The sequence below is a fragment of the Sulfitobacter profundi genome (genome assembly GCF_042661425.1).
GTDB classification, from domain to species: domain Bacteria; phylum Pseudomonadota; class Alphaproteobacteria; order Rhodobacterales; family Rhodobacteraceae; genus Sulfitobacter; species Sulfitobacter profundi.
Genome location: NZ_JBHSWA010000001.1, coordinates 2008768 through 2062951 on the forward strand (window position 1 = coordinate 2008768; position 54184 = coordinate 2062951).

51 protein-coding genes and 12 pseudogenes (2 of these 63 running past the window's edge) are annotated in these 54184 nt (G+C 62.9%); 41 read left to right on the forward strand and 22 right to left on the reverse strand.

The window, feature by feature from the left end; genetic code table 11:
* A protein-coding gene (locus tag ACFQAU_RS10480; RefSeq protein WP_132444234.1) for an NADPH:quinone oxidoreductase family protein crosses the window boundary here: on the forward strand, positions 1-152 show its end. Its footprint begins 814 nt before the window's first position; the window shows 152 of its 966 coding nt (coding positions 815-966); its start codon lies beyond the left edge, outside the window; the stop codon is at positions 150-152.
* Here the strand turns inward: ACFQAU_RS10480 and ACFQAU_RS10485 are convergent.
* A pseudogene (locus ACFQAU_RS10485) lies at positions 149-1128 on the reverse strand (DMT family transporter). The gene ACFQAU_RS10480 and the pseudogene ACFQAU_RS10485 sit on opposite strands and share 4 nt — an antisense overlap.
* Positions 1129-1231: 103 nt before the next feature.
* Here ACFQAU_RS10485 and ACFQAU_RS10490 point away from each other — a divergent pair.
* The 10 genes and pseudogenes from ACFQAU_RS10490 (at position 1232) to ACFQAU_RS10535 (ending at position 9869) form a co-directional block, all read left to right on the forward strand.
* Positions 1232-1752, forward strand: a pseudogene (locus ACFQAU_RS10490) (CoxG family protein).
* Between the two features lie 63 nt (positions 1753-1815).
* The gene (locus ACFQAU_RS10495; RefSeq protein ID WP_132444237.1) at positions 1816-2745 is read left to right on the forward strand and encodes an ABC transporter ATP-binding protein; all 930 of its coding nucleotides are present in this window, start codon (positions 1816-1818) and stop codon (positions 2743-2745) included.
* Positions 2742-3503 carry an ABC transporter permease gene (locus ACFQAU_RS10500; RefSeq protein WP_067629772.1) on the forward strand — a complete coding sequence of 254 codons (762 nt, stop codon included), beginning with the start codon at positions 2742-2744 and terminating at the stop codon, positions 3501-3503. The genes ACFQAU_RS10495 and ACFQAU_RS10500 overlap by 4 nt, the downstream gene beginning before the upstream one ends.
* A gap of 60 nt (positions 3504-3563) precedes the next feature.
* A complete protein-coding gene (locus ACFQAU_RS10505) occupies positions 3564-4361 on the forward strand; it encodes a S49 family peptidase (RefSeq protein WP_132444238.1) in 798 nt (265 codons plus the stop codon).
* Between the two features lie 167 nt (positions 4362-4528).
* Positions 4529-5488, forward strand: coding sequence for a calcium/sodium antiporter (locus ACFQAU_RS10510; protein ID WP_206054285.1), 960 nt, complete (start codon positions 4529-4531; stop codon positions 5486-5488).
* A 12-nt stretch (positions 5489-5500) separates the two neighbouring features.
* Positions 5501-6279 (forward strand): annotated as a pseudogene (locus ACFQAU_RS10515) (SDR family oxidoreductase).
* Between the two features lie 285 nt (positions 6280-6564).
* Positions 6565-8433, forward strand: coding sequence for an excinuclease ABC subunit UvrC (gene uvrC / locus ACFQAU_RS10520; RefSeq protein WP_067628891.1), 1869 nt, complete (start codon positions 6565-6567; stop codon positions 8431-8433).
* 78 nt (positions 8434-8511) lie between these two features.
* The gene (gene pgsA / locus ACFQAU_RS10525) at positions 8512-9177 is read left to right on the forward strand and encodes a CDP-diacylglycerol--glycerol-3-phosphate 3-phosphatidyltransferase (RefSeq protein WP_132444239.1); all 666 of its coding nucleotides are present in this window, start codon (positions 8512-8514) and stop codon (positions 9175-9177) included.
* The gene (gene moaD, locus ACFQAU_RS10530; RefSeq protein ID WP_132444240.1) at positions 9174-9422 is read left to right on the forward strand and encodes a molybdopterin converting factor subunit 1; all 249 of its coding nucleotides are present in this window, start codon (positions 9174-9176) and stop codon (positions 9420-9422) included. The genes pgsA and moaD overlap by 4 nt, the downstream gene beginning before the upstream one ends.
* Before the next feature lie 3 nt (positions 9423-9425).
* On the forward strand, positions 9426-9869 hold the full coding sequence (locus tag ACFQAU_RS10535) for a molybdenum cofactor biosynthesis protein MoaE (protein WP_132444241.1): 444 nt from the start codon (positions 9426-9428) through the stop codon (positions 9867-9869).
* Between the two features lie 9 nt (positions 9870-9878).
* Here the strand turns inward: ACFQAU_RS10535 and ACFQAU_RS10540 are convergent, their stop codons facing one another.
* Genes ACFQAU_RS10540 through ubiA form a run of 4 tightly spaced genes read right to left on the reverse strand, consistent with a single transcriptional unit; the run spans position 9879 to position 13568 of the window.
* Positions 9879-10274 (reverse strand): VOC family protein, encoded by a 396-nt coding sequence (locus ACFQAU_RS10540; protein WP_132444242.1) that lies wholly within the window; start codon positions 10272-10274, stop codon positions 9879-9881.
* Between the two features lie 24 nt (positions 10275-10298).
* A complete protein-coding gene (locus ACFQAU_RS10545; RefSeq protein ID WP_007118939.1) occupies positions 10299-10622 on the reverse strand; it encodes a hypothetical protein in 324 nt (107 codons plus the stop codon).
* Positions 10609-12534: an OmpA family protein gene (locus ACFQAU_RS10550; protein ID WP_120351767.1), complete on the reverse strand. Its 1926-nt coding sequence runs from the start codon at positions 12532-12534 to the stop codon at positions 10609-10611. Before ACFQAU_RS10550 ends, ACFQAU_RS10545 begins: the two co-directional genes overlap by 14 nt.
* A 59-nt stretch (positions 12535-12593) precedes the next feature.
* On the reverse strand, positions 12594-13568 hold the full coding sequence (ubiA, locus tag ACFQAU_RS10555) for a 4-hydroxybenzoate octaprenyltransferase (protein ID WP_132444243.1): 975 nt from the start codon (positions 13566-13568) through the stop codon (positions 12594-12596).
* A gap of 12 nt (positions 13569-13580) precedes the next feature.
* Between ubiA and ACFQAU_RS10560 the strand changes: the two genes are divergently transcribed.
* The 3 genes and pseudogenes from ACFQAU_RS10560 (at position 13581) to ACFQAU_RS10570 (ending at position 16313) form a co-directional block, all read left to right on the forward strand.
* Complete coding sequence (locus ACFQAU_RS10560) at positions 13581-14300, forward strand: 16S rRNA (uracil(1498)-N(3))-methyltransferase (protein WP_132444244.1); 720 nt, start codon at positions 13581-13583, stop codon at positions 14298-14300.
* A 16-nt stretch (positions 14301-14316) separates the two neighbouring features.
* The gene (locus tag ACFQAU_RS10565) at positions 14317-14847 is read left to right on the forward strand and encodes a hypothetical protein (RefSeq protein WP_132444245.1); all 531 of its coding nucleotides are present in this window, start codon (positions 14317-14319) and stop codon (positions 14845-14847) included.
* Between the two features lie 96 nt (positions 14848-14943).
* Positions 14944-16313, forward strand: a pseudogene (locus ACFQAU_RS10570) (glutamate--cysteine ligase).
* Positions 16314-16347: 34 nt separating this feature from the next.
* Here the strand turns inward: ACFQAU_RS10570 and plsY are convergent.
* The 4 genes from plsY to ACFQAU_RS10590 form a co-directional block, all read right to left on the reverse strand.
* Positions 16348-16956 carry a glycerol-3-phosphate 1-O-acyltransferase PlsY gene (gene plsY / locus ACFQAU_RS10575; RefSeq protein WP_132444247.1) on the reverse strand — a complete coding sequence of 203 codons (609 nt, stop codon included), beginning with the start codon at positions 16954-16956 and terminating at the stop codon, positions 16348-16350.
* A complete protein-coding gene (pyrC, locus tag ACFQAU_RS10580; RefSeq protein WP_132444248.1) occupies positions 16956-18236 on the reverse strand; it encodes a dihydroorotase in 1281 nt (426 codons plus the stop codon). The genes plsY and pyrC overlap by 1 nt, the downstream gene beginning before the upstream one ends.
* 251 nt (positions 18237-18487) lie before the next feature.
* Positions 18488-19021 carry a hypothetical protein gene (locus tag ACFQAU_RS10585; protein WP_120351760.1) on the reverse strand — a complete coding sequence of 178 codons (534 nt, stop codon included), beginning with the start codon at positions 19019-19021 and terminating at the stop codon, positions 18488-18490.
* 56 nt (positions 19022-19077) lie between these two features.
* Positions 19078-20025 carry an aspartate carbamoyltransferase catalytic subunit gene (locus ACFQAU_RS10590; protein ID WP_120352278.1) on the reverse strand — a complete coding sequence of 316 codons (948 nt, stop codon included), beginning with the start codon at positions 20023-20025 and terminating at the stop codon, positions 19078-19080.
* A 108-nt stretch (positions 20026-20133) separates the two neighbouring features.
* Here ACFQAU_RS10590 and ACFQAU_RS10595 point away from each other — a divergent pair, with 108 nt between their 5' ends.
* From ACFQAU_RS10595 to moaB, 3 genes are read left to right on the forward strand one after another with little or no spacing between them, the layout of a single operon-like run.
* A complete protein-coding gene (locus tag ACFQAU_RS10595) occupies positions 20134-20898 on the forward strand; it encodes a uracil-DNA glycosylase (RefSeq protein WP_132444249.1) in 765 nt (254 codons plus the stop codon).
* Positions 20891-21505, forward strand: coding sequence for a LysE family translocator (locus tag ACFQAU_RS10600; protein ID WP_132444250.1), 615 nt, complete (start codon positions 20891-20893; stop codon positions 21503-21505). Before ACFQAU_RS10595 ends, ACFQAU_RS10600 begins: the two co-directional genes overlap by 8 nt.
* Positions 21502-22044, forward strand: coding sequence for a molybdenum cofactor biosynthesis protein B (moaB, locus tag ACFQAU_RS10605; protein ID WP_132444251.1), 543 nt, complete (start codon positions 21502-21504; stop codon positions 22042-22044). Before ACFQAU_RS10600 ends, moaB begins: the two co-directional genes overlap by 4 nt.
* A gap of 9 nt (positions 22045-22053) precedes the next feature.
* Here moaB and ACFQAU_RS10610 read toward each other — a convergent pair whose 3' ends face one another.
* Positions 22054-22866, reverse strand: coding sequence for a protein-disulfide reductase DsbD domain-containing protein (locus tag ACFQAU_RS10610; RefSeq protein ID WP_132444252.1), 813 nt, complete (start codon positions 22864-22866; stop codon positions 22054-22056).
* 164 nt (positions 22867-23030) lie between these two features.
* Here ACFQAU_RS10610 and ACFQAU_RS10615 point away from each other — a divergent pair, with 164 nt between their 5' ends.
* Positions 23031-23585 (forward strand): YqgE/AlgH family protein, encoded by a 555-nt coding sequence (locus tag ACFQAU_RS10615; RefSeq protein ID WP_120351756.1) that lies wholly within the window; start codon positions 23031-23033, stop codon positions 23583-23585.
* Here the strand turns inward: ACFQAU_RS10615 and ACFQAU_RS10620 are convergent.
* A complete protein-coding gene (locus tag ACFQAU_RS10620) occupies positions 23582-24514 on the reverse strand; it encodes an L-threonylcarbamoyladenylate synthase (RefSeq protein WP_132444253.1) in 933 nt (310 codons plus the stop codon). The genes ACFQAU_RS10615 and ACFQAU_RS10620 overlap by 4 nt on opposite strands.
* A 157-nt stretch (positions 24515-24671) precedes the next feature.
* Here ACFQAU_RS10620 and ACFQAU_RS10625 point away from each other — a divergent pair, with 157 nt between their 5' ends.
* From ACFQAU_RS10625 to ACFQAU_RS10645, 5 genes and pseudogenes are all read left to right on the forward strand, one after another.
* Complete coding sequence (locus tag ACFQAU_RS10625) at positions 24672-26399, forward strand: acyl-CoA dehydrogenase (RefSeq protein WP_132444254.1); 1728 nt, start codon at positions 24672-24674, stop codon at positions 26397-26399.
* Positions 26399-27474: pseudogene (locus ACFQAU_RS10630) on the forward strand (MBL fold metallo-hydrolase). The gene ACFQAU_RS10625 and the pseudogene ACFQAU_RS10630 overlap by 1 nt, the downstream one beginning before the upstream one ends.
* A gap of 3 nt (positions 27475-27477) precedes the next feature.
* The gene (locus tag ACFQAU_RS10635) at positions 27478-27936 is read left to right on the forward strand and encodes a DUF6173 family protein (RefSeq protein ID WP_132444256.1); all 459 of its coding nucleotides are present in this window, start codon (positions 27478-27480) and stop codon (positions 27934-27936) included.
* Between the two features lie 155 nt (positions 27937-28091).
* Positions 28092-28226, forward strand: coding sequence for an aa3-type cytochrome c oxidase subunit IV (locus ACFQAU_RS10640; RefSeq protein ID WP_067625061.1), 135 nt, complete (start codon positions 28092-28094; stop codon positions 28224-28226).
* Positions 28227-28259: 33 nt separating this feature from the next.
* Complete coding sequence (locus ACFQAU_RS10645) at positions 28260-28868, forward strand: hypothetical protein (RefSeq protein WP_120351752.1); 609 nt, start codon at positions 28260-28262, stop codon at positions 28866-28868.
* 9 nt (positions 28869-28877) lie between these two features.
* Here ACFQAU_RS10645 and ACFQAU_RS10650 read toward each other — a convergent pair whose 3' ends face one another.
* On the reverse strand, positions 28878-29204 hold the full coding sequence (locus ACFQAU_RS10650) for an AzlD domain-containing protein (protein WP_067625053.1): 327 nt from the start codon (positions 29202-29204) through the stop codon (positions 28878-28880).
* Complete coding sequence (locus tag ACFQAU_RS10655; RefSeq protein WP_132444257.1) at positions 29204-29926, reverse strand: AzlC family ABC transporter permease; 723 nt, start codon at positions 29924-29926, stop codon at positions 29204-29206. Before ACFQAU_RS10655 ends, ACFQAU_RS10650 begins: the two co-directional genes overlap by 1 nt.
* A gap of 55 nt (positions 29927-29981) precedes the next feature.
* Between ACFQAU_RS10655 and ACFQAU_RS10660 the strand changes: the two are divergent.
* The 3 genes and pseudogenes from ACFQAU_RS10660 (at position 29982) to ACFQAU_RS10670 (ending at position 33230) form a co-directional block, all read left to right on the forward strand.
* Positions 29982-30865: pseudogene (locus tag ACFQAU_RS10660) on the forward strand (formate dehydrogenase accessory sulfurtransferase FdhD).
* 2 nt (positions 30866-30867) lie between these two features.
* The gene (mobA, locus tag ACFQAU_RS10665) at positions 30868-31470 is read left to right on the forward strand and encodes a molybdenum cofactor guanylyltransferase MobA (RefSeq protein WP_132444259.1); all 603 of its coding nucleotides are present in this window, start codon (positions 30868-30870) and stop codon (positions 31468-31470) included.
* The gene (locus ACFQAU_RS10670) at positions 31467-33230 is read left to right on the forward strand and encodes a bifunctional molybdopterin-guanine dinucleotide biosynthesis adaptor protein MobB/molybdopterin molybdotransferase MoeA (RefSeq protein WP_132444260.1); all 1764 of its coding nucleotides are present in this window, start codon (positions 31467-31469) and stop codon (positions 33228-33230) included. Before mobA ends, ACFQAU_RS10670 begins: the two co-directional genes overlap by 4 nt.
* 9 nt (positions 33231-33239) lie before the next feature.
* Here the strand turns inward: ACFQAU_RS10670 and ACFQAU_RS10675 are convergent.
* The 3 genes and pseudogenes from ACFQAU_RS10675 to ACFQAU_RS10685 form a co-directional block, all read right to left on the reverse strand.
* A pseudogene (locus ACFQAU_RS10675) lies at positions 33240-34222 on the reverse strand (hypothetical protein).
* A gap of 97 nt (positions 34223-34319) precedes the next feature.
* Positions 34320-34790: a transcription elongation factor GreA gene (gene greA, locus ACFQAU_RS10680; RefSeq protein ID WP_067624274.1), complete on the reverse strand. Its 471-nt coding sequence runs from the start codon at positions 34788-34790 to the stop codon at positions 34320-34322.
* A 141-nt stretch (positions 34791-34931) separates the two neighbouring features.
* On the reverse strand, positions 34932-35312 hold the full coding sequence (locus tag ACFQAU_RS10685; RefSeq protein ID WP_132444261.1) for a VOC family protein: 381 nt from the start codon (positions 35310-35312) through the stop codon (positions 34932-34934).
* 85 nt (positions 35313-35397) lie between these two features.
* Between ACFQAU_RS10685 and soxR the strand changes: the two genes are divergently transcribed.
* From soxR to ACFQAU_RS10705, 4 genes and pseudogenes are all read left to right on the forward strand, one after another.
* Positions 35398-35853, forward strand: coding sequence for a redox-sensitive transcriptional activator SoxR (gene soxR / locus ACFQAU_RS10690; RefSeq protein ID WP_132444262.1), 456 nt, complete (start codon positions 35398-35400; stop codon positions 35851-35853).
* Positions 35854-35979: 126 nt separating this feature from the next.
* Positions 35980-37631: pseudogene (locus ACFQAU_RS10695) on the forward strand (electron transfer flavoprotein-ubiquinone oxidoreductase).
* 168 nt (positions 37632-37799) lie between these two features.
* Positions 37800-39509, forward strand: a complete 1710-nt coding sequence (locus ACFQAU_RS10700; protein WP_120351745.1) for a tetratricopeptide repeat protein — start codon at positions 37800-37802, stop codon at positions 39507-39509.
* Positions 39506-40378 (forward strand): 4-(cytidine 5'-diphospho)-2-C-methyl-D-erythritol kinase, encoded by an 873-nt coding sequence (locus tag ACFQAU_RS10705; protein ID WP_132444264.1) that lies wholly within the window; start codon positions 39506-39508, stop codon positions 40376-40378. Before ACFQAU_RS10700 ends, ACFQAU_RS10705 begins: the two co-directional genes overlap by 4 nt.
* Here the strand turns inward: ACFQAU_RS10705 and ACFQAU_RS10710 are convergent.
* A pseudogene (locus ACFQAU_RS10710) lies at positions 40375-41371 on the reverse strand (polyprenyl synthetase family protein). The gene ACFQAU_RS10705 and the pseudogene ACFQAU_RS10710 overlap by 4 nt on opposite strands.
* Positions 41372-41426: 55 nt before the next feature.
* On the opposite strand from ACFQAU_RS10710, the pseudogene ACFQAU_RS10715 reads away from it, so the two are divergent.
* From ACFQAU_RS10715 to ACFQAU_RS10725, 3 genes and pseudogenes are all read left to right on the forward strand, one after another.
* Positions 41427-41641: pseudogene (locus ACFQAU_RS10715) on the forward strand (putative signal transducing protein).
* Positions 41638-42405: a tRNA1(Val) (adenine(37)-N6)-methyltransferase gene (locus ACFQAU_RS10720; RefSeq protein WP_132444266.1), complete on the forward strand. Its 768-nt coding sequence runs from the start codon at positions 41638-41640 to the stop codon at positions 42403-42405. The pseudogene ACFQAU_RS10715 and the gene ACFQAU_RS10720 overlap by 4 nt, the downstream one beginning before the upstream one ends.
* A 100-nt stretch (positions 42406-42505) precedes the next feature.
* Entirely contained in the window at positions 42506-42670 is a 165-nt protein-coding gene (locus tag ACFQAU_RS10725; RefSeq protein WP_082849498.1) for a YdcH family protein, read from the forward strand.
* Between the two features lie 188 nt (positions 42671-42858).
* Here the strand turns inward: ACFQAU_RS10725 and phbB are convergent, their stop codons facing one another.
* The 3 genes from phbB to ACFQAU_RS10740 all read right to left on the reverse strand — a co-directional run bounded on the left by phbB (position 42859) and on the right by ACFQAU_RS10740 (position 45741).
* A complete protein-coding gene (phbB, locus tag ACFQAU_RS10730; protein WP_067629533.1) occupies positions 42859-43581 on the reverse strand; it encodes an acetoacetyl-CoA reductase in 723 nt (240 codons plus the stop codon).
* A gap of 76 nt (positions 43582-43657) precedes the next feature.
* Positions 43658-44833: an acetyl-CoA C-acetyltransferase gene (locus ACFQAU_RS10735; RefSeq protein WP_132444267.1), complete on the reverse strand. Its 1176-nt coding sequence runs from the start codon at positions 44831-44833 to the stop codon at positions 43658-43660.
* 164 nt (positions 44834-44997) lie between these two features.
* Positions 44998-45741 carry an EAL domain-containing protein gene (locus ACFQAU_RS10740; protein ID WP_386282169.1) on the reverse strand — a complete coding sequence of 248 codons (744 nt, stop codon included), beginning with the start codon at positions 45739-45741 and terminating at the stop codon, positions 44998-45000.
* A gap of 204 nt (positions 45742-45945) precedes the next feature.
* Between ACFQAU_RS10740 and ACFQAU_RS10745 the strand changes: the two genes are divergently transcribed.
* The 5 genes and pseudogenes from ACFQAU_RS10745 (at position 45946) to ACFQAU_RS10765 (ending at position 50282) form a co-directional block, all read left to right on the forward strand.
* Entirely contained in the window at positions 45946-46515 is a 570-nt protein-coding gene (locus ACFQAU_RS10745; RefSeq protein ID WP_132444269.1) for a DNA-3-methyladenine glycosylase I, read from the forward strand.
* 168 nt (positions 46516-46683) lie between these two features.
* Positions 46684-47304, forward strand: a complete 621-nt coding sequence (gene rpsD / locus ACFQAU_RS10750; protein WP_007118979.1) for a 30S ribosomal protein S4 — start codon at positions 46684-46686, stop codon at positions 47302-47304.
* Positions 47305-47491: 187 nt separating this feature from the next.
* Complete coding sequence (hisC, locus tag ACFQAU_RS10755) at positions 47492-48589, forward strand: histidinol-phosphate transaminase (protein WP_386282176.1); 1098 nt, start codon at positions 47492-47494, stop codon at positions 48587-48589.
* A complete protein-coding gene (locus ACFQAU_RS10760; protein WP_386282178.1) occupies positions 48573-49628 on the forward strand; it encodes a prephenate/arogenate dehydrogenase family protein in 1056 nt (351 codons plus the stop codon). The genes hisC and ACFQAU_RS10760 overlap by 17 nt, the downstream gene beginning before the upstream one ends.
* A pseudogene (locus ACFQAU_RS10765) lies at positions 49519-50282 on the forward strand (extensin-like domain-containing protein). The gene ACFQAU_RS10760 and the pseudogene ACFQAU_RS10765 overlap by 110 nt, the downstream one beginning before the upstream one ends.
* Positions 50283-50289: 7 nt before the next feature.
* Here the strand turns inward: ACFQAU_RS10765 and ACFQAU_RS10770 are convergent.
* On the reverse strand, positions 50290-50418 hold the full coding sequence (locus ACFQAU_RS10770; protein ID WP_386282180.1) for a DUF2125 domain-containing protein: 129 nt from the start codon (positions 50416-50418) through the stop codon (positions 50290-50292).
* 5 nt (positions 50419-50423) lie between these two features.
* Complete coding sequence (locus tag ACFQAU_RS10775) at positions 50424-51296, reverse strand: DUF2125 domain-containing protein (protein ID WP_386282183.1); 873 nt, start codon at positions 51294-51296, stop codon at positions 50424-50426.
* Positions 51297-51362: 66 nt separating this feature from the next.
* Here ACFQAU_RS10775 and ACFQAU_RS10780 point away from each other — a divergent pair, with 66 nt between their 5' ends.
* The 3 genes and pseudogenes from ACFQAU_RS10780 to ACFQAU_RS10790 all read left to right on the forward strand — a co-directional run.
* Positions 51363-51893, forward strand: coding sequence for a gamma-glutamylcyclotransferase (locus ACFQAU_RS10780; RefSeq protein WP_132444271.1), 531 nt, complete (start codon positions 51363-51365; stop codon positions 51891-51893).
* Positions 51894-51964: 71 nt separating this feature from the next.
* Positions 51965-53164 carry a biopolymer transporter ExbB gene (locus tag ACFQAU_RS10785; RefSeq protein WP_132444272.1) on the forward strand — a complete coding sequence of 400 codons (1200 nt, stop codon included), beginning with the start codon at positions 51965-51967 and terminating at the stop codon, positions 53162-53164.
* Positions 53164-54184, forward strand: a pseudogene (locus tag ACFQAU_RS10790) (peptidoglycan -binding protein) (it continues 915 nt past the right edge of the window). Before ACFQAU_RS10785 ends, ACFQAU_RS10790 begins: the two are co-directional and overlap by 1 nt.

The following is a 54184-nucleotide window of genomic DNA, read 5'->3' on the forward strand; positions in this document are numbered from 1 at the left end:
ACAGTTTCGCTGAGCTGATCGAATGGTATGTCGCCGGCAAGCTCAAGCCCCATGTCAGCAACGTCATGCCGCTAGAGCAGGCCAACGAAGCGCTGGCCCTGCTGCGCGACCGCAAGGCAACGGGCAAGGTGGTGGTCGAGGTGGCCCGCTAGGCCCGCCGCCCGCCCTGCAAACGTGTTACGCGCAGCGCCTTTTGGCGCTCGCGCAGGTAAACGAAAAGGCCAGAGGCGAGGATCAGCGCGATCCCGACCCAGACCTCCCAGACCGGCAGGTCACCGAAGATCACAAAACCCCAGAACACCGCCAGCGGCAGGCCGATATATTCAAAGGGCGCCACCGTGGCCGCATCGCCCAGCCGGTAGGCTTGGCTCAGGCAATAGCCGATTAGCGCGATGTTGAGGCCGATGCCGAGGAAGGTGAGGTAATCCTCTCGTGCGGGCCAAATCCATGCGCGCAGCAGGAACTGGAGCGAGGCATTGCTGCCTTCATTTACGAAACGCCCATCGCCCGCGATCAGGAAAAACCCCAGCGACACGGCGACAAAAGCGGCTTGGATATAGACCATCAGGGCCGAGGCTTTGGAGTTCACGCCGAGCTTGCGGGTCATCAACTGGTTCAATGCATAGGTCAGCGCTGCCAGCACCGGCAGCAGCAGAACCCAGCGGGAAACTTCGAGCGTCGCCGTAGAAGCCCAAGGGCGCATCATAATGACCACACCAATGAACCCCACGATCACCGCGCCAAGACGCAGCGGACCGACCTTTTCGCCCAACAGCGGGATCGACAGCAGCGTGATGAACAGGGGGCGGCAAAGAACAGGGCCGTCGCTTCGGCCAACGGCAGGACAGAAAGCGCCAGAAAGAACGACATGTTCGAAATCACGATCAGCAGCCCGCGCAGCAGGTGCAGCCCCGGCTGCCGCGTCTTGAGCAGGTGAAACCCGCCCTCAAGTTTGACCAGCAACAGCCCCAACACGATCCCGATGGCCGAGCGGGTGAAAACGATCTGATGCAGTGGATAGCCGCCCGATAGGCGTTTGATCAGCATGTCATTGACCGAAATCGCGGCCACGCCGAGAAGGATCAGCCCGATCGCCAGACCGGCGCGGTTATGGGGAGTGGTTGTCATGGCAAAGACCTACCAGCCCGGCGGGAGAGGTCCAGCGCTTTGACATTGGTTTGCGCAGAATTACCCGCTAGGCTGGGCGCATCGCTTTAAGGGAGAGCCAGCCATGCAGATGTCCGACACCCGCCAGATCGCCGCCACCCCGGCCGAGGTCTATGCAGCCCTTCTGGACCCTGAGATGCTGCAAACCTGCGTGCCCGGCGCCCAAGACGTAACCGGCTCGGTCGAAGACGGCTATGACGCCACGGTGGTGCAAAAGGTCGGCCCGGTGAAGGCGACCTTTAAGGGGCATGTGAAACTCTCTGATTTGGTGCCGAACGAAGCACTGACGATCACAGGCGAGGGCAAGGGTGGCGCTGCTGGTTTCGCCAAAGGCGGCGCGGAAGTGCGGCTTGCCGAAAAAGACGGCGGCACCGAGTTGAGCTATGATGTGGAGGCCAAGGTTGGCGGCAAACTGGCGCAGCTTGGCAGCCGGATCATCGACGGTTTTGCCAAGAAAATGGCGGATCAGTTCTTCGACAATCTGCAATCCTCGCTCGAAGGCACGCCGGAAGAGGGCGCCGAGCCCGAACCCCCGGTGAGGACGCCCCCAACAAAAAGGGCTGGTTCGGCCGCGCCAAGACCTGAACGCATCTGTTCACCCAGCCCAAAGCCCGTTAGGTTGCCCGTCTTACCAGAGCGGAGACGACCATGCCGACAATCGTGGATATTCAGAACCTGCGTAAATCCTACGCGGGCGGTTTCGAGGCGCTTAAAGGGGTTAACCTACAGATCGAACAGGGCGAGATTCTCGCGCTTTTGGGCTCCAACGGGGCGGGCAAGACGACGCTGATCTCGACCATTTGCGGCATCACCACCGCGACCAGTGGCACAGTGACCGTTGGTGGCCATGACATTAAGGACGATTTCCGAGCCGCACGCTCGATGATCGGGCTGGTCCCGCAAGAGATTAACCTTGAACCGTTTGAAAAGGTGCTGAACACCGTGCGCTTCTCGCGCGGGTTGTTTGGCCGTCCGGCGGATGAGGCGGTGCTGGAGAAAATCCTGCGTCAACTCTCGCTCTGGGACAAGAAAGACAGCCAGATCCGTGAGCTTTCGGGTGGGATGAAACGCCGCGTGCTGATCGCCAAAGCACTGTCGCATGACCCAAAGGTGCTGTTTCTGGACGAGCCTACCGCGGGCGTCGACGTGGAACTGCGCAAGGACATGTGGGAGATCGTGGCGGGGCTGAAAGCCTCTGGCGTGACGATCATCCTGACCACTCATTACATCGAAGAGGCCGAAGCAATCGCTGACCGGATCGGTGTCATCGCCAAGGGCGAATTGCTGCTGGTCGAAGAGAAAGACGCGCTGATGGCGCGGATGGGCAAGAAGCAACTCGAAGTGCAGCTTACCGAGCCGATCACCGACGTGCCACTGGCGCTGCAATCGCCGGATGTGGAACTTTCGGCTGACGGGCGCTCTCTGATCTATACCTATGACACCAATGCCGAGCGAACCGGGATCACCAAGCTGCTTTCCAAAGTGGCTGAAAGCGGTCTGGTTCTGCAAGATGTGGCGACGCGGCAAAGCAGTCTTGAAGATATCTTTGTCGACCTGCTGAAGGAGGATGCGGCATGAACTGGACCGCGATCAAAGCCATCTACGCCTTTGAAATGGCGCGTTTCTTTCGCACCATCACACAAAGCATCATCTCGCCGGTGCTGTCGACGTCGCTTTACTTCGTCGTCTTCGGCGCAGCCATCGGCAGCCGTATCGAAGAGGTCGAGGGCGTGAGCTATGGCGCCTTTATCGTGCCGGGGCTGATCATGCTCAGCGTTATCACGCAGTCGATCTCCAACGCGTCTTTTGGCATCTATTTCCCGAAATTCATCGGCACGGTCTATGAGCTGCTCTCGGCCCCGATTAACTTCTTTGAGATCGTCATCGGCTATGTCGGGGCGGCCGCGACCAAGGCGCTGTTCATCGGCACGATCATATTGATCACGGCGTTTTTCTTTGTCGATATCACCATCCAGCATCCCATCGCCATGGTCGCTTTCCTGATCCTGACCTGCATCAGCTTCGCGCTTATGGGGTTCATCATCGGCATCTGGGCAGGGAATTTTGAGCAGTTGCAACTTGTGCCGCTCTTAATAGTCACGCCGCTGGTCTTCCTTGGCGGGTCTTTCTACTCGATCTCGATGCTGCCGCCGGTCTGGCAGGTGATCTCGCACTTCAACCCGGTGGTCTATCTGATCTCAGGCTTTCGTTGGGCGTTTTTCGGCTCTGCCGATGTGCCGATCCTGACCAGCCTTGCGGCAATCGCGCTGTTCACGGCGCTTTGCCTTGGCGTGATCTGGTGGATTTTCCGCACCGGCTGGCGTCTGCGGGCCTGAGGGCCGCGAAACTTCTGCGCCCGCCTTGTTTGCACCGGGTGGGCGTTCTACATGAGAAGAATGAGAATTCGGCTGCCCTTCCTAAAATCCCCGCCCAGCGTTTCCGTGATCCGGCTTGCCGGCATGATCGGCTCGCAGGGCCGTGCCGTGTTGAACGATGCCACCATAGGGCCGGTCATCGAAAAGGCCTTTGCTAAGGGCAAGCCTGCCGCTGTCGCGCTGGAGATTAACTGTCCCGGTGGGAGCCCGGTGCAATCCTCGTTGATCGGCGCGCGTATCCGGCGGCTGTCTGAGGAAAAGAACATTCCCGTCATCGCATTCGTCGAAGATGTCGCCGCGTCGGGCGGATATTGGCTGGCAGCTGCGGCGGATGAAATTTACGCCGACCCAAGCTCGGTTGTGGGCTCCATCGGGGTGATCTCTGCCTCTTTCGGGGTGCATGAATTCATCCGCGAACACGGGGTTGAGCGGCGCGTCTATACGGCAGGGCAGAGCAAATCCATGCTCGACCCCTTCCGCCCGGAAGACCCCGAAGATGTCGCGCGGCTGAAAACGCTGCTCGAAGACATTCATGAGAACTTTATCGACCACGTAAAGACCCGCCGCGCGGGCAAGCTGCCCGAGGGGCAAGACCTCTTTACCGGGGAAATCTGGCTGGCGAAACGCGCCGCCGAACTGGGCTTGATCGACGGTGTCGGCCATCTGAAACCGCTTCTGAAAGAGCGCTTTGGTGACAAGGTGAAACTGCGCCGCTACGGTGTGAAACGCGGGCTGCTGTCACGCTTTGGCGTGCAGATGGTGCAGGACGCGGTGCAGGGCATAGAGGAACGCGCGGCCTATGCGCGGTTTGGTCTCTAGCCCATGGTTTTTAAGATCGTTTTGCTCTTTCTGGTGGCCATGGGCCTGCTCGCTTGGTTTGGAAAAATGCATTGGCTGGGGGGCAAACGCCTATCCCGGACCAAATGCCGTGACTGCGGACGTTACCGCATTGGCAAAGGCGATTGCGCCTGTAAGGGAGGGCGTTGATGCTGATGCCGTGGCTACTTTCGGGGCTTGGCCTCGTGATCCTGCTGTTTGCGGGGGATGCGTTGGTGAAAGGTGCGGTGAACCTGTCGCTGCGCCTTGGCGTGCCCGCGCTGATCGTCAGTTTGACGATCGTGGCCTTCGGCACCTCGGCACCGGAACTCCTGATTTCGGTCAAGGCGATCTTGGACGGGGTGCCGGGGCTGGCGCTTGGCAATGTGGTCGGGTCGAACACGGCTAACATCCTGATGGTGCTGGGCATTCCCGCTCTGTTGGCGACGATGCACACCTCTGAATGCAGCACGCGCAAGACCTATAATCAGATGATCGCGGCCTCGCTGCTCTTTATCGCGTTGGCCTTCCGCGGTGTGTTCGACTGGATCTCGGGGCTGATCCTGCTCTCCGGTCTGGCCTATATGCTCTACGACGCCTTCAGCGATGCCAAGGACCACCGCCGCGCCTGCCGCAGCGTGGAGGTTGAGGAAGAGGAAGAGCCCGAAGGCGCCGACCCCGACATGGCGGGCTGGCAGATTGCGCTGTTCCTGATCCTCGGGCTGATCGGCCTGCCCTTGGGCGCGAGCCTTTTGGTGGATAATGCGACGCTCATCGCCCAGACCTACGGTGTCAGCGACACGGTGATCGGCCTGACGCTGGTGGCGGTGGGCACGTCGCTCCCGGAACTGGCGACCACGGTGATGGCGGCGCTGCGCCGTCAGGCGGATGTGGCGCTTGGGAACGTCATTGGTTCGAACATGTTCAACCTGCTGGCAATTATCGGCATCGCAAGCCTTGTCGGCCCGATCTCGGTCGACGAAGCCTTCTTGCGGATCGACCTGTGGGTGATGCTGGGCGCGTCGCTACTGCTGATCCCCTTCGTCTATCTGGGGCGCGACCTCACACGGCTTTGGGGTGTGGCGCTCAGCGCGCTTTACGGGCTTTATTTGTTAATCATCCTGATCTGAGGAGGGCGGCAGATGCGGCGGGCATTGGTGACCGGAGCCGGGCAACGTCTGGGCCGCGCCATGGCGCTCTATCTCGGGCAGCGGGGCTTTGACGTGGCGGTGCATTACGCCACCTCGCGTGCCGGGGCCGAGGCAACCGCCGCTGAAATCACGGCCATGGGCCGTCGCGCCGTGGCCCTGCAAGCCGACCTTTTGGACGATACCGCAGCCGGGGCGCTGTTGCCCCGCGCGGCAGAGGCGCTTAGCGGGCCGATCACCTGCCTGGTGAACAACGCCTCGATATTCGAGCAGGACGATATCGCGAGCGCCAGCCGTGAAAGCTGGGACCGCCATATGGGCAGCAACCTGCGGGCGCCCTTCGTGTTGACGCAGGCGATGGCGGGGCAGGGGCTGATGCCCAAGGTCGACGCCGGGGGCGAGCCGCGTGCGCGCGGTTTGATCGTCAATATGCTGGACCAGCGGGTGCGCAACCTGACGCCGGAATTCACCACCTATACGATCGCCAAGATGGGCCTTTGGGCAATGACGCGCACCACTGCGCAGGCGCTGGCCCCGGCGATCCGGGTCAATGGCATCGGTCCCGGCCCCACGTTGCAAGGCCCGCATCAAGACGCCGAAGACTTTGCCGCGCAGCGCCGCGGCACGGTTTTGGGCCGGGGGCAAATCCAGAGGATATCACGGCGGCACTGGGCTATTTCATCGATTCGCCGGGCGTCACAGGGCAGCTTATCTGCACCGATGGCGGCGAACATTTGCAGTGGGATACAAGCCCTAAAAGCCCCCGAAACTGACGGCCATGCGGGAAGTTTTGCACCTCGTTAACCTATGTAACCAAAGTGTTACCGAAACCCTTTTGTTTTCAGGGGCTTGTTTCACGGCAAACAAAAAAATGAGCGAAATCAGTGCATTACGATCGTGCCTAAAAAACAGGCAAATCAGCGAACCATGTTAAAAACAAAGAGAAATCCAAGATGCCCAGAAGTTATCGGCAGAGTTATCCACATGTTTGGTGGACATGTTAAAGCTTGCCCCCATTGCCGTCCTATTGCAGCGAAGCACGAGAATCAGCGCCTGAGATGACCACGCCAAACGACAGCCCTCCGCCGCAAGGCCGCCAAGTGATTCAGGCCTATCTGAAGTCGCTCGATTCCTCGCCGGGCGTCTACCGGATGCTCGATGCGGAGAGCCGCGTGCTCTATGTTGGTAAGGCGCGGAACCTGCGCGCGCGGGTGTCGTCCTATGCGCGGCCGACGGGGCATTCGGGCCGCATTTCGCGGATGATTGCCAATACCGCTTCGATGATGTTTTTGACCACGAAGACGGAAACCGAGGCGCTGCTTCTTGAGCAGAACCTGATCAAGCAGCTCAAGCCCAAGTTCAACGTGCTGCTGCGCGACGACAAGAGCTTTCCCAACATCCTTGTCACCGCCGATCACGACTATCCGCAGATCAAGAAACACCGCGGCGCGAAGAAAGAGAAGGGCAGCTATTATGGGCCCTTCGCCAGCGCGGGCGCGGTGAACCGGACGCTCAACCAGTTGCAGCGGGTCTTCCTGTTGCGGGACTGTTCCAATGCGATGTTCGACAGCCGCACACGGCCCTGTCTGCAACACCAAATCAAACGCTGCTCGGCCCCCTGCGTCGGCAAGATCTCGGCCGAGGAATACCGCCAGACCGTCCGTGATGCGGAGCGGTTTCTGAGTGGCAAATCGACCGAGATTCAGGGCCGTCTGGCGCAGGATATGGCCGAGGCATCTGAGGCGATGGAGTTTGAACGCGCCGCCGCTCTGCGCGACCGGATCAAGGCGCTGACGCAGGTGCAAACGGCCCAAGGCATTAACCCGCAAGGGGTGAACGAGGCCGACATCATCGCGCTCCATATGGAGGGCGGACAGGCCTGCGTGCAGGTCTTCTTCATCCGTGCCAACCAGAACTGGGGCAATCGGGACTACTACCCCCGCGTCGGGGCCGATGTGGACGCCGCCGAAGTGCTGGAGGCTTTCATCGGCCAGTTCTACGACACCCGCGAGCCGCCGCGGCAGTTGATCCTGAGCAATGAGATCGAAAACCCCGATCTGATGGCCGAAGCGCTGAGTGGCAAGATTGGTCGCAAGGTGGAACTGTTGGTGCCACAGCGGGGCGAGAAGGCCGAACTGGTCGACGGTGCCCTGCGCAACGCGCGCGAAAGCCTAGCCCGCAAGATGGCCGAGACGGCGACCCAGACCAAGCTATTACAGGGACTGGCCGATGCCTTTGATCTGCCAAAACCGCCCGATCGGATAGAGGTTTACGACAACTCGCACATCCAAGGCACCAATGCGGTGGGCGCGATGATTGTCGCGGGCCCCGAAGGGATGATGAAAAACCAGTACCGCAAGTTCAACATCCGCGGCGATGACCTGACCCCCGGTGATGACTTTGGCATGATGAAAGAGGTGCTGCACCGCCGGTTTAAACGCCTGATTAAAGAAGACCCAGACCGAAGTCGTGGGCTTTGGCCCGATCTGTTGCTGATTGATGGGGGCGCCGGGCAGGTGAGCGCGGTGGCCTCGATTATGGCGCAGCATGGGGTGCAGGACATTCCGATGGTCGGCGTCGCCAAGGGCATTGATCGGGATGCGGGCAAGGAAGAGTTCCACCGTGTCGGCAAGCGCGTCATGGCGCTGCGGCACAATGATCCGGTGCTATATTTTGTGCAGCGGCTGCGTGACGAGGCGCACCGTTTCGCCATCGGCACCCACCGTGCGAAACGCGCCAAGGGGGTCAGTGCCACGCCGCTTGACGATGTGCCGGGCGTCGGGGCTGCGCGCAAGCGGGCGCTTTTGGCGCATTTCGGCTCGGCCAAGGCGGTGGGCCGCGCGAACCTTAGCGATCTTAAGGCCGTCGAAGGGGTGTCGGATGCGCTGGCAGAGACAATTTATGGCTACTTCCATGAAAAGGGTTAGGTATGCGTCCGCCGAAGGGCAGGCCGCTGGCGCGGTTTCGTCCTTTCAGCCGCGAACGGCGCAAGATAGGATAACGTCATGAAATGGAATTTGCCCAATATCCTGACCCTGCTCAGGCTGGTCGCGGCCCCCGGTGTGGCGGTCATGTTTCTCTATTTTACGCGCCCCTACGCCGACTGGTTCGCATTGGTGCTCTTCGTCGGGGCGGCGGTGACGGATTGGTTTGATGGCTATCTTGCCCGCGCTTGGGGGCAGGAAACCAAACTGGGCGCCATGCTCGACCCGATTGCCGACAAAGCGATGGTCGTGATCGCGCTGATGGTGATCGTGGCCTTCTCAAGCTGGTCGCCTTGGCTGGTGCTGCCCGCCACGCTGATCCTGTTTCGGGAAGTCTTTGTCTCGGGCCTGCGTGAATATCTGGGCGACGTTGCGGGCACTTTGAAGGTCACCCAACTGGCCAAGTGGAAGACGACCCTGCAGATGATCGCCATCGCCGTGCTGTTCTCGCAAGGTGTGTTCGAGCATTACCTCGGCATGAGTGTTTTCGGCATGGACCAGCAGATGATCGAAGCGATCCTTGATGGCGAGGTCGAAGATACTCTGGGGCTGGGTTGGAAACTCGCCGGGATGGAATGGGCCGGGCTGTTGGGGCTGGTCCTGCTGTGGATCGCCGCGGTGCTGACCGCCATCACCGGCTTTGACTACCTGCGCAAGGCGCTGCCACATCTGAAGGAGCCACGCTGATGGATGTTCTGTATTTCGCTTGGGTCCGAGAACGGATCGGCCTGCCCCGCGAGCGGGTGGAGAGCCAAGCCACCACAGTGGCCGAACTGATCGAAGAATTGCGCGGGCGCGAAGAGCGCTATGAAGTGGCGTTTTCTGACCTCTCCGCATTGCGCGTGGCCGTGGATCAGGAGTTGACCGACTTCGACGCCCCGCTGAATGGCGCGCGCGAAGTGGCCTTTTTCCCTCCGATGACCGGGGGCTGACCCATGCGCGTTTTGGTGCAGGAAGCGCCCTTTGATCTGGCCGAGGAAACCGCACGTTTCGCCAAGGGCGAGGGCGGCAGCGGTGCGATTGTGACCTTTACCGGCGTCGTGCGCGACAATGATGCAGGCACGCTGAGCGCGATGGAGATCGAACATTACCCGGGCATGACCGAAAAGGCGCTGCGCGAGATTGCGCAGCAGGCCGTTGCGCGGTTCGATCTGCAAGATGCGCTGGTGATCCACCGCCATGGGCGTCTGGTGCCGGGCGAACAGATCATGATGGTCGCCACGGCAGCGCGGCATCGCCGCAGCGCATTTGAGGCGGCGGAGTTCTTGATGGATTATCTCAAATCCCGCGCGCCGTTTTGGAAGCGCGAGATCACGGCTGAGGGTGAGGCTTGGGTCGCTGCAAAAGACGATGATGAGGCTGCGCTAGAGCGCTGGTAAGCCTCTGCTTCAGGCGAAGCGTCCGCCTTTTTCGATGACTTCGATCTGATAGCCGTCCGGATCCGCCACAAAGAAGAACTTCGCCACCGTTTCTCCGGCAGGGCGAAAATCGACGATGTCCCGCGGGGCGGCACCAGCCTTGAACGCGGTGTCGCGGGCGGCCTCAAGGTCTTCGACCACAAAGGCCAGATGGCCATAGCCGTCGCCCAGATCATAGGGCGTATCGCGGTCCTTGTTGACTGTCAGCTCCAGCTCGAAATCGCCCGAGGCGTCGCGCAGGTAGATCAGGGTGAAGCTGTCAAAATCCAAACGGTCCGCAATCTTCAGCCCGAAAACGTCTTCGTAGAATTTCACCGATGCCGTCTCATTGAAGACGCGGATCATGGAATGGGCGAGTTTGGCCATGGGAGCCTCCGGAAGGGCGTGGGGCTAGGCTTTCTGACGCTCGATATAGGCGCGCATCTCTTCGGCCTCGTGGCGGGCATCGCGCAGGCCGTCCATCGCGGCGCGCAGCTCTGCCTCGGTCTGGGCAAGCTGGTTGGTCAGTTCGGCTTCGCGCTGCTGCAGATAGGTGATCGCCTGATCGCGGGTTTCCTCGGCCTCGTGAAGCTCTTGGCTCATCCGGTCAAGCTGGGCCACATCATCGGCGGCCACACGGGTGAAGCGGTTCAGCAGCCAGTTGGCGAACCATCCCATGCAGAAGGCCACGAAAAGAATGATGGCTGTTGCCAGGACAAACTCAGTTCTGCTCATCACCGCTGCCTTCTTCGGTTTCGTCGGATTCCCCGATCTCTTCTGCCGTGGTATCGCCCGTTTCTTCAGCAGATTCCAGCGCTGTTTCGTCTTCGGGCGTCTCAGCCTCGGGTTGGATCAGGCGGAATTCGATGCGGCGGTTGGCTTCGCGGCCATCCTCGGTCTTGTTGTCGGCGATGGGGTTTTCTTCGCCGTAGCCCTTGGCAAGGAAGGACGAGGTCAGCACCCGGCGGGCGCGCAATTCGTTCAGAACCGATTCCGCGCGGCTTTGCGACAGCGACAGGTTCATCGATTCGCGGCCTTGGCTGTCGGTGTAGCCCTGAATTTCCAGCGGGATGTCACCGCAGCGTTTCAGCACCTCGGCGATATCATCCATCGTACCCAAAGCGGCCGCGTCGATCGTGGCGCTGCCCGGCTCGAAGGTGATCTTGCCGATTTTCAGGATTTCGCGAATCTCGGCTTCGCATTCTTCGGGTGTGGGCAGACCCGCGATGGGGTCGAGCTTTTCTTGATAGGTGATGTCGATGCTGTAATCCGCACCTTCGCCCAGCTTGTCAGCCAAGAGTGAGGCAACGGTGGTGTTCGCATCCTTGTTGCCGGTGTTGCCCATCACCTCAAGCCGGTCGGGCGTGACGTTGACAGAGCCGTTGGCCAGCGAGGCCATGGCCTCTAGCCCGGTCAGGACCCGGGTGGCCCAATCGTCCGGCAGGGTCTCGTCTAGACGTGCGGCGGTATAGACATTGGCCGATCCGAAATGCGATTTTGCGTAGCTGTCCGCCAGATCGCGTAACCCCTCGGTCGAGAGCCGTCCGCGCAGTTGCACCTGCCCCTCGGGAGAGAGGGTGGCGGTGAATTCGGGCGGGCCTGCGTCGGGGTCTTCGACTTTCGGCAGTTTCGCGGTCAGGGCGAAAACATCCGGAAGGGCGTTTTCCAACTCGCCCACAACGCGGTCGAAGGTGTTGGAATCGGTGCCGGGCGCAGCCAGCAATGTAATGTCTGCATCCGCGAAAGAAATGGCGCCTTGGCCCACGCGGCTCAGCGCTTCGATGGCCAGCGCCACGGCGCGGCCCCAGTTCGGGCTGGGCACACCCAGACCGATGGTGCAATCAGCACTTTCTGACGCGCCGGCGGCGATGCCCGCTTTCAGGATGCGGTTGGCGGCGGCTTCGGTATCGGCAGAGCAAGCATCGAAACGCGCGCCTTCGGCGTCGATCTCAAACCGCAGGGTAAAGGGGGTGATCACCGGGCGGGGTGCTGCAATGTCGAGCCGCAGCCGCAGGCTGGGCGGGGCCGCGCGCTGCAGTTTACGCTCCATCTGGGCCTTGGCGGCGGCGCTGTCGGCGATGGCGGTAATCGTCACGCGCCCCGCATCGACCGAGGCTTTGGCGCGGGGCAGGTCCGCCATGGCACGCACCGCAAAGTTCAGCGCGTCTTCCCAGCCTTCGGGGGCTGGATAGTCGGCAGCTTCCAACAGGTCAGTCACCGTGGCGTCACCCGCCATGTCATCAAAGGCGTCGATCACCGCCTCGCGGTCGGTGCTGGTGGGGATCAGGCCAATGATCGAGATGCCCGCATCATTGCGCAGAACCTCGGCAGAGAAACGCGGCGGGGCGATGCCGGATTGGGCCTCGACCTCCATCTCGTCGATCACGCGGGCGGCGTCGACCACGGTGCCTGCGGTCGACAGGGCGCGGAAACGCACGGCCTCGGTCGGGGCGATCCCGGCGAGGGTGACTTGCAGACCATCGGCCTGCACCTCGGCCCATGTCATGCCCTGATCGTCCAGCGCGTCACGCACACCGATTTCGGAAGTATCCTCGATCAACTGCACCGAAAAGCTTGCCGCCACGAGAGAGACCACCCCTGCGGCTGCAAAGGTCAGGGCGATCATGAAAATGGCGGAGAGGCGCATGGGCGGCCTTCTGGTTGTTAAGCTCAAGACTTGATACGCGCGTCCTGCCGGGGGTGCAATCAGGCCAGAAGACTTGCTGCGAAAAACAACAGCGGGATCATGCCGGTATCACGGTTAGCGCGAAAGAGCTGCAAAAGCTTGGCGTTGTCCTTCGTATCCAGCCCCCGAAGCTGCCACGCCATATGCCAGCCCATCGCCCAAGGCCCGCCGAGGGCAATCGCCAGCGCCAGCACCGAAGCCTGCGGCAACCCGGCATAGATCACCGCGATCCCCATCAGCCCCACGGTCGCCATTAAGAAGCGTCGCAGCCATTGGCCCGAATTCTCACCAAAAAGCCGCGCGGTGGATTTCACCCCAATCAGCGCGTCATCCTCGGCGTCCTGATGGGCATAGATCGTGTCATAGAACAGCGTCCAAGCGATCCCTGCGAGGTAGAGCACCACGGCAGGCGCGTGCAGCGTGCCTGCATGGGCTGTCCAAGCCAGCATCGCGCCCCAGTTGAAGGCCAGCCCCAGAAAGACCTGCGGCCACCATGTGAACCGTTTGGCGAAGGGATAGACAGCCACCGGCAGCAGCGCCAGGACGCCCATGGCGATGGCTGCTTGGTTAAAGGTTAGCAGGATCAGCAGCGCCAGCAGCATTTGCCCCACCATCCACGCCAGCGCCTGTTTCACCGAGACCGCGCCCGAAGGGATCGGTCGCGAGCGGGTGCGCGCGACCTTGCCGTCGATGTTGCGGTCGGTGATGTCGTTCCACGTACAGCCCGCCCCTCGCATCAGAAAGGCGCCGATGCCGCAGCCCGTGAAAATCCACAGATCCTCCCACCGGGGTGCCTGATCGAAAAGGATCGCAAGGCTCAGCCCCCACCAGCAGGGCAGCAGCAACAGCCATGTGCCAATGGGGCGATCTGCGCGGCTCAGCCGCAGGTAGGGGCGCAGTCCGGCAGGGGCGTAACGGTCGACCCAATTGTCGGCCACCGCATCGGCAACAGGCGCATCGGGCGTAGCATCTGGCGAAGGCGGCTGGTTGTGCATATATCTGGCCCCATGAATGCGAAAATCAGATTGTATGTAGATCAGCCCTTGGGGCAGGGGCAAACGGTTCCTTTGGCGCGCGAGCAGGCGCATTACCTCTTTGGGGTGATGCGGCTGTCGGTCGGGGCTGGGGTGCTTTTGTTCAACGGGCGCGATGGCGAATGGCTGGCCGAGGTCGCTGAGGCGGGCAAACGCGGCGGGGTTCTGACCTGTGTCGAGCAGACCCGCCCGTTGCAGATGCCGCCGGATCTGTGGCTGCTTTTCGCGCCGATCAAAAAGACCCGGACAGATTTTATTGTTGAAAAAGCCGCCGAGATGGGCGCCTCGCGCATTATCCCGGTGATGACCGAATTCACCAACGCAGGCCGCGTGCAGCAAGCGCGCCTTCAGGCCCATGCGGTCGAGGCGGCAGAGCAATGCGGCGGCACCTATGTGCCCGAGGTGGCCGAGGCAGTGAAGTTAGGGCGGCTGCTGGATCAATGGGACAGCAACCGTCAGATCATGTTCTGCGATGAGACTTTGGCTGGCGAGCGCGGCGCGCTTCCCATGGGGGCAGGCGGACCATGGGCTATTCTCATCGGTCCCGAAGGTGGGTTTTCGGAAGGAGAACGCAAGCGCTTGCACGGGTTTGATCATGCCCACGCCGTCACACTGGGGCCGCGCATCCTGCGGGCCGATACGGCTGCGGTGGCGGCGATGACGATGTGGCAGCAGGCTTTGGGGGATTGGTGATGCAAAGGATGGCCCAATGAGTTTCCTGCGCCAAGGGGCCCGCGACCAGCTTTGGCGCTGGCGCGAAGCGATCGTCGGCGGCGGGCTGATGCTCTTTGGGCTCTGGCTGGTGGCCGGGCCGGGCTTTTTGCTGGCGGTGCCGGGATACGCTGCCCTTGCGAGCGGGACTGCGCTGATCTGGCTCGGCGTGCAGCGTGCGCGCTTTCGCGGTGAAGGTGACGGGGCGGGGGCCGTTCAGGTTGTCGAGGGGCAGATCACCTATTTCGGCCCGCTGACCGGCGGCACGGTCGCCCTGCGTGAACTGCAGCGGCTCAGCCTTGACCGGCAGATGTTTCCCGCCCATTGGCGGCTTGAGCCGCGCGACGATGAAACCCCCTTGCTGATCCCGGTGAATGCCGCTGGCTCCGAGGCGCTTTTTGACGCTTTCGCCGCCCTGCCGGGCCTGCGTACCGAGCGGATGCTCTTTGAGTTGCGCAAGACCCGGCATGACGCCGTTGTGATCTGGGAGCGCGCGCCGCTGCGCCCGGCGCATGTCTTGCTGCATTGACAGCCCCGGCAAATCCGCCCATCCCTGCTAAACACGACGCCAAGTCGTCACCTTAGAAGACACCCAAGACGACCCTTCAAAACGGAGCCCTCGCAAATGTCCATTCCTCAATCCGGCGGCGGCCCGATCGAACATCATGACCAAATGGCGCAGTATCTGGCCGACGGCTGCAAGCCAAAGAAGATTGGCGCATCGGTACAGAACACGAGAAATTCGGCTATTGCACCGATACCCTCAAGCCGTTGCCCTATGAGGGCGACCGCTCAATCCGGGTGATGCTGGAAGGGCTGCGTGACCGTCACGGCTGGGCGCCGGTCGAAGAGGGTGGCAAGCTTATCGGGCTGGAAAAAGAGGGTGCGAACATCAGTCTTGAGCCGGGCGGGCAGTTGGAGCTGTCGGGCGCGCCAGTCGAAACCATCCATGAAACTTGCGATGAGGTGAACACCCACCTGCGCGAGGTCAAAGATGTGGCCGATGAGATCGGCGTGGGCTTCATCGGTCTGGGTGCCGCGCCCGAGTGGTCGCATGAGCAGATGGATTTGATGCCCAAGGGCCGCTACAAGTTGATGGACAGCTATATGCAAAAGGTCGGCACCATGGGCACCACCATGATGCGCCGCACCTGCACCGTTCAGGTGAACCTCGATTTCGCGACGGAAGCCGACATGGTGCAAAAGATGCGCGTCGCCGTGGCAATGCAGCCTATCGCCAATGCGCTTTTTGCCAATTCACCCTTCCTCGACGGCAAGCCCAATGGCGTGAAATCCACCCGCGGGTTGGTGTGGCGCAATCTGGATGATGCCCGCACTGGGATGGTGCCTTTCGTCTTTGACGAGGGTTTTGGGTTTGAGGCTTGGGTGCAATATGCGCTCGATGTGCCGATGTATTTTGTCTACCGCGATGGCAAATATATCGACGCGCTCGGCCAGTCCTTCCGCGATTTTCTGAAGGGCGAGCTGCCTGCGCTGCCCGGCGAGAAGCCGACGCTGAGCGATTGGGCCGATCATCTGACCACGCTCTTCCCCGAGGCGCGGGTGAAGAAATTCATCGAAATGCGCGGTGCCGATGGCGGCCCGTGGCGGCGTCTTTGCGCCCTTCCGGCCTTCTGGGTCGGGCTGATGTATGACCAGAGCGCGTTGGATGGCGCTTGGGATTTGGTCAAGGATTGGGATGCCGACACCCGAGAAGAGCTGCGTATCGCGGCCTCGACCCACGGCCTTCAGGCCGAGGTTGGCGGGCTAAAGATGCATGATCTGGCCCGCGAGGCGGTGGCCCTGTCAGAGGCCGGTTTGAAAGCCCGCGCCCGTCCCGGCGCAGGCGGGCTGGTCCCGGATGAGACGCATTTCCTCAACGCCCTGCGCGATAGTATCGAGACGGGCCGCGTGCCTGCGGATGATCTGCTGGCGGATTATCATGGGCCATGGAACGGCGATCTGAGCCGTATCTACGCCGAATATTCCTACTGAAACATGAATTGGCTGATGCCGCCTTCGGGCGGTGTCAGCCCTTCTGACCAATCCGCGATTCCGTACCGCTTCGAATGCGGCGAATGTTGTCGCGGTGCCGCCAAAAGATCAGCAGCGTCAGGGCGATGCCCAAAAGCAGCATTTCTCCATAGCCAAGGAACACCAGCAAAAAGGTTGAGCTTGCCGCTGCTGCCAGCGCCGACAGGGACGAGATGCGCGAGACTGCCGCCGTAATCAGCCAGACCGCACAGCATGCCAGCCCGACAGGCCATGCCAGCGCCAGCATGAGGCCCAAAAAGGTCGCCACGCCCTTGCCGCCGCGAAAGCCAAGCCAGACCGGATAGCAATGGCCGATCATCGCGCCGAGCGCCGCCGCCTGCGCGGCATCTTCGCCCGCGAAGGCCCGGGCCAGCAGCACCGCAACGGCCCCCTTGGCCCCGTCCAGCAACAGCGTCAGCGCCGCGGCTTTTTTGTTGCCGGTGCGCAGCACATTGGTCGCGCCGATGTTGCCCGACCCGATATCGCGCAGGTTGCCCAGCCCCATCAGCCGCGCCAGCAGCATGCCAAAGGCGATAGAGCCGATGACGTAGCCCGCCAGCGCCCAAAAAAGGATCATTTCAATAGAAGTGTCGATAGGGGGCATCAATTCGCCTCGTAAACGCAGGAGCCTGCAACATAAGTTGCCACGACCTTACCCTGCATCCGCATCCCGTCAAAGGGCGTGTTGCGGGATTTTGACCGCAGCGTCGCGCGGTCCAACACGAAGGGCGCGTCGGGGTTGAACAGCACCATATCCGCAGGCGCCCCCACGGCAATCCGCCCACCGGGCAGGCCGAGCCGTTTGGCCGGGTTCAGCGACAGCGCGCGCCAGAGCGTCGGCAGGTCCATCATCTCGGCATGGACCAATCGCAGGGCGGCGGGCAGCAGCGTTTCCAGCCCGACCGCGCCGCTGGCGGCTTCCTCGAAGGGCAGGCGTTTGCTTTCTTCGTCCTGCGGGGTGTGCATAGAGCAGATGATATCGATCAGGCCGCTGGCGACGGCTTCGACCACGGCGATGCGGTCTTCCTCGTCGCGCAGTGGCGGTTTCACCTTAAAGAAGGTCCGATAATCGGCCACGTCGAGCGCATTCAGCGTCAGATGGTGGATGCCCACGCCCGCGGTGATGTCGAGCCCGTTGCGCTTGGCGCGTTCCAGCGCGGGCAGGGCGCGTGCGGTGGTGATCTGGTCTGCGTGATACCGCGCGCCGGTCATCTCGATCAGGGCAATGTCGCGGTCCAGTCCCATGCGTTCGGCCATGGGCGACACGGCAGGCAGGCCGCGCAGCGAGGCGAATTTGCCGGAGGTGACAGCCGCCCCCTTGCTCAGCCCCGGATCCTGCGGGTGGGCGATGACGAGTGCACCAAGGCTGCGCGCATAGGTCAGCGCGCGGGAGAAGACTTTGGTATCCGTCACCACGCGATCGCAATCGGTAAAGGCGGCGGCGCCTGCATCCATCAGGAAGCCAATCTCGGTCATCTCGCGCCCGTCGCGGCCTTTGGTAAGTGCGGCCATGGGGACCACATTCACTGGGGCGGCCTCATTGGCGCGGCGGGTGACGAATTCGAGTGTTTCGGGGCTGTCGATGGCCGGATCGGTATCAGGGCGTGTGACCATCGTTGTCACCCCGCCCGCTGCTGCGGCCAGACCGGCAGAGCGGTAGCTTTCTTTATGCCGCTCGCCTGGTTCGCAAACTTTCACGCCAATATCGACGATGCCGGGGGCGAGGATATGACCACCGCAATCGATCACCTCTGCGCCGTCGGGCGCTGTAGCGCCACCGACCAGAACCTCGGCAATCACCCCATCGCGGACCAAAACAGCGGCTGGCTCAAGCGTGCTGGCTTCGGGGTCTAGAAGGCGCAGGTTGGTGAAGAACTGGGTCATGGGCGGGCCTTTGATGCGATAGCGGATGCGCCGCTGTCATGCCCCAAATCGCCCCCCAGACCAAGCGGTTTTCGCGGTTTTCTGAGGCAGGTGTCGCCCTTAACCGCCGATCCAAATCATCATACCGACCACGCCAAAAGCCACCAGAAGGGCGACCATCGCAATACGGCCAGACATCTTGGGATCGTGTTCAGGTTCTTGCATGGGCCAGATGTAACCCGCCAGCACCAAGGGTGCCAGCGGTTTTCGCCTTAGGCCAGCAGCCACCAGATGACCAGCAGGATCAGCGCGACAACGGCCACGATCACCATCGTCTTGCCGCCACCGCCCTTTGCAGGCTCAGCCGGAGAGACGCGGGGGATGCCGGTGTAGGGCTGGGCGGCTTCGGCTTCCATCGCTTGCACGGGCGTGTCGGGGCCGCCTTCGGTATAGGTGCCGATATGGGTCAGCGCCGGGATCGGAGCCAGTTGCAGCGACTGCCCGGCGAAAGCGCGGGAGTAGACGATCATTACCCAGCCGTCGAGCGCGGCAAGCTTGCTGCGGTCCGTCTCGATCTGGTTGGGGTTCACGCCATTGCCGTCGCGCAGATAGCCCGCAAGCCCCAGTTGATCTAGGTCGGCAACCCGAAAGACCTCTGTATAGGCCGCGTCAATCCGCTCGACCCCAAGGGCGGCGGCCTGTGCGGTCTCATCATCACGCATGGCCCGCGCCTCGTCATCCGAGAGCGAGAGGGTGTAGACCCGGACTTTGCCGGCTTCTTGCGGGGCGACTTCTGTATGGGGCATGACGGCTTCCTTTAACTGTTCTCAGGAAAACGCCGCTTGGCCCATTGGGGTTCCGCTCAGATCGCGCCGGGCTGGGCGGCGATGTGGTTGCGCGCCAGCAGGTCCATTGCGGCCATGCGCACGGCGACGCCCATCTCTACCTGATCTTGGATCACCGAGCGATTGATGTCATCGGCCAGCGTGCCGTCAATCTCAACCCCGCGGTTCATCGGGCCGGGATGCATGACAATGGCATCGGGGCTGGCATGGGCGAGCTTTTCGGCATCCAGCCCGTAGCGGTGATAATACTCGCGCTCGGAGGGGATGAACCCGCCGTCCATCCGCTCTTTCTGGAGGCGCAGCATCATCACCACATCGACACCTTCGAGCCCCTTTTTCATGTCGTCAAAGACTTCGACGCCAAATTGGTCGATCTGGCTCGGCATCAGGGTCGGCGGGCCGACAAGGCGGATGCGGTTCTCCATCTTGCCAAGCAGTAGGATGTTCGACCGCGCCACCCGGCTGTGCGCGATATCGCCGCAGATCGCGATGCTGAGGCGGTGCAGCCTACCCTTGGCGCGGCGGATCGTCAGCGCATCCAGCAGTGCCTGTGTGGGATGCTCGTGCCGCCCGTCGCCTGCGTTGAGCACGGCGCAGTTCACCTTCTGCGCCAGCAGGTCCACCGCGCCGGATTGCGGATGGCGTACCACCAGCAGATCTGGGTGCATTGCGTTCAGCGTCATCGCGGTATCAATCAGCGTCTCGCCCTTTTTGATCGAGCTGGCCTGCATCGCCATGTTCATCACATCCGCGCCTAGACGCTTGCCCGCGATCTCGAAACTCGCCTGCGTGCGGGTGGAGTTTTCAAAGAACATATTGATCTGCGTCAGCCCGCGCAGCGCGTCCGAATGCTTGTTCGGCTGGCGGTTGCGGTCTGCATAGGTGTCGGCCAAATCCAGCAGGGTGGTGATGTCTGCCTGCGAGAGTTGTTCGATGCCAAGCAGGTGGCGATGGGCGAATGACATGGTGGCGATCCCTTCTGCTGTTGCCGCCTTATAGGCGCGGGCGGCTTGGCAGGTAAAGCGCAGCGATAGGGCATTTCGCCCCTCGCCTACAGGGCGTAAGCTGCGGCCATGGAATCATTCGATTATCATCAGGCGGCAGAGATGCTGGCGCGGCAGGTTGAGCTTGGCGCGACCGAAGCGATTTGCGACGCCCCGGTCAACCGCTATGAGGTGCCCGCAAGCCCGCCCAAAGCCAGTGCCAAGATCGGCAAAGGCCCCCAGCCTTTGCAGGCGTCGGAAACGCCCGACCCCGTCGCCTTGGCCCGCCGCGCCGCGCGGGGCGCGCAGACCTTGGAAGAGTTGCGCGCCGCGGTCCAAGGGTTCGAACATTGCGAGCTTCACAAGGGTGCGCGCAATCTGGTCTTTGCCGATGGGGTGCCGGGCGCGCCTTTGATGATCTTTGGCGAAGCGCCCGACCGCGACGAAGACCGCGCGGGCAAGCCTTTCGTGGGGCGCACGGGTCAGATGCTTGACCGGATGCTGGCGGCGATCGACATGGGGCGGGACCGCAATGTCTACCTGTCGAATATCCTACCGTGGCGCACGCCGCAGGGGCGCGACCCGAAACCGGATGAGATTGCGATGATGCGCCCCTTTGTGCAGCGTCATATCGAATTGGCCAAACCCAAGGTGCTGGTGCTCTTTGGCAATTGGTCCTGCCAGTCGCTGCTGGAAAAACGCAGCATCATGCGGTTGCGGGGCAATTGGACCAAAGCCGCCGATCTTTCTTGCATGCCGATGGTCCATCCCGGCTACCTTCTGCGCAACCCCGAGGCCAAGCGCGAGGCTTGGGCCGATTTGTTGAGCGTTCAGGCCAACTTGCGCGATGGTTGATGCGCTGACCCTTCTGGCTTTCGTGCCTGCCGCCTTGGCTCTGAACCTGACACCGGGGGCGGATATGATGTTTTGCCTTGGGCAGGGGCTGCGTTCGGGCCCGCGTGCCGCGCTGGCGGCGAGTGCCGGGATCTCCGCGGGCGCTTTTGTGCATGTGACGCTGGCGGGGCTTGGTCTTGGGGCGCTGGTGGCGGCGCTGCCTTGGGCGCTTGATCTGATCCGCTGGCTTGGCGTGGCCTATCTGCTGTGGCTTGCGGTTCAAACGCTGCGACAGGCTGGAAAGCCGCGCGACACGACGCCCGGCATGGGCGGCTGGCGGGCGTTTAACACCGGGTTTATCGTCAATTTGACCAACGCCAAGGTGATCCTTTTCGTGCTGGCCTTTCTGCCGCAATTCGTGGTGCCAGAGGCTGGGCCGGTCTTGGCGCAGTTCTTGACCTTTGGCGCGGTGCTGGCCTTGGGCGGTTTCGTCATCAACGGCGCGGTGGGAGTCTTCGCTGCCGGAATCGGGCGACGGCTGGCCGGGGGCGGGCGTGTGCTCGGTTGGATCAGCAGCGGCATTTTCGTGGCACTGGCCGCGCGTTTGGCAATGATGGAGCGGACATGAGCAGGATCGACGACAGCCGGGAGTTCATCCCCGTGAGAATTGCCGTGCTGACCGTTTCGGACAGCCGCAGCTTGGCCGAGGACCGTTCGGGTGATGTGCTGGTCGGACGGATTGAAGCGGCGAGCCATGTGCTGGCCGCGCGCGAGATCGTGACCGACGACCGACCCGCCATCGCGGCGCAACTGCGCGACTGGTGCGCGGACCCTGAAATCGACGTGGTGATCAGCACGGGCGGCACCGGGCTTACGGGGCGCGACGTGACCGTCGAGGCGCACCGCGATGTCTATGAGAAAGAGATCGACGCTTTCGGCACAGTCTTCACCATGATTTCAATGGAGAAGATCGGCACCAGCGCCGTGCAAAGCCGTGCGACGGGCGGGGTGGCGCAGGGGACGTATCTCTTCGCGTTGCCCGGCAGCCCGGGGGCCTGCAAAGACGCATGGGACGGCATACTGCTCAAGCAGTTGGACTACCGCCATATGCCCTGCAATTTCGTAGAGATCATGCCCCGGCTAGACGAGCATCAACGCCGCAAGTAGCGCCGTGACTTAGCCAGAGGTGCAGCCCGTGATCTCGACACTGTGATCCTGCCCGATGACGGTGATCCGAATGGCAAAGCGGTCCAATGCCAGCGCCGTGCCGTTCTCGGCGATCATCTCTCCGCTGGCGACAAGTGTATTGCCCGACCGCTGGCTGTCCATCTCGCTCATCCACATGTTGGGGTTGCCGGGCTCAATCACCACGGTCTCCTTACCCCCGGCAGAGGGCAGGGCAAGCCGGGTTTCGATCTCCAGCCCCCGCGCGGTGGGGCGCAGGCTGCATTGGGCGCTTTTCAATCCAGCCTCGGCCCCCGAATAGGGCCGCGCTGCAAAGGCGGCGGCGATGGCCGGGGTGGGCTTGCTGTCACGGGTGTCGAGCAGGGCGCGCAGGCGGATGGTTTGTGGCAGGCAGATGTCACTGCACACGCCAAGGTCGATGCTGGCGTCCAAGCTTACCGGGGCACCGGGGCGGCGCGGGGTGATGGTCAGCGGCAGGATCACTTCGCGGGCATAGCCAATGGAGTTCACCCCGCCTTGGTCAAAGACCTTGGGCGCGGGCCATGTGATTTGCACATCGCGCAGGTTGTCAGAGCCGGACCAGTCGAACTCTGGCGGAATGCCAGCGTCACCGGGGCTGCGCCAATAGGTCTTCCACCCCGGAGCCATGCGCAGCCGGATCGCCGCCACCCGCCGCCCGTCGGCCTGTTGCCAACCAGTGAGCAGATCACCCTGCAGTGGCGTGCCGACACCGTCCTGTGCGGCGGCGGGCAGGGCAAGGGCAAGGCAGGAAAGAACGGCGGAGAAGAGGCGCGATATATTCATGGGGTCTTGATGGGGTATCCATCCGCGCCTGCCAAGTCACATTTGCATCATCCATGTTTCGCCGATGGGGCGGGCGGCGGGCGGCATCTCTTGTTTTGTAGGGCGCAAGCGGCCATGTTTAAAGAAAGGTTACCTTCAGGAGGTGGGCGTTGACGGGTCAGACAATGGAACTGACGGGCAAACTGCTGGTCGCGATGCCGGGCATGGGCGATCCACGTTTCGCACATTCCGTAATCTATCTTTCTGCGCATTCAGAACAGGGCGCGATGGGGCTGATGGTCAACAAACCCGCCCCGGAACTGCGCCTGTCGGATGTGCTGGATCAATTGGTCGATGACACGCCGCCGCAGGCGAAATCTCTGGCCGTACATTTCGGCGGCCCGGTCGAGACGGGGCGCGGCTTTGTGCTGCATTCCGATGAATACCGCTCTGCCCTTGAAACGCTGCGGGTCGGCGATGGCATTGCGCTGACCGCCACGCGCGACATCCTAGAAGACATCGCCACCGGCAAGGGGCCAGAGCGCGCGCAGTTGATGCTGGGCTATGCGGGCTGGGGGCCGGGGCAGTTGGAGGGCGAGATTGCGCAGAACGGCTGGCTGACCTGCGAGGCCTCGCCAGAGGTGATTTTTGACCTGCCGGATGCAGAGAAATGGGCGGCGGCGCTCAAAACGCTGGGCATTGACCCCTTGGGGCTTTCGGCCTCAGCCGGCCACGCCTAGCGCGGGGCGGCGGCGCGGGCCAAACGGTCGTTGATCGCGCGGCCCAAGCCGTGATCGGGGATCGGCGCTACGGCGATGCTCTGTCCGGTGGCGTCCAACTGGTGCAGATGGTCAAAAAGCTTCGCCGCAGCCTCGGTCAGGTCGCCGGAGGGCGAGAGGTTGAGGTCGCAAACCATCGTTCCAAAGCCAAGCAACACTTCGCCCGGCCCAGCCGTTTCCGCGTTCAACCGCACCGCCGCGCCAGGGGCGTAGTGAGAGGCCAACTGCCCCGGCGCGATGATCTCTGCCCCATCGACGATCTCTAGCGGTTGCCCGAGCGCCGCCTCTATCGCCTCACTCGGCAGGCCGCCTGCGCGGAGCAGGGCAGGGCGGGGGCCGGTCAGACCGAGGATCGTGCTTTCCAAACCAACAGTGCAGGCGCCGTCATCCAGTACCGCCGCGATCTTACCGTCGAGGCCCGCCAGCACATGCGCAGCCGTGGTCGCGCTGATCTTGCCCGAGGGGTTGGCCGAGGGCGCGGCCACGGGACCGTTGAGTGCCTGCAAGACCTGCCGCATGGCGGGGTGGGCTGGCACGCGCACCGCAAGGCTGGGCAATCCCGCCGTGACCAGTGACGACAGCCCGCTGTCGGGTTTGAGCGGTAAGACCAATGTCAGCGCGCCGGGCCAAAAGGCCTGCGCCAACCGGTCGGCATCGTCGGTCCATTCCACGTATCGTTTGGCGGTCTCGATATCCGGCAAATGCACGATCAGCGGATTGAAGCTGGGCCGCCCCTTGGCGGCATAAATGCCCGCCACGGCTTCCCCATTGCGGGCGTCCGCGCCAAGGCCATAGACCGTCTCGGTCGGCAGAGCGACCAGCGCACCGTCTTGCAGCAGCTTCGCCGCGCGGGCGATGCCTTGGGGCGTGGGGGTCAGCGTCTCGGTCATAGCAGGGCTAATCCTGTCTAATCCTGCAGCATCCCGTGACGCCGCGTTTGGGTTGCGGGGGCGGCCGGGCATTTCATGCTGGCGGCAACATAAACCAGCCTTTATCAGGGCCATGTTAGGCTTGCCAGATCAAGCGCGCCTTTCAGGAGGATATGATATGCCGTACCGCGCCGCCGTGGATGACTACCGTTTTCTGATCGAAGATGTGCTGGATTTCGCAGCCCTCCGCGCCACTGACCGCTACGCCGAGGCCACCGATGACGTGACCGGCGCAATTTTGGAGGAGGCGGGGCGGCTTTGTAATGACGTGCTGGCGCCCCTGCAACGTGGCGGCGATCTGCATCCCGCGAAGTTGGAGAACGGCATCGTGCGGACCTCTCCGGGTTTTGCCGAAGGCTTTGCCGCGATTGCCGAGGGCGGTTGGATCGGCATGTCGGCCGACCCTGAATTCGGCGGCATGGGCCTGCCGATGACCCTGACCAGCGCAGTCAACGAGATGATGAGCGGCGCTTGCCTGTCGCTTCAGCTTGCGCCTTTGATGAGCCAAGGCCAGATCGAAGCGTTGGAGCATCACGCAAGCGACACGATCAAGACCCTCTACCTGCCCAAGCTGATCTCGGGCGAATGGACCGGTACGATGAACCTGACCGAGCCGCAGGCCGGGTCGGACGTGGGCGCGCTCAGCAGCCGGGCCGAAGACAATGGCGACGGGACCTACGCGGTCTCGGGCCAGAAAATCTATATCTCTTGGGGCGACAATGATTTCGCGGGCAATGTCTGCCATCTCGTTCTTGCCCGGCTGCCGGGGGCACCCGCGGGCACCAAGGGGATCAGCCTGTTCCTCGTGCCTAAGTTCATCCCCGATGAGAATGGGGAGCCGGGCCAGCGCAATGGTGTCAGCGTAGTCAGCCTTGAGCATAAGATGGGTCTGCACGGCTCGCCCACTGCGGTCATGCAATATGACGACGCGACCGGTTGGATCGTTGGCCGCGAAGGCGGCGGCATGGCGGCGATGTTTACGATGATGAACAATGCGCGGCTAGGCGTTGGAGAGCAGGGCATTGGGGCCGCTGAAGGGGCCTATCAACTTGCGCTGGACTATGCGCTGGACCGCAAACAGGGCCGGTCGCCTGTCGAGGGTGGCACGGGCACCATTGTCGATCACGCCGACGTACGCCGGATGCTGCTGAGCATGAAGGCCGATATCTTTGCCTCTCGTGCCATCGCGCTGAGCTGCGCCTATGCCAGCGACATGGCGCGCGCCGGGCAGGGCGACGAATGGGCGGCGCGGGCGGCGTTCCTGACGCCGATCACCAAGGCTTTCGGCACTGACGTAGGCATGAGCGTTGCCGAGATGGGCGTGCAGGTGCATGGCGGCATGGGCTTTATCGAAGAAACCGGCGCTGCGCAGTTCAGCCGCGATGTACGCGTCACGGCGATTTATGAGGGCACCAACGGCATTCAGGCGATGGACCTTGTCGCCCGCAAAATGATGGACGGCGGTGAGGCAGCGAACCGGCTGCTGGACGAAATCGAAGCCGATGCCGAGACCGCACGCGACCCGTTCCCGCGCATGGCCGATGCCGTCTGGCAAGCCAGCGAGACCCTGCGCGAAGCGACTGAATGGATGACCGCGCAAAAGGACATGAACGAACGCTTCGCCGGGGCCGTGCCTTACCTGCGCGCCTTTGCCCGTGTGCTGGGCGGGCATCTGCATTTGCAAGCCGCCATGGCCGAGAAAGCCGCAGGCGGCAGCGGTGCACGTGAAAAGCTGGCGCGATTTTACATCCAACGCCTCTTGCCCGAGCATCAGGGGCTGCTGGCCCATGCGCAGGCGGGGGCCGAAGACCTCTATGCGCTTGATGTCGAAGACCTGAGAAGCTGATGACAGAACAGGCCACCCTCTCCGCCACCACGCCGAAACCGCCCAAGGGGCTGCGCTATCCATGGGACGTGCCCCCGCCGAGGGGGAGGCGATAGAAGTGGCGCCGGGGGTGCTTTGGTTCCGCCTGCCGCTGCCGATGAAGCTGGATCACGTCAACGTCTATGCGCTGGACGAAGGTGACAGCTGGACGGTGATCGACACCGGTTTCGCTTCGCGCCGGGCAAAGGACATCTGGCAGGGGCTGATGGCCGGACCGCTGGGCCGCAAACCGATCTCGCGCGTGGTCGTCACCCATCATCACCCCGATCACATCGGCCTTGCCGGTTGGTTGCAGACGGAGCATGGCGCGAAACTGGTCACCACACGGACCGCATGGCTCACCGCGCGGATGCTGACGCTGGACGTGCAAGAGGTGCCGGTCGCCGAATCCCTGTCGTTTTATCGTAAAGCGGGCATGGCGGCGGAGCTCTACGACAAACGCGCCAACGAACGACCTTTCAATTTTTCCGACGTCGTGGCCCCGCTGCCGCTAGGCTTCACCCGGATCCGGCAGGATGACGTGATCCGCATGGGCGGGCGCGATTGGGATGTGCATATCGGCAATGGTCATGCGCCCGAACACGCCACCTTCTGGAGCCGGGATGACAATTTGGTGATCGCGGGGGATCAAATCCTGCCCTCCATCAGCCCCAACATCGGCGTCTACCCGACGGAGCCCATGGCCGACCCCATCGGCGAATGGTTGGAGGCTTGCGAGCGTTTCCTACCCTTGGCGCGCGAGGATCATCTGGTACTTGGCGGGCACAAACTGCCCTTCACCGGCCTGCCGACGCGACTTAAACAGTTGATCGAGAACCACCACAGCGCCCTGCGCCGCCTGCTGGCCTATATCGACACGCCGAAATCAGCCTCGGAATGTTTCGCGCCGCTGTTCAAGCGCAGCATTGGCGAGGCGGAATATGGCCTAGCGCTGGTTGAAGCCGTCGCCCATCTGAGCCACCTTTACCAAGCCGGAGAGGCCACACGCGTGCTGCGTGAGGCAGACGGCGCATGGGTGTATCAGCGCAAGGGGTGAGCGATGGGCGATCAGGTGAAAACGGCGGCCGAAGCCTATGAGGAGGCCGCACTGCCGCGTATGCATGAGGTGCATACAGGCGCGGATCAGCCCAAGTCAGGCGACCAGCCGCTGCCCAAATCGGTAACCGACAAGCCGGTGAAACAGAAGTCGCCAGCGCAATGGGCCTATGAGCGGGTCGTGCTTTATCTCAAGAATTTTGAAGAAAAGCTCGACAATGACCATGAGGCGGCGATTGGCTTTGCCGGGGGCGACGCCGGGGTGCTGCGGATCGAAGGCATGGGGTATTTCGACCCCGACATCATCACTTTTTACGGCGTCGATCCGGCAGGGGCGCGGGCGCAATTGGTGCAGCATGTGGGGCAGTTAAACGTGATGTTGCGGGCCCTGCCAAAGAAAGTGCCCGATGCCGCACCGCAAAGGATCGGCTTTCGTTTGGTCGCCGATCTGGAAGAGACCTGACCTGCACGACTCTTTCGCGTGCGCGCAAGTGTAAGATTCCCCTCTAGCGCGTAATTTCGCGTAACGCTAGTATGGTTTTCTGATTATCATCCCCCCGTGACAGGGTGTTACGAATAGGTTAATCAGCGCCAACAGATTGTCTTAGGGAGACGAAAATGGCTGAACACGAACACGGCAGCATGAATTACGAACCACAGCAAAAGACCTTTGACGGGTTCATGACCTTCGTGACGCGCAGCGCCGTTGTCATCCTGGCGATCCTGGTTCTGCTGGCGATCTTTGCCGGTTGATCACGCCCTATCCCTGCGTGAGAGGGTAACCCTTTGAAAACTCTCTTGACGACGATTGCGCTGGTAGGCGTTCTGGCTGGCTGTTCGGTGGATCAAAGCCCCGATAGCCCGCCCGATGTCGTGGCGCGTGCGGCCTATCGCTCGCCCGAGCCGCCCTCCCTCACTTTGATGACCATGGTGAACAACCGTACCGGCAGCGGCGGACATACTGCCCTGATGGTAAACGGCTCGCAGCGGGTGATCTTTGACCCCGCCGGATCGTTCCGGGACGCGCGGATGGCCGAGCGGGGCGATGTGCTCTACGGGGTGACGCCCGCGTGGCTGCAGGCCTATAAATCCGCCCATGCCCGCAGCACCTTTCATGTGGTCAGTCAGGAAATTCCCGTCAGCCCCGAAGTGGCCGAACGGGCGCTTCGGTTGGTGACCTCCAACGGGGCGGTGCCCGGTGCATTTTGCGCCAATGCCACCAGCGGCATTCTCAGCCAAATCCCCGGCTTCCAAAGCGTTGGGTCGACGTTCTACCCCGTCAAGCTGCAAGAGCGGTTTGAGACTCTGCCGGGTGTCACCACAACGAAATATTACGAAGATGATGAGGGCGATGTGATCGACGCCCTGCGTGCAGCGCAACTGGCCCGCCAGTAGCGCCCGCGCTTACCCCACCAGATAGAGCATCCCATAGAGCGCCGCGGCCCCTGACAGGATCGCGGCGAGCACGTTCTTGCTCGCCAGTCCCACGCCCAGCGTGACCACCGCCGCAGTCACACGCGGCAGGTCGAACTGCCCGTCCGTGCCCGAGGGCCAAAGCACCTGCGGTGCCACCAGCGCGGGCAGAATCGCCACGGCGGTATAACGCAGATGCCGCAACAGCCACGCGGGCATCTGCTTGTTGCCGACCAATCCGGTAAAGACAAAGCGCAGGAAAAAGCTGCCCAGCCCAAGACCGATGATCACGATCCAAAGTGAGGTTCTGTCGATCATCATGCCGTGCTCCCCGGTTTGCGCCGTTCCATCCACGCCTCGACCTGCGCGCCGGTGATCATGCCCGCGAGCCCCGCGATGATCAGCCCAAGCGCATAGGGCACATCGACAGCGATGAGGCTCACGATCACCGCAACAAGCGCCGCCGCCACATGGGCCAGTGTGCGAAACATCGGCGCGATCATGGCCAGAAAGGTGATCGGAATGGCAAAGTCCAGCGCCCAACTGTCCGGCACGCTGGAGCCAACCATCGCGCCAATCAGCGTGAAGATATACCAAAGCGGCACCACCGGCGTCACGGTTCCAAAGAAATAGGCCATCCGCTGCGGCACCGTCATCTGCGGTTCCCGCTCATATTGGGTCATCGCCGCCACATAGGATTGATCGACCGTCATATAGGCCGCCAGCGCCCGCTGCCACAGCGGCGCGCCGCCGATCCACGGGGTGAGAGAGGCCGAATACATGGCCATACGCAGGTTCACCGCCAGCGCCGAGGCCAGCACGATGGCCGTGGGTACGTCTTCTTGCAACAGTTGCAGCGCCGTGAACTGCGCGGCCCCGGCGATCACCACGATCGAGAATGTCAGCGTCTCGAATACGTTCAACCCGGCCTCTGTCGCCAATAGACCAAAGAGAGAGGCGAAGGGGATGATCACCAGCACGAAAGGCAATGCGTCAACGATACCTTTGCGATAGGCGGATTTGGTGGTGGTGATGGCCATGACGAACTCTTAAATATAATGTCAAAGGCTTAGACCTAACCGGAAGGGGATACAATTGGCCCGCGACAATGAACTTAGCAATTATCTGATCGCCCCCGATCCCACTGCTGTTCGACTGACGCGGAATGTCTCTGGCGTGGATCACACCGGCGCGGAGGTGGCGATCAATGTGGTCGAAGAACGCCCCCTGACGATATTCCTCAACCGACAAGAGATCGTGACCGCCATGACCATTGGCGATTACCCGGCCTATCTGGCGCTCGGCTTTCTGCGCAATCAGGGGATGCTGCGCCCGGACGAAGAGATCACCGGCGTCGACTATGACGAAGAGCTTGAGACCGTCGTCGTGCGCACCAAACGCGCCACCGATTACGAAGACAAGATGCAGCGCAAGACCCGCACCAGCGGTTGCGCCGTGGGCACGGTCTTTGGTGATATGATGGAGGGGCTGGCCGATGTGCGCTTGCCCGACACGCCGGTGCGCACCTCGGACCTTTACGCGCTGGCGGCCAAGATCAACCGGACGCCGAGCCTTTATCTTGAGGCCGGGGCGATCCACGGCACCGTGCTGTGCCAAGGCGACCGACCGCTGGTCTATATGGAGGATGTGGGCCGTCACAACGCGGTCGACAAGATCGCGGGTTGGATGCTCTCCGAAGGGGTCGGGGCCGAGGATAAAGTGCTCTATACCACCGGGCGGCTGACCTCTGAGATGGTGATCAAGACGGCGATGATGGGCATTCCGGTGCTGGCGTCCCGCTCGGGCTTTACCGCTTGGGGGTGGAGATTGCGCAGCAGGTGAATCTTACGCTGATCGGGCGGATGCGCGGGCAGCGATTTACCTGTCTGGCGGGCGAGGGGCGGTTGATCCGCGACGCGGATCCGACCACCGTGGCCGAGGAGCCGCGCAAAAGCGGGCGCAAGGGCGCGAAGGATTGACCATGAAACAACCACTTGGCGTCATTTTGGCGGGCGGGCAGGCGACCCGTATGGGCGGCGGTGATAAGGGCTTGCTGCCGCTGGGGCAGGGCACGCTGCTATCCTCGGTGATCGACCGGCTGGAGCCGCAGGTCGCGGGACTTGCGCTCAATGCCAATGGCGATGCGGCGCGCTTTGCGGATCTGGGCCTGCCGGTGCTGGCGGATAGTATCGAGGGTTTCGCCGGGCCGCTTGCGGGCGTGCTGGCCGGGCTCGACTGGGCCGCCGAACAGGGGGCCGATACGATTGTGACCGCCGCTGCCGATACGCCTTTCTTCCCCTGTGATCTGGTTCCCCGTCTGCTACTCGCCGCTGATGATATGGCCCATCCGCTCGCCTTGGCCGCGACGCCGGACGTGAAACGCGGCACGGCGCGGCATCCGACCTTTGGCCTCTGGCCCGTGGCGCTGCGCGACGATCTGCGCAGCGCTTTGGCGGGCGGGCTGCGCAAGGTGGTGCTCTGGACCGATCAGCACGATGGGCGCGAGGCGCTGTTCCCCGATGAGGCCGCTTTCTTCAACGTGAACACGCCCGAGGATTTGGCGAAAGCAGAGGCGATGGCATGAGGGTTTACGGTGTCGTCGGTTGGAAGAACGCGGGCAAGACCGGATTGATGGAGCGGTTGGTGGCCGAGATCACCGGGCGCGGCTTCACCGTCTCGACCGTCAAACATGCGCATCACACTTTCGACGTGGACCACCCCGGCAAGGACAGCCACCGCCACCGCGTCGCGGGCGCGCGCGAGGTGCTGCTGGCCTCCGGCGCGCGCTTTGCCTTGATGCATGAGTTGCGCGGGGCCGAAGAGCCACCGCTCGACGCGCATCTGGCGCGGCTTTCGCCTGTCGATCTGGTGCTGATCGAAGGCTACAAACGCGATGGCCATCCCAAGGTCGAAGCGCACCGGGCCGAGACCGGAAACGCGCTGATCGCGCCGGATGACCCGACGGTGCGGGCGTTGGCCAGCGACGTGGCGCTTGAGATGGACCGGCCTGTTTTTGACCTGAACGACACCCGTGCGATTGCCGATTTCATCCTGCGCGAAGTGGGGCTGATCGCCGCCCCAACGGCACCTGCCACCACCGCACCCCCGCCCCTGCGCAACGATTGCTTTGCCCTCCCACCCGGCGTGCATTGGACCCCGGTGGATGATGCGCTGGCGCTGTTGAAAGAGCGCCTCCACCCTGTGACGGGGGCGGAAACCTTTCCCGCCGCCGATGCCGGGGGGCGTATCGTGGCCGAAGATGTCACAGCCCTCCGCGCGAACCCGCCGCTGCCGAACACGGCGGTCGATGGCTACGGTTTTGCCGGTGGGCGCGGCGAAGGGTTGCATGAGCTTCCGCTGGTGCCGGGCCGTGCAGCGGCAGGGGATCGCCCCGGCGCAGTGCCTGCGGGCCAAGCGATCCGCGTGCTGACCGGCGCGGCGCTGCCTGAGGGCGTAGATACCGTGATCCTGCAAGAAGACGTGACCGCCGAGGGCGGCATGTTGCGGTTTCACGGGCCGGTGAAACAGGGGGCGAACACCCGCAAAGCCGGAGAGGATGTACAAGCCGGCGATGTGATCCTCGCCGCAGGCACGCGCGTTGGTCCGGCGGAACTGGCATTGATGGCGGCAGCAGGTGTGGCAGAGGTGCGCCTACGCAAGCGATTGAAGGTCGGCGTGATCTCAACCGGCGACGAATTGGTCGAGATGGGGGAGGCAGCACGCGACGGGCAGATTTACGACGCCAACCGCCCCATGTTGCTGCAACTCGCGACGGACTTTGGGCACGAGACCGTCGATCTGGGCCGCGTGGCCGACGACCGTGCCACCCTGCGCAATCGGCTTGACGCGTCGGCGGGGCAGGTGGATGTGATCCTGACCAGCGGCGGCGCTTCGGCGGGGGACGAAGACCACGTCTCGGCCCTGTTGACCGAGGCGGGAGCGATGCAGCTTTGGCGGATCGCGGTGAAGCCGGGGCGGCCTTTGGCGCTTGGCCTGTGGCAAGGCGTGCCGGTGTTCGGGCTGCCAGGCAATCCGGTGGCGGCGATGGTCTGTTCGTTGATTTTCGCGCGGCCCGCCATGACGCTGCTTGCCGGGGGCGGCTGGCAGGAACCGCAGGGCTTTGATGTGCCTGCCGCGTTTGAGAAACGTAAAAAGGCCGGGCGGCGTGAATACCTGCGCGCCCGGATGCGCGATGGCCGGGCCGAGGTTTTCGCCTCCGAAGGATCGGGGCGTATCAGCGGGCTAAGCTGGGCCGAAGGGCTGGTCGAGTTGGACGAGACCGCGCGCGACATTGCGCCCGGCGATCTCGTCCGTTTCATTCCTTACGGCAGTTTTACCAGCTAAGGTCGCGCGTCAGTCGAAGGTGCCCGCACAGCGGCCCAGCAGCATAAAGGCGCGGGCAGTGCGGGTGTCAGCCAGCGATGAGATTTCCTCATCCGTTGCCTGTTTCTCGAACTCGGCAAAGGTCCGGTCAAACCGGCGCAGGAAGTGATGCGCGGCATCGCGAAAGATCGGGTCTTGCCGCATACGCGCATTGGCCAGTGCCAGTGAAGAGCGGTCGCGGATGCCACCCAAAGGCGCGATTGTACGGCCCCGCGCTCCGCTGGCGAATTGTCGCCAGACCTCGGGCCGCGCGCGGTCGGGGCGCAGGTCGTCCATATAGATGCCGTCTTGGCTGAGCAGGGTCAGCACGTCCTGCGCGGCCTGCACCAGTTGCGAGGCGGAGCGGTCTTTCAACGCACGGCGCAGCGCGTCGAACCCGGCTTGGTCTTCCGCCGTTTCGGGGAAGTTAAGCGCGCGGGTGAAATCCTCGGCAGAGAGCGGCTGTGTCTTGTCGCCCGCTTGCGTGCCAAGCGCCAGCGTCGGCTGGTCTTCGGCGGCGGGCGGTGTTGGCGCGGGGGCTGGGGTGACGGGGCGCGCAGTCTCGTCGCGGCCCTGAAGCCCGGCCAACGCGATCTCGGTCTTGCGGGCGCTGGCGGCGAGTTCATCGAGCTTGCGCGCGATGTTGCTGTCGCCCGCAGGTTTGTTGCCCTGCTGTTGCGAGATATAGGAATACCGGATGGCATCAATCGCGGCTTGTAGGCGTTGGATTTCCTCGCGCATGACCCGCCCGGCACGGGCGGCGGTGGCCCCGACCCAGATCATCGCGACCGGCAAGATCACCACCAACAGGATCAGCAGCCCGCGCAGCCCCCGTCATTGGCCCCTTCCGGCACCTCTGCGGCAATGAAGGTGAAATAGATCGCCGTGCCAAGCAGCCAAAGCGCTGAAAGCGCGCTCGCGATGATCTCTATCTCGGTGATGCTGTTGGGTTTTGGGCGGTCGTATACGCCCATCGACGTAGGCCGCGCGGCGCCGTTCCCGCCGCGCGGGGCGCGGGGGCTTGATCTTGGGGTGTCGAAGCGTCGGGCTCTGCCATGTCAGCCTTCCCGTTCAAGCGTAGACGATCTTGAGAACCTCATAGGACTTTTGCCCTCCGGGGGTGCGAACCTCGACGGAATCGCCTTCGTCCTTACCGATCAACGCACGTGCGATGGGCGACTTGATGTTCAGCAAGCCCTTTTCGATATTGGCCTCATATTCGCCAACGATTTGATAGGTCTTCTCTTCGTCGGTGTCTTCGTCCACCAGCGTCACCGTGGCCCCAAACTTGATCGACCCCGACAATTTCTTGGGATCAATCACATCGGCGAGCGAGATCACGCCCTCAAGCTCTTTGATGCGGCCTTCGATGAAAGACTGCTTTTCTTTGGCGGAATGATACTCGGCATTTTCCGACAGGTCACCATGTTCGCGCGCTTCGGCGATGGCCTTGATGATAGCGGGCCGTTCAACCGACTTGAGCTGCTTGAGTTCGACTTCGAGCGCGGTGTGACCATCGCGGGTCATCGGGATCTTTTCCATGGCGGTGTGCCTACATAATGAGGGCCGCACCCGGGTTTTCGCCGGGGGCGGCCAATTGCGTGTCAACTTGGCAGATACCTGACCCAAACTGCCCGCCAATTGCAAGTGCCTAACGGCCTCAGGGTCGGCGGTTGACTGCCGTCAATCGTATTGCACGACCTCATATTCGATCCCGTCCGCATCGTGGAAATAAAACCGCCGTCCGGGCTCATAGTCGGCGTGGTTTCCGGTGGTGAAACCCTGCGCCAGCACGGTTTTTTCGGTGGCGTCGAGGTCATCCACCACGACCGCGATGTGGTTGAGCGCACCGATAGTTTCGTAGCTGGTGTTCGTAAGAGTGCCCGCATTGCCGGGATTGTAGAGCGCGACGTAATGCGCCTCGGTGCCGACATGTTTGGTGTGGCCCCCGGCCATGGCGTCGCCCTCCCATCTCAGGTGCCAGCCAAAGACCTCGCGCATCCAATTGGCGGTGGCGGCGGGGTCAGAGACGGTGAAATTGGCATGTTCAAGTTGCGCGGGCATGGCGTTTATCCTTTTTGTGATCGCTTGTGCCATCTGAGCGTAATTGTTAAACCTAACTTTAGGTCAAGAGATTTGTGAGGGCGAAATGGCGGTGAATGAGGGGCTGTCGATCGGGGCTTTGGCCAAGCGCACCGGGCTCGCCGTTTCGGCCATTCGCTACTATGAGGCGCAGGGGTTGATCGCGCCGTGGCGCAATGCGGGCGGGCAGCGGCGGTTTGATCGGGCCGATCTGCGGCGGCTGAGTTTCGTCATGATCGCCCAGCAATTCGGTTTCACCCTGCCACAGATCAAGGCTGAGTTGGACCGCTTGCCGGGCGGGCGGACGCCCACCAAGGCCGATTGGACCCGCATTTCCGAAGGGTTTCGCGCCGCCCTCGACGTGCGCATCGCCACCCTAAACAAGCTGCGTGACAATCTTGACGGCTGCATCGGCTGCGGCTGTCTGAGTCTCGAAGCCTGCGCGCTTTACAATCCTATCGACCAAGCAGGTGAAAAAGGCCCCGGACCGCGCTATCTGATGGGGGACGAACCGGCGGCCTGACAGGTCGCGCGTCATGTTATGTCGCTGAGGCCATGTTTTGCGCAATAAACGCAGGGTCGCGATTGCATTGCGCGCGGCGGTGGTTTAGCCAAATCCAAACCGAATTTGCCGTGAGGGAGCACCAAAATGGCCGAGATTGAACGCGAAGCGATGGAATATGACGTTGTGATCGTCGGCGCCGGGCCTGCTGGCCTGTCGGCTGCGATCCGGCTCAAGCAGTTGGACGCCGATTGCAATGTCGTGGTGCTGGAGAAGGGCTCGGAAGTGGGCGCGCATATCCTCTCGGGCGCGGTGCTTGACCCCTGCGGGCTGGACGCGCTGATCCCCGATTGGAAAGAAAAAGGCGCGCCGATCAATGTGCCGGTGAAAGAAGACAACTTTTACCTGCTGGGTGAGGCGGGCAAGCTGCGTATCCCCGAATTCCCCATGCCCCCGCTGATGAAAAACCACGGCAACTACATCGTCTCCATGGGCAATGTCTGCCGTTGGATGGCCGAACAGGCCGAGGAACTGGGCGTCGAAGTCTTCCCCGGCATGGCCTGCTCTGAACTTGTGTTCGGCGAGAATGGCGAAGTCAAAGGCGTTGTCGCCGGTGAGATGGGCCGTCAGGCCGATGGCACCCCCGGCCCAAGCTATGAGCCGGGCATGGAGTTGCACGGCAAATATGTCTTCCTCTCCGAAGGTGTGCGCGGCAGCCTGAGCAAACAGGTGATCGCGAAATACGGGCTGGATGAGGGCAAAGAGCCGCAGAAATACGGTCTTGGCATGAAAGAAATCTGGGAGATCGACCCCGCCAAGCACAAAGAAGGCACCGTCACCCACACGATGGGCTGGCCGCTGAACAGCAACGCGGGCGGCGGGTCTTTCATCTATCACCTTGAGAAAAATCAGGTTTACGTCGGCTTCGTCGTTCACCTTGGCTACAAAAACCCGCATGTCTTCCCTTACATGGAATTCCAGCGGTTCAAGCATCACCCGATGGTGGCCGAGTTGCTCGAGGGGGTAAACGTGTGGCCTACGGCGCGCGGGCAATCACCGAAGGCGGCTATCAGTCGATGCCCAAGATGGTGGCCCCCGGCGTGGCGATGCTGGGCTGCTCGGTCGGCATGGTCAACGTGCCGCGCATCAAGGGCAACCACAACGCCATGCTCTCGGGCAAGGCAGCGGCTGAGGCCGCCTATGCCGCGATCCAAGCAGGGCGGGGCGGTGATGAGCTGACCGAATATGAGACGGATGTGCGCGAAGGCCCGATTGCCGAAGACCTCAAGAAAGTGCGCAACGTCAAACCGCTGTGGTCGAAATACGGGCTCACCGCTTCGCTGGCGCTTGGTGGCTTTGACATGTGGACCAACACGCTCGGCTTCTCGCTTTTGGGCACGCTGAGCCATGGCAAATCGGACGCCGAGGCGACCGAGCCTGCGGATAAGCACAAGAAGATCGACTACCCCAAGCCCGACGGGAAGCTCAGCTTTGACCGTCTGACCAACGTGGCCTTCTCGTTCACCAATCACGAGGAAAGCCAGCCTGCGCACCTCAAGCTGAAAGACCCGAGCATTCCGGTCGAGGTGAACCTGCCGAAATACGCCGGCCCCTCGGCCCGCTATTGTCCGGCGGGGGTCTATGAGTTCGTCGAGGATGAGAAAACCGGCGAGACGCGGTTCCAGATCAACTTCCAGAACTGCGTCCATTGCAAGACCTGCGACATCAAGGACCCGACGCAGAATATCGTCTGGACCACCCCGCAGGGCGGCGACGGGCCAAACTATCCAAACATGTAAACGGGTCGCCAACAGGCACAATCAAAGGACCGGCATGCGAGGGCGTGTCGGTCCTTTCTTTGACTGAATCGGCGAAATCCTGTCGGCTGCATGCCTCATCGCGGCCCCGCCATTGCGCCCGGGCACAGAGATGATAGCCTGAGCGCAAAGCGATATGAGGCGGTTTGCATGTTTCGGAATGTCCTAGGTTTCACCAGCGTTGCGGCGCTTTGCATCGGCCTTTCTGCGCCACTGATGGCGCAGTCGATCGCGGGCCCCTATCTGGCGGGGCGGCATGCCGCCGTGAACAGCGATTACCCCGAAGCCGCGCGCTACTACACCGAGGCGCTGGCCCGTGATCCCAAGAACATCGAACTGATGGAAAGCGCGGTGCTGTCCTATCTCTCGCTTGGGCGGGTGGATAAGGCGCTGCCGCTGGCGCGCAACATGATCACCCTCGGCACCAAGAGCCAAGTTGCCGAGATGACCCTCGTGGCCGCGATGGCGAAAGAGGGTGATTACAAGGCCCTGTTAGAGCGGGACACATCTTCCATCGGCCCTTGGGTCGGCGGGTTGGTGCAGGCTTGGGCGCATATGGGCGCAGGCGATGTCACCGCCGCCATGGCTGCATTTGACGGCCTCAGCGAAGAGGCCGGGATGCAGGGCTTTGTGATGTATCACAAGGCCCTCGCGCTGGCGAGTGTGGGTGACTTCGAAGGGGCAGAGGCGATCTTTGACAGTGGTGCGGCGGGCGCTGCGGGCCAGACCCGGCGCGGGGTCATGGCCCATGCCGAGATCCTTGGCCAACTGGGGCGCAGCGACGATGCACTGGCCGTGCTCTCGGACGGCTTTGGCGCAGATACCGATCCCGAAATCGCGCGGTTGATCGAGGCCCTGCAGCAAGAGGCACCGGCCCCCTTCAGCCATATGCCCGACGCCCAAGCGGGTATGGCCGAGGTGTTTTTCACCTTTGCCGCCGTGCTGCGCAACGAGGCGGCGGGGGACTACTATGTGCTGCTCTACTCGCGCATCGCGCGCTATCTGCGCCCCGATCATGTCGATGCGCTTTTGCTGACGGCCAGCCTTTTGGAAAACCTCGGCGAGCATGATCTGGCGATTGCCGAGTACAAATCTCTGCCTGCCGACAGCCCCGCCTATCACGCTGCGGAATTGGGCCGCGCCGATGCGCTGCGGCGCTCGGGCAAGACGGCGCAGGCCATCGAAGTGCTGGAGCAACTCGCCCGCAGTCATGGGGAACTGGCGGTGGTGCATTCCACGCTGGGCGACATGCTGCGCGCGGAGGAAGACTATGAGGCGGCCATCGCGTCCTACGACGAAGCGCTGGCGCTTACGCCTGAAACCGCCCGCGCCCGCTGGGTGCTGTTCTACGCCCGTGCCATTGCCAAAGAGCGCAGCGGCGATTGGGAAGGGTCAGAATCCGATTTCCGCGCCGCACTTGAGCTGAACCCAGAGCAGCCGCAGGTGTTGAACTACCTCGGCTACTCGCTGGTTGAACAACAGCGCAACCTGGACGAGGCGTTGGACATGATCGAACGCGCCGTCGCGGCTAGCCCCGACAGTGGCTATATCGTCGATTCGCTAGGGTGGGTGTTCTACCGTTTGGACCGCTACGAAGAGGCGGTCGAGCAGATGGAGCGCGCGGTGGAGCTGGAGCCGGTGGACCCTGTGGTGAACGACCACCTCGGCGATGTCTACTGGGCCGTGGGCCGCCAGCGCGAGGCCGAGTTCCAGTGGCGTCGGGCGCTGTCTTTCGTGGACCTGACGGATGCGGATTCCGAGGCCGACCCTGAGCGGATGCGCCGCAAGCTGGAAGTCGGGCTTGATGCCGTGCTGTCCGAAGAGGGCGCGGCCCCGCTGAAGGTTGCTGCAGACGAATGAGCCTTCCGAACAATGGGGCACCCGCTGGTCCCGGCGCTGCGGCGTCGCGGATGGCTTGGGCCAAGGTGAACCTGACCCTGCATTGCACCGGCCAGCGCGCTGACGGCTATCACCTGCTGGATTCGCTGGTGGTGCGGGCGGGCGTGGGCGATGCGCTGCATGTGGCGGCTGCGAGTGATCTGACCCTGGCGGTCAGCGGCCCGCGTGCCGAAGGTGTACCGACCGATGCCCGCAACCTCATCCTGCGCGCGGCAGAGATGCTGGATGCCGGCGCAGGCCAAGGCGCGGCGCTGCATCTGGAGAAACATCTGCCCGCGGCGGCAGGGATCGGCGGCGGCTCTGCCGATGCGGCGGCGGCTTTGGACCTGCTTGCCGCGCATTGGGGCGTCCCATTGCCCGCAGACACGGCGCGGCTCGGGGCGGATGTGCCGGTCTGCCTGACACGCGGCCCGCAGCGGATGCAGGGGGTGGGGGAGATCCTCACGCCGCTTTCGCCACTGCCGCCCTGCCATATGGTGTTGGTGAATCCCGGCGTCGATGTGCCGACGCCTGCCGTTTTTTCGGCCCTGACCGATAAGAACCAACCGCCGATGCCGGAGGTGATCCCGACCTTCACGGGCTTTACTGAATTCATCGATTTTCTGGGCGAACAGCGCAATGACCTCGCCGCCCCCGCCATCGCGCGGGAGCCGATCATCGGGGCCTGTCTGGAGGCGCTGAGCGATGCGGCGCTGGCGCGGATGTCCGGCTCGGGCGCGACCTGTTTCGGTCTCTACGCCACCGCGTCGCAGGCCGAGAACGCGGCCCACCGCATCAGCAGTGCCGCGCCCCAGTGGTGGGTCGCCGCCGCGCCGATCTTGGCCGCTTAGCTGATCCGGCTGACGACGTAGTCGGCCAGATCGATCAACATGTCTTTCAACTCATGGTCGGGCAGGGGGCAAGGGCCGATTGGGCCTTTTCTGCCCAGTCCCGCGCATCGCGCTGTGTTGCCGTCAGCGTATCGTGTTTGCCCAAGAGCATCAGCGCATGGTCGAGATCGCCCTCTTCCTGTTTGCCCTTTTCAATGGTGCGCACCCAAAACGCGCGCTCGGTCTCATCGGCTTTGGCAACGGCCTTGATCACTGGCAGGGTCAGCTTGCGCTCGCGGAAATCGTCGCCGACGTTTTTGCCCGTGGCCCCTGTATCGCCTTGATAATCCAAAAGATCGTCAACGATCTGGAAGGCGATGCCAAGCGCGTCCCCATAGTCGTAAAGCGCTTTGACCTGATCCTCTGGCGCGTCGGCAATTACGCCGCCCACCTCGGTCGCGGCCGAGAACAGCGCCGCCGTCTTGCCACGCACGACTTGCAGGTAGACCTGTTCATCCGTGGCAAGGTTCTGCGCGGCGGTCAGTTGCAAGACCTCCCCCTCGGCAATTGTCGCGGCGGCGTTCGACAGGATTCGCATGACGGGCATTGAGCCCGGTTCGGTCATCAACTGAAAGCTGCGCGCGAAAAGGTAATCGCCCACCAGCACCGAGGACTGATTGTCCCACAAAAGGTTCGCCGTGGGCCGCCCGCGGCGCTGCGCGCTTTCGTCCACTACATCGTCATGCAGCAGGGTCGCGGTGTGGATGAACTCCACCGTCGCCGCGAGATGGACGTGATAGGGGCCGCCGTAGCCGCACATCCGCGCTGCGGCCAGTGTCAGCATCGGGCGCAGGCGCTTGCCGCCAGCTTCGACCAGATGGGCGGTGACTTCGGGAATGCGGGGGCGTGCTTCGACGCCATCCGCTCACGGATCAGGGCGCTGACCGCCGCCATATCATCGCTTAGATAGGCCGCCATGCGGTCGTGCGGTTTGGCCGTTGCATCACTTTTCATCATCATTTCCCGCGTCCCGCTCGACATGCCGGTGATCCGGCTCTACATCTTTGATATGAAGGAACTTTTGCGCAGCACCGATATGACCATCATCGCCTTTGCCACCGCCCTTCTCAGGGGGAGGATATAGACTGCTTTGAAATGGACGTAAACATGAGCGTGCTCGAAGGCGGCATCGGGATTTTCCCGCGCCGCTTGATGGTGCACCCCGATGACCATGACGCCGCTTTGCGGGTGATGCGCGATAATGAGATTCCACTGGGGCTGTGACCCGTTTCGCCGAAGATGACCTGACCTGTGACGCCTTTCTGGGCGGCAAGCTGCACCTCTGGCAGCCGCGCCGGGGGCGGGGCTACCGCGCCGGGGTGGACCCTGTTTTGCTGGCCGCGAGCATTGAGGCCACGGCGGGGCAAAGCGTGCTGGAATTGGGCTGTGGGGTCGGTGCGGCGGTGCTTTGTCTGGGCGCGCGGGTGCCGGGGCTGGCGCTGACGGGGTGTGAGCTGCAACCTGCCTATGCCGAACTCGCGCGGCGTAATGGCGGCGCGGCGCTGGAGGTGGTCGAGGCCGATCTGACCGACATGCCCCTGCATCTGCGGCAGCGACAATTTGACCACGTTCTGGCCAATCCGCCCTATTTCGACCGGGCCGCCTCGGTTCAGTCCCGCGATCCGGGGCGGGAGGCCGCCTTGGGCGAAGCCACGCCCCTGCGACAATGGGTCCGCATCGCAGCGAAACGGCTGAAACCCAAAGGGCAGGCACATTTTATCCACCGCGCAGAACGGCTGCCCGAGATTCTGGCCGCCCTTCCGCATGAGATGGGATCGGTCGAAGTGCTGCCTCTGGCCTCGCGCGCGGGGCGGATGCCGGAGTTGATTCTTTTGCGTGCCCGCAAGAATGGCCGCGGTGCTTTTCGGCTCTATCACAGCTACGCTATGCACCTTGGCGCGCGGCATGAATCGGATGGCAACAGCTATGTGCCGGAAATCGAAGCGGTCCTGCGTCGCGGCGCGCCGCTGACTTATCCTACTTCTTAAGCGTTTTTTTACCAACTTCACCCCTATGCTGCGGTGCTGCGTGACTTGTGGGTCGCGCTGTGGTCCACTGAAATTCCACACACCAATCATGGAGGATTGTATGGCTTTGAACGCACATCTGGACACCCTGAAGCGCAAGCATCAGGCGATGAGTGAGGCGGTGGAAACCGCGCAACGCGCCCCCGGTATGGACGATTTACAAGTGGCTTCCATGAAGAAGGAAAAACTGCGCCTGAAGGAGGAGATTAGCCGCCTGTCGAGCTGACCTCACCCCGTGAATTGAGATTTTCATTCGAGGGCTGTCGTTTCGCTGGGGCGGGGCGGCAGCCTTTGCCTAGGGCAGGGGGATGCCAGAAGCGATACTGAGCGTGATGGGTGAACGGCCCCTCCCGCCGCAATGAAAAAGGCCAGCCCGTCGAGGGGCTGGCCTTTTCGATTCCATGCTGGCGTCGATCAAACGACGAATTGCGCGCCATTGGCTGAGATGGTCGAACCATTGATGAAGCCCGCGTCGTCAGAGACGAGGAAGGCCACCGCGCGGGCGATTTCCTCAGGCTCCCCCAGACGCCCCGCGGGGATCTGCGCGATGATGCTTTCGCGGACCTTCTCGGGCACGGCCATGACCATATCAGTCGCGATATAGCCGGGGCAGATCGCATTGGCGGTGATGCCTGCGCGCGCGCCTTCTTGGGCCAATGACTTCACAATGCCCAAATCGCCCGCCTTGGTCGCGGCATAGTTCACTTGGGCGAACTGACCTTTCTGGCCGTTGATCGAAGAGATCACGACGACACGGCCGAACTTCCGCTCGCGCATGCCGGGCCAGACCGGGTGGATCGTGTTGAACACCCCGGTGAGGTTGGTGGCGATGACCTCGTTCCACTGATCGGGGGTCATCTTGTGGAAAGGCGCATCGCGGGTGATGCCTGCGTTGGCGACAACCACCTCGATGGGGCCAAGATCGGCCTCGACCTGTTCGATACCGGCTTTGGAGGCGTCGTAATCTGCCACGTTCCATTTATAGGTCTTGATGCCGGTCTCTTCGGTGAATTTTGCGGCGGCTTCGTCATTGCCCGCATAGGTGGCGGCGACGGTATAGCCTTTGTCTTTCAGCGCGGTGGAAATGGCCGCGCCAATGCCGCGGCTGCCCCCGGTGACCAAAGCGATGCGTGACATGTAACTCCTCCCTCAAGGTAATGTTCTTGCAATTGCATGTTTTGGCGCGCAACAAAATTGCGCGCCAACTGTAGTTTTAGGGGCGCTCAAGACACATGGCAACACCCATACCGCCGCCGATACACAGCGTCGCCAAACCTTTTTTGGCCCCGCGGCGCTGCATTTCGAACAGCAGAGTGTTGAGCACGCGCGCGCCGGAGGCGCCGATTGGGTGGCCGATCGCGATTGCACCGCCGTTGACGTTCACGATTTCCGGATCCCAGCCCATTTCCTTGTTCACGGCGCAGGCCTGCGCGGCGAAGGCTTCGTTGGCTTCCACAAGGTCGAGGTCTTCTGGTTTCCAACCGGCTTTCTCCAGCGCCTTGCGCGAAGCATAGACGGGGCCGACGCCCATGATCGACGGGTCGAGACCTGCCGTGGCATAGGAGGCGATGCGCGCCAATGGGGTGATGCCGCGCTTTTCGGCGTCATCCGCGCTCATCAGCAGGGCCCCGGCTGCACCGTCGTTCAGGCCCGAGGCGTTGGCCGCAGTGACCGAGCCGTCTTTGGTAAAGGCAGGGCGCAGCTTTTGCATGGCTTCCATGGTGGCCCCATGGCGGATGTATTCGTCCTGATCAACGACAGTCTCGCCTTTGCGGGTTTTGATCGTGTAGGCGACGATCTCATCCGCGAATTTGCCAGCTTTCTGCGCGGCCTCGGCCTTGTTTTGCGAAGCGACGGCGAATTCATCCTGCTGGTCGCGGGAAATCTGCCATTTTTCGGCGACGTTTTCGGCAGTTTGGCCCATGTGGTAGCCGTTGAACGCATCCCACAGACCGTCGCGGATCATCGTGTCGATGAACTGCAGATCGCCCATCTTCTGACCCGCACGCAGGTTCTGCGCGTGGGGGCTGAGGGTCATATTCTCCTGACCGCCAGCGGTGACGATGTTCGCATCCCCCAGCTGGATGTGCTGGGCCGCCAATGCCACGGCGCGCAGGCCCGAGCCACAGACTTGGTTGATGCCCCAAGCGGCGCTTTCTTTCGGCAGGCCCGCATTGATATGTGCCTGACGCGCAGGGTTCTGGCCTTGAGCGGCGGTCAGCACCTGCCCCAAAATGGTCTCAGAGACTTCGGACGGGTCGACCCCGGCGCGGGCCACCAGTTCTTTTAGAACGGCGGCACCCAGATCATGGGCGGGTGTATTGGCAAACGCCCCGCCGAAACTGCCCACGGCGGTACGGGCGGCGGATGCGATGACGACATTGGTCATGATGTGACTTTCCTCTACCTTGTTGGGCGGGGGCACACCGACACGCGCCATCGTCGGGCGTGGGCGCTCCCGTCCCTCTAAGGTAGTGATAGCGGATGCGCTGCAATGCGGCAACTGAGCAGGCAGCGCCACGCTGCCGACATGGCGTTACCCTCTTTACCCGGTCAGCCTGTGGCGCGCATGCGGTCGAACCCAAGCCAGGCGGGCCGGGTCGTGGGGGCGGCAAAATGGTAGCCCTGCAAACAGTCGACACCCATCTCGACCAGGACCGCTGCGTCGGCCGCGTTCTCCACGCATTCGGCCACGGTGAGCATGTCGAAATGTGTGGCGATCGACATCAGCGCGGCGGTCAGGGCGCGGTTGTCGGGGTTCGTCGCGATGCCCCGAATGAACTGCCCGTCGAGTTTCAGGATGTCGAAGTAGAAATCCTTGAAATAGCGGATCGCCGTTTGCCCCGCCCCGAAATCATCCATGGCAAAGCAAATGCCATAGGGCTGTAACTGATCCATAAAGTTCGCCACCAGTTCCGGCACCATCATGGCCGAGCTTTCGGTAATCTCTAGAATCAGCCGTTCGCCCAAGGTCGCGTCGCGGGCCAGCCAGTGGCGCAAGACGCGGGTCCATTCCTGATACCCGATGGAACGGGCCGACATATTGATCGACAGCCGCAATCCGGGGTGGTGGTGCAGCGCGTTCAGGCCAAGGCGCAGGGCCAGAACATCCACCTGCCGCCCGGTTTCCGTATCCTCAATCGTTGGCATGAAATCCTTGGCCGGGATCACGCGGCCAGTGGGATCCAGCAGGCGGATCAACCCCTCGTGAAAGGCGATGGACGTCGGATCGCTGGCCCGCATGACCGGCTGAAAGGCCAGCAGGGTCTGACGGTGCGCCACGGCGTCGCGCACCATTTCTAGGGTCGCGGCATCGCGCTGCGTTACCGCATGGTTAAGCGGGCTGTCCCCTCCGGGGGGATATCGGCGATAGGGCGTTGGAATCGACGGGGCACGGCGGTACTCTTCTTTCTGTCCTGCCGTGGGTATGGGCGCAAAGGTGATAACACGGTCTTAATCAGCGGCGTTTTCCGCGGTGGATCACGGGCAGGAGACGCAAAGATGCAGCGCTGTGACTGGGCCGGGGAGGACCCGATTTACCAAGCCTACCATGACACCGAGTGGGGTGTGCCCGAATATAACAGCCGCGCGCTTTGGGAAAAGCTGATCCTGGATGGGTTTCAGGCCGGGCTGAGCTGGATCACGATCCTTAAAAAACGCGACAACTTTCGCGCCGCTTTCGCCGGGTTTGATCCGCATCAGATCGCCGAGTGGGGCGAGGCGGATGTCACGCGCCTGCTGGGCGATCCGGGCATCATCCGCCATCGGGGCAAGATCGAGGCCGCGATTACCAATGCCCGTGCTTGGCAGGAGCTTGAGGCACGCGAGGGCTTTGACAGCTTCATGTGGCGCTATGTGGATGGGGTGCCGTTGCAGCCCGGCTTTGCCACACAGGCTGAGGTCCCGCCGAAAACCGCGCTGTCAGAACAGGTGAGTAAAGACCTGAAGAAAGCCGGTTTCAAGTTCTGTGGGCCGACGATCACCTATGCGTGGTTGGAGGCCTGCGGGCTGGTGAACGATCATATTCTGACCTGCCACCGCCACGGCCCCTGTGCGGCGATGGCGCGGTAGGGCGGGGCGTATTGCCCCTGCTGAAATCCCCCGTTGACTCCCGGCCATGGCACCGTATAAGCGCCCCTTCATTGGTGTTGGTGGACCCCGCAAGGGGAAGCCTGTCGGGCTTCGGCCAAAGGACAACGCCCTTTACCGCCCCTCGGGGCCTTATAAAGGAGAACAGCCGTGACAAAACGCACAGCTGCCAAGCACAAACTAGACCGCCGCATGGGCGAAAACATCTGGGGTCGTCCGAAGTCCCCGGTGAACCGTCGTGAATACGGCCCCGGCCAGCACGGTCAGCGCCGTAAAGGCAAGATTTCCGATTTCGGTATCCAGCTGCGCGCCAAGCAGAAGCTCAAGGGCTACTACGGCGACCTGACCGAAAAGCAGTTCCGCCGCATCTACGGCGAAGCCGAGCGTGTTAAAGGCGATACTGGTGAAAACCTGATCGGTCTGCTTGAGCGTCGTCTGGACGCCGTTGTGTACCGCGCCAAGTTCGTTGCGACCGTTTTCGCAGCGCGCCAGTTCGTGAACCACGGCCACGTTCGTGTGAACGGCAAAAAAGTGAACATCCCCTCCTACCGCGTGAAAGAGGGTGACGTCATCGAAGTGCGTGACCGTTCCAAGCAGTTGGCTTCCGTTCTCGAAGCGGTTCAGCTGCCCGAGCGTGACGTGCCTGACTACCTTGAGACGGATCACTCCAAACTGACAGCAACCTTCGTGCGCACACCCGGTCTGTCCGACGTGCCATACCCGGTTGTGATGGAGCCGAACCTCGTCGTGGAATTCTACGCGAAGAACTAAGTTTCTTCGCCAGTCGACAATCGAAAGGCCGCGTGGTGCACACCGCGCGGCCTTTTTCTTTGCGCGGGGCCGGGCCGGGGCGCAGCAATGCAACAGCCTGTCCGGGGCAGGCGCGGATGCAGAATGATTCTGGCATCACCGCTGCGGCCCCGATAGAAGGGCGGCAGTAGCGTGAGGAAAGAGCGAGATGACACAGATCGCACCGCAACCGGGCATTATGGAGATTGACCTTTATCAAGGGGGTGCGGCGCATGTCGCGGGCCTTGATAATGTGGTCAAACTCAGCTCGAACGAAAACCCGCTGGGGCCCAGCCCTGCCGCCGTCGAAGCCTACCGCCGCGCGGCCTATGATCTGCATCGCTACCCGTCTTCCGATCATAGCGCGCTGCGCGCCGCCATCGCCGAGGTGCTGGGCCTTGATGCGGGGCGGATCATCTGCGGCGCGGGCTCGGATGAAATCATCGCCTTCCTTTGCCAAGCCTATGCCGGACCGGGGACCGAAGTGGTGCACACCGAACACGGCTTTGCCATGTACCGCATCTCTGCCCTCGCCGCGGGCGCCACGCCCGTGGAGGTGCCCGAGCGTGAGCGGGTGACCGATGTAGATGCCATCCTCGCCGCCTGTACCGACGCCACGCGGCTGGTGTTCATCGCCAACCCCAACAACCCGACCGGTACGATGATCGGTCTGGCCGAGATCGAGCGGCTGGCCGAGGGGCTGCCGCCGCAGGCGCTTTTGGTGCTCGACGGGGCCTATGCCGAATATGTCGAGGGCTACGACGGCGGAGCCGCACTGGTGGACCGGCGCGATAACGTCGTGATGACGCGCACCTTTTCCAAGCTCTACGGGCTGGGCGGTCTGCGCATCGGTTGGGGCTATGGACCCGCCCATGTGATCGACGTCCTCAACCGCGTGCGGGGGCCGTTCAACCTCTCACAGGCCGCACTCAACGCTGCCGAAGCGGCGATGCGTGATCGGGCCTATACCGACCACTGCCGGGCCGAGAACGCCCGCTGGCGCACATGGCTCGCCGATGCGCTGGCCGAGATCGGCGTGGCCTCGGATGTCTCGCTTGCCAATTTTGTGTTGGCCCGTTTCGCCAATCAGGCCGAGGCGGAGGCCTGCGACGACTACCTCAAGTCCCAAGGGCTGATCGTGCGCCGGGTGGCGGGCTACAACCTGCCCAACTGCCTGCGCATCACCGTAGGCGACGAAAGCGCCTGCCGCCGGGTGGTCCATGCGGTGCGGCAGTTCAAGGGGGCAGCTGATGGCTCAGGTCTATGACAGGGTCGCTCTGATCGGGCTGGGGCTGATCGCCTCGTCGCTTTTCTGGGCGATGAAGCGCGGTGGGCTGGCGGGCGAAGTCACAGGCTATGCCCGTAGCGACGAGACCCGCGCCACGGCGCGCGAGATCGGCCTCTGCGACCGCGTCTGCGACAGCGCCGCCGAAGCCGTTAAGGGGGCCGATCTGGTGGTGCTCTGCGTACCGGTCGGCGTCATGGGGGCCGTCGCCGCCGAAATCGCGCCGCATCTGGCCCCCGGTGCCACGGTGACGGATGTGGGCTCGGTCAAGGCCGACGTAATCGCGCAGGTGGGGCCGCATCTGCCCGAAGGCGCGCATTTCATCCCTGCTCACCCGCTGGCAGGGACCGAGCATTCCGGCCCGCGCAGCGGCTTTGCCGAGCTTTTCGACAACCGTTGGTGTCTGCTGGTCCCGGTCGAAGGCACCGACGCGGACGCCATCGCCCGGCTGCGCGCGCTTTGGGAAGGGGCGGGCGCCAATGTCGAAGAGATGGACGCCGAGCATCACGATCTGGTGCTTGCGGTCACCTCTCATGCGCCGCACCTCATCGCCTATACGATGGTGGGCGTGGCCGACGACCTGCGCCGGGTGACCGACAGCGAAGTCATCAAATATTCCGCCGCCGGTTTTCGGGACTTCACCCGCATCGCGGCAAGCGATCCGACCATGTGGCGCGATGTGTTCCTGACCAACAAGGACGCCACGCTGGAGATCCTTGGCCGCTTCACCGAAGAACTTTTTGCCCTGCAACGCGCGATCCGCACCGGCGACGGCGATCATCTGCACGCCTATTTCACCCGCACCCGCGCGATCCGGCGCGGCATTATCGAGGCGGGGCAGGACACCGATGCGCCCGACTTTGGCCGGGGGCACGCAAGTCATGAAGGGCTGGGCTGTCCTGCCGCTGATTGTGCTGGGGCAAGTCGCCCTCGCTGCGGGGCCGGACAGTTCGCAACGCCCGGTCCCGCGGGACAATGGGGATACCTTGCCGCTGATCGTCGTGCCCTCGGGCGCGATTGAACAGCCCAAGCGTGACCCCGCCGCCCGTGCTGCCGCTGAAGGGGGCGGGGGATGGAAACCTCGCTTCGCCCCGCGCTGCGCAGCCGCAAGATCGAGAAAGCCGCCCGCGCACGTCGGCAGATGTTGGCCAAGGGCGCGGTCTGCGGAGACTTGGCAATACAGGGCACGCCGGTGGGCCGGGTGCCCGGCAAGATCAACGGTTGCGGGGTCGAGAACGCGGTTAAAGTGCGCTCCGTCTCAGGCATCAAGCTCAGCAATGCCGCGGTGATGGATTGCACCACGGCCAAGGCGCTGGACACATGGGTGCGCCAGTCGGCGGTGCCCGCTTTGGCGGGGCAGGGCGGCGGGCTGAAAGAGCTAAGGGTCGCGGCGCATTACGCTTGCCGGACGCGGAACAACCGCAAAGGCGGCAAGATATCCGAGCACGGTAAGGGCCGCGCGATTGATATCTCCGGGTTTGAACTGGCGGACGGCAGCTTGGTCACCGTGTTGAAAGGCTGGCGCGCCCGCCGCAGCAGCAAGGCGATGCGGCGGATGCACCGGGGCGCTTGCGGGCCGTTCGGCACGGTGCTTGGGCCAGAAGCGGACCGCTATCACCAAGACCATTTCCATTTCGACACGGCGCGGTATCGCAGCGGCAGCTACTGCCGCTAAGGCCCGCTTACGGCTGGATTAATCGCGGTGCCGAGCCAAGCGGAAGACCCGCAAGGACCATCTGCCCATCGGCAAAGACCAGATCAAGATCCAGACCGCCCGGCGTGCTGCCCCGCGCCTCCAACAGCCGCAGCATGGTATTCACCTGCCCGCGCATGGAGGGCGGCAGGAAACCCCACGTTCGCCCGCATCAAGCAGTTTGGTCCAATTGGTGACCCGCAGGCTCAGCACCCCGTCGGGAATGCCCTCGGCATCAAAGGTCAGCGCGCCTTCGGCGCCCAGAGCCACGTCGCCCCATGCGGCATCGACATTCTCAACCGTCAGCGCATCGATCTGCGGCAGGGTGCCCGCCACCGCGCTGTGACGATCCAGCGGGCGGGCAAAGGTCACGGCCATCCGCGCAGACAGGATCGGCTGCCCGCCGGGCTGCACCGCGCCGTCCCCCAGAACCTTGCGCAGCAGCGGGCCGGGGGTGATTCCGCCGGGCAGCAAGGCAATGTCATAGTCCCGCGCCGCGCCCGAAGACTGCGTGACCCGCATCCGGGGCTCTTCGGCTTCCAGCAACAGCCCGTCGGGGCCATTGACCTCAAGATGCGTGCTGCGGAACTCAATCGCTTCGAGTTGCAGCGTGGTCCCGGGGTGCAGCGCCAGATCGGCACGCAGGTCACGTATGTTCAGCGTCAAGGGCAGCGCGCCTGCAGGCAGCGCGGCGCTTGCGACCGAGGCGCGCGCAGAAAGGTCGCCGGGCCACCAGACCGGGGCGGAAAGATCAAGCTGCGGGGCCTCAAATGCCAAGCCGCGGGCGGGGGCCGCCACGGCAAGCCCGCTCAGCCGGTTTTGCAAGGAGAGGGGGAATCCCGATTTGCTGATGTCCTTGAGCGTAACCTCCCACCCCGCCGCGCGGCGGGTGTCGAGCAGGCCGGTCAGGGTGCTTTGCATCTGCGTCGTCGCAGTGGCCCACCACGCGCCCCAAAGTACGGCGAGCACAATCAGCAGCCAAACCAGTTTCCGCATTTCGATAGCCCTTCAAATCGTGCTTCAGATGCGGTTTACCGAAGGCCAGCAGAAAGGACCAGCAGGATGACAATGTGGGTATTTGGCTATGGCAGCCTTTTGTGGAACCCCGGTTTTGAGGTGGCGGAAAGCGTGATCGCCACGCTGCCGGGCTATGCGCGGTCGTTCTGCATGCACTCGATCCACCACCGCGGCACGGTGGAGCAGCCGGGGCTGGTGCTGGCGCTCGACGAATCTGTCCGCTCGGCCTGCGAAGGCATGGCGATGCGCGTGGCTCCGGGGCAGGAGGCGCAGACGCTGGACTATCTGCGCGAACGTGAGCTGATCTCCTCGGCCTATGTCGAGAAAAACCTCACCGTGCATCTGACCGACGGCCGCGACGTGGAGGCGGTGACCTATGTGATCGACGCGGCGCATGACCAATATTGCGGCGGCTTGCCACTGGAAGAACAGGCCCAGATCATTGCACGCGCCGTAGGCGGCCGCGGGCCAAATACCGAGTATTTAATCAACACTGCCGTGCATCTTTCCGAAGTGGGCTTGCATGACCCCGCGTTGGAGTGGTTGCATGATCGCGTAAGGGCTTTGGCCTCATAAAAACTTGGCAACTCCGCGCCGTTTCAGTGTAAGCTGCGCCAAGAGCAGAATAGAGGGTCAGGAAAGGCCGCATGGCACAGCCAGACCGCAAGGCAAAACCGCAGTTTTCACAACCGGTGCGTCAGATTTCTCTGATGCTGATCGTATTGGCATTGACCGGCGTGGGCGCTTTTTTGGCCCTGCCCAGTGTGCTGCCGATCTTTGCCGCGAACCCATGGCTTAATGGGGTAATCATCTTTGTTTTCGTCGTCGGCGTGCTGGCCTGTTTCTATCAGGTGACGCAGCTGATCGGCTCGGTCCGCTGGATTGAGGATTTTGCCGCCGACAATGCCGAACCCGACGCGCAACCGCCACAGCTGCTGGCGCCTTTGGCGTCGCTGTTGCGCCAGCGCGGTGCGCGGATGCAGGTCAGCACAGCCTCGACCCGGTCGATCCTCGACTCTGTCGCCTCACGTATCGATGAGGTGCGCGAGATCACGCGCTATATCGTCAACATGCTGATTTTCCTTGGTCTTCTCGGTACCTTCTACGGGCTTGCCACGACCGTGCCTGCTGTGGTCGACACGATCCGCTCGCTCGCCCCCGGCGAAGGGGAGGCGGGGGTTGATGTCTTTGGCCGCCTGATGACCGGGCTTGAAGCGCAGTTGGGCGGCATGGGCGTGGCCTTTGGCTCATCGCTTTTGGGGCTTGCGGGCTCTCTCGTCGTCGGGCTGTTGGAGCTTTTTGCGGGCCACGGTCAGAACCGTTTCTACCAAGAGTTGGAAGATTGGCTAAGCTCCATCACGCGGGTCGGGCTGACCTCGGGCGACGATGTGGGCGACCAAAATATCATGGCCAGCGTGATGGACCAGATGGTCGAACAGATGGCCGAGATGCAGCAGATGTTCACCCAGTCCGACGTCAGCCGCGCCATGGTCGACGACAAGCTGGGCAAGCTTGCCGATGCCGTGGACCGGATGACCACGCGGATGGAGCATGACACGACGACGAACAACGCGCTTGATCGGGTGGCCGACGGGCAAGACCGGTTGATTGCCGTGCTCGAAGGGCAAGTGGCGGGCGAAGGGATCGACGCGGAGAGCCGGATGCGGCTGCGCTCAATCGACGTGCAGATGCTGCGCATTCTCGAAGAGATTTCTGCCGGGCGGCAAGAGACGATGGCCGAATTCCGCAAGGATATCTCACTGCTGGCCAAGGCGCTTTCCGGGCAGCGCGCGCCTGAGGCCCGTCGCCTGCGGGCCGGCGATGTCCCCGGTGGCGGGGACCAGTAATGGCACTTTCCCGGCGGACAGGCGCACGGTTTCAGGGCTCGATCTGGCCGGGGTTCGTCGATGCGATGACCGGGCTTTTGCTGGTTCTGATGTTCGTGTTGACGATCTTTATGGTCGTGCAATTCGTCCTGACCGAACGCATCAGCGGCCAAGAGAGCGAGTTGAACGAATTGGCCGGAGAGGTCGCGGCCCTTGCCCAAGCGCTTGGCGTCGAGGAACGCACCACTGCGCGGCTGGAGGCCCGGCTTGGGGCGCTGAATGCCTCACTGAACGATGCCCGCGATGAGGTCTCGCGCCAAGAAGCGGTGATCGCCGGGCTGACCTCTGAACGCGACGCCCAAGAGGCCGCGTTGCAGGCCGCCGAGGCCGAGATCACCGGGTTCGAGGCGCGGGTGGCGGCCCTTCTGGCTTCGCAGGCCGAAGATCAGGCGCGCATCGGAAGCTTGGAAGACCGCGAAGCCGCGTTGCTGGATGAGCAAGAGGCGCTGAACCTCGCGCTGAGCACCGCGCGGGAAGAGGTCGACGCGCAGGCGGAAACGGCCCGGCTGGCCGCGGCAAAGCGCGAGGCGCTGGATGCGCTGGTGGCCGATCTGCGTGCCCAGAACGCTGAATCCGAGGCGGAGGTCGCAGCACTCAACGCCGAGGTATTAGAGGCTGAAGAGGCGCTCAGCGCCGAGGAAGCCGCCCGTCTGGCCGAAGCCGCAGCGGCGCAGGCATTGCGCGACCGGCTTGAGAATGCGGATGCGGAATTGACGGCCATGACCCTCTCGCTTGAGGCGCAGCGCAAGAAGGCCGAAGACACCTTGACCTTGCTGGCCGCCGCGCGCGCGGCGAAGCGATCTGGACAGTGAACTCGCCGCAACTCTGCTGAGCTTGGAGGCGGCTGAACAAAGCGGAGCAGGTCTCGAGGCCGAGCGCGCCGCGCTGGCCGAAGAGTTGGACGCGGCAGAGGGCACCGAAGAGGACTTGCGCGCACAACTGTCGCAGGCCGAGGTGACCGAGCAGGCGTTGAATGCCCGC

Bases quoted from the DNA above. Each gene is read 5' to 3' on its own strand.
- ACFQAU_RS10495 (WP_132444237.1), top strand. From the start codon at position 1,816: ATGCCGACAATCGTGGATATTCAGAACCTGCGTAAATCCTACGCGGGC.
- ACFQAU_RS10500 (WP_067629772.1), top strand. From the start codon at position 2,742: ATGAACTGGACCGCGATCAAAGCCATCTACGCCTTTGAAATGGCGCGT.
- ACFQAU_RS10505 (WP_132444238.1), top strand. From the start codon at position 3,564: ATGAGAATTCGGCTGCCCTTCCTAAAATCCCCGCCCAGCGTTTCCGTG.
- ACFQAU_RS10510 (WP_206054285.1), top strand. From the start codon at position 4,529: ATGCTGATGCCGTGGCTACTTTCGGGGCTTGGCCTCGTGATCCTGCTG.
- uvrC (WP_067628891.1), top strand. From the start codon at position 6,565: ATGACCACGCCAAACGACAGCCCTCCGCCGCAAGGCCGCCAAGTGATT.
- pgsA (WP_132444239.1), top strand. From the start codon at position 8,512: ATGAAATGGAATTTGCCCAATATCCTGACCCTGCTCAGGCTGGTCGCG.
- ACFQAU_RS10535 (WP_132444241.1), top strand. From the start codon at position 9,426: ATGCGCGTTTTGGTGCAGGAAGCGCCCTTTGATCTGGCCGAGGAAACC.
- ACFQAU_RS10540 (WP_132444242.1), bottom strand. From the start codon at position 10,274: ATGGCCAAACTCGCCCATTCCATGATCCGCGTCTTCAATGAGACGGCA.
- ACFQAU_RS10545 (WP_007118939.1), bottom strand. From the start codon at position 10,622: ATGAGCAGAACTGAGTTTGTCCTGGCAACAGCCATCATTCTTTTCGTG.
- ACFQAU_RS10550 (WP_120351767.1), bottom strand. From the start codon at position 12,534: ATGCGCCTCTCCGCCATTTTCATGATCGCCCTGACCTTTGCAGCCGCA.
- ubiA (WP_132444243.1), bottom strand. From the start codon at position 13,568: ATGCACAACCAGCCGCCTTCGCCAGATGCTACGCCCGATGCGCCTGTT.
- ACFQAU_RS10560 (WP_132444244.1), top strand. From the start codon at position 13,581: ATGAATGCGAAAATCAGATTGTATGTAGATCAGCCCTTGGGGCAGGGG.
- ACFQAU_RS10565 (WP_132444245.1), top strand. From the start codon at position 14,317: ATGAGTTTCCTGCGCCAAGGGGCCCGCGACCAGCTTTGGCGCTGGCGC.
- plsY (WP_132444247.1), bottom strand. From the start codon at position 16,956: ATGCCCCCTATCGACACTTCTATTGAAATGATCCTTTTTTGGGCGCTG.
- pyrC (WP_132444248.1), bottom strand. From the start codon at position 18,236: ATGACCCAGTTCTTCACCAACCTGCGCCTTCTAGACCCCGAAGCCAGC.
- ACFQAU_RS10585 (WP_120351760.1), bottom strand. From the start codon at position 19,021: ATGCCCCATACAGAAGTCGCCCCGCAAGAAGCCGGCAAAGTCCGGGTC.
- ACFQAU_RS10590 (WP_120352278.1), bottom strand. From the start codon at position 20,025: ATGTCATTCGCCCATCGCCACCTGCTTGGCATCGAACAACTCTCGCAG.
- ACFQAU_RS10595 (WP_132444249.1), top strand. From the start codon at position 20,134: ATGGAATCATTCGATTATCATCAGGCGGCAGAGATGCTGGCGCGGCAG.
- ACFQAU_RS10600 (WP_132444250.1), top strand. From the start codon at position 20,891: ATGGTTGATGCGCTGACCCTTCTGGCTTTCGTGCCTGCCGCCTTGGCT.
- moaB (WP_132444251.1), top strand. From the start codon at position 21,502: ATGAGCAGGATCGACGACAGCCGGGAGTTCATCCCCGTGAGAATTGCC.
- ACFQAU_RS10610 (WP_132444252.1), bottom strand. From the start codon at position 22,866: ATGAATATATCGCGCCTCTTCTCCGCCGTTCTTTCCTGCCTTGCCCTT.
- ACFQAU_RS10615 (WP_120351756.1), top strand. From the start codon at position 23,031: ATGGAACTGACGGGCAAACTGCTGGTCGCGATGCCGGGCATGGGCGAT.
- ACFQAU_RS10620 (WP_132444253.1), bottom strand. From the start codon at position 24,514: ATGACCGAGACGCTGACCCCCACGCCCCAAGGCATCGCCCGCGCGGCG.
- ACFQAU_RS10625 (WP_132444254.1), top strand. From the start codon at position 24,672: ATGCCGTACCGCGCCGCCGTGGATGACTACCGTTTTCTGATCGAAGAT.
- ACFQAU_RS10635 (WP_132444256.1), top strand. From the start codon at position 27,478: ATGGGCGATCAGGTGAAAACGGCGGCCGAAGCCTATGAGGAGGCCGCA.
- ACFQAU_RS10640 (WP_067625061.1), top strand. From the start codon at position 28,092: ATGGCTGAACACGAACACGGCAGCATGAATTACGAACCACAGCAAAAG.
- ACFQAU_RS10650 (WP_067625053.1), bottom strand. From the start codon at position 29,204: ATGATCGACAGAACCTCACTTTGGATCGTGATCATCGGTCTTGGGCTG.
- ACFQAU_RS10655 (WP_132444257.1), bottom strand. From the start codon at position 29,926: ATGGCCATCACCACCACCAAATCCGCCTATCGCAAAGGTATCGTTGAC.
- mobA (WP_132444259.1), top strand. From the start codon at position 30,868: ATGAAACAACCACTTGGCGTCATTTTGGCGGGCGGGCAGGCGACCCGT.
- ACFQAU_RS10670 (WP_132444260.1), top strand. From the start codon at position 31,467: ATGAGGGTTTACGGTGTCGTCGGTTGGAAGAACGCGGGCAAGACCGGA.
- greA (WP_067624274.1), bottom strand. From the start codon at position 34,790: ATGGAAAAGATCCCGATGACCCGCGATGGTCACACCGCGCTCGAAGTC.
- ACFQAU_RS10685 (WP_132444261.1), bottom strand. From the start codon at position 35,312: ATGCCCGCGCAACTTGAACATGCCAATTTCACCGTCTCTGACCCCGCC.
- soxR (WP_132444262.1), top strand. From the start codon at position 35,398: ATGGCGGTGAATGAGGGGCTGTCGATCGGGGCTTTGGCCAAGCGCACC.
- ACFQAU_RS10700 (WP_120351745.1), top strand. From the start codon at position 37,800: ATGTTTCGGAATGTCCTAGGTTTCACCAGCGTTGCGGCGCTTTGCATC.
- ACFQAU_RS10705 (WP_132444264.1), top strand. From the start codon at position 39,506: ATGAGCCTTCCGAACAATGGGGCACCCGCTGGTCCCGGCGCTGCGGCG.
- ACFQAU_RS10725 (WP_082849498.1), top strand. From the start codon at position 42,506: ATGGCTTTGAACGCACATCTGGACACCCTGAAGCGCAAGCATCAGGCG.
- phbB (WP_067629533.1), bottom strand. From the start codon at position 43,581: ATGTCACGCATCGCTTTGGTCACCGGGGGCAGCCGCGGCATTGGCGCG.
- ACFQAU_RS10735 (WP_132444267.1), bottom strand. From the start codon at position 44,833: ATGACCAATGTCGTCATCGCATCCGCCGCCCGTACCGCCGTGGGCAGT.
- ACFQAU_RS10740 (WP_386282169.1), bottom strand. From the start codon at position 45,741: ATGGTGCGCGACGCCGTGGCGCACCGTCAGACCCTGCTGGCCTTTCAG.
- ACFQAU_RS10745 (WP_132444269.1), top strand. From the start codon at position 45,946: ATGCAGCGCTGTGACTGGGCCGGGGAGGACCCGATTTACCAAGCCTAC.
- hisC (WP_386282176.1), top strand. From the start codon at position 47,492: ATGACACAGATCGCACCGCAACCGGGCATTATGGAGATTGACCTTTAT.
- ACFQAU_RS10760 (WP_386282178.1), top strand. From the start codon at position 48,573: ATGGCTCAGGTCTATGACAGGGTCGCTCTGATCGGGCTGGGGCTGATC.
- ACFQAU_RS10770 (WP_386282180.1), bottom strand. From the start codon at position 50,418: ATGCTGCGGCTGTTGGAGGCGCGGGGCAGCACGCCGGGCGGTCTGGAT.
- ACFQAU_RS10775 (WP_386282183.1), bottom strand. From the start codon at position 51,296: ATGCGGAAACTGGTTTGGCTGCTGATTGTGCTCGCCGTACTTTGGGGC.
- ACFQAU_RS10780 (WP_132444271.1), top strand. From the start codon at position 51,363: ATGACAATGTGGGTATTTGGCTATGGCAGCCTTTTGTGGAACCCCGGT.
- ACFQAU_RS10785 (WP_132444272.1), top strand. From the start codon at position 51,965: ATGGCACAGCCAGACCGCAAGGCAAAACCGCAGTTTTCACAACCGGTG.